We start from the raw sequence: 57671 nt of genomic DNA, 5'->3' as shown, positions 1-57671 counted from the left end.
TTCTTGCCGGTACCGGTCGTCTTACTCGTACGCCACTTCCACTTCTCGGAGTAGCTATTGGGTAGTGCGCGGCGGTTGCTTGCCTCGGCACCCTGCTGGCCGTAGTCGTGCAGACCCTTAGCCGCCAGATCGTTCTGCGTCAGCTTCGGGCGCAGGAAAATCTGGGTAAAGACCAGGGGCGTGGAATGGTCGTTCGCCGGACGGTAGATATACGAAGAAGTCCTGTTCAGCAGGTAATTCTGGAACCAACCCGTAATCCTAGCGTTCGGGCCGTAGGTAAAGCCCAGCTTGTAACCCTGCGAGGGCTTCTCCGCGAAGTACAGGGAACGGTAATCGTCCGAATAGCCGTAACGGAAGATATTGCCCTCAGTCTTATCCTGACTGTAGTAGTTGTAGCCACGGTACTGTCGCGGATGGGTAATCGAAATGTTCGACCAGTACATCGTCGCGCGGAAGGTCCAGGACCACTCGGTGCTTGCGGCACGCGTCGCCTTGAAATCCTGCCACGCGGTACCGTTCACGTTCATGGCGCGGTGGAAGCGCACGCCGTCGGGCAGATCCTGCGGACGGGTACCGTTCAGCAGCGCGTTCACCGTCTGACCCGGCAACTGCACCGCGTCAAAACCGGTGGGGTTCTGGTACAGCTGCTTGGCATCGCCGCGACCGTTGTAGTTCTCGGTCCAGCTCTCACGGCCTCGACCAATCATGACCCAGCCGCCGCCGTCGGTCTCCTGATCGCAGTAGAACTGCTCCGGGGCACTCATCTGCGGGGTGTACAGCCAGTATGCGCCGCTCTTGGCGTTCGACTTGTTCTGCTTAACCTCCCAGCAGCTGGCCGCGGCTCGCTCGCTCGAGGAACCATCATAGTAGCCGGCATCGGCGGCCTGCGCACCCGAAGCAATCGGGCCCAGCGAAGCAACCACCATCGCGGCGGAAGCCACCGCGGCGCCCCAAGCCCGGGACCTCGAACGGGACGCTACGTCAGAACTGGGGGGAACGGCGTCGCCGCCGGAGGTCAGGGAACGAGAACGCCCCCGACGCATCAACGGAAGAAAATTCATTGTCTCTCCTCAGAGACCTCAACCGGTAGCGGGCGCGTTTCTCATGCTCGGCTCTCTTGCGCATCGGTGCTGCGAGCGCCTTAAAGAAAGCCGCTCAACCCGAGCTAACAGCGTGTCCACCATCGGAATCAGTGAGTGTAGTTATCGGAAATTGAATGAATACGTTCAGAACCTGTCGGCGGGTGACCCGCCGGCTGCCCCTGAACGCGTTCAACCGCATCACCTGACGTCGCCGGATCGGCCGCCAAGAAGATGCGGAACGGATCTGACCGCCGATGCGAACCCTGCGGGCCGCGTCAAGCTCGGAAAGAACCAAAACCAGGGGGGTAGCGATACCCCGGGTGCGCCGCCGCCTGCGAGAGTTCCGCGGGGAACCTCTCGCAGGCGACAGCCGGGAAAGACGCGGGCTCATTCAGCCCGCGACGGGGGTGCTAGGCCTGAACCGCACCCGTAGAGGCCGAGTAATTCTCGGAACCATCGATTGCGCGCACGTAGTAGCGGGCGCCGTCGGTGTGCTCCACCTCGTAGCTGGTGCCGCTCACCGTGGCAATCACGCGGTCATCGCGCAACACCTGGTAGCGCACGCCGCCCTCACGAACGCCGGACCACGAGAGCTTATCGGTCGAACCATCTCGACGGGCCGAAAGGTTCGAGGGAGTAGCCGGGGGAGTCACGTCGCGAGCCGCGAAGCGGGCGAAGCCCACGGTACGCTGCTCACCGTTAGCACCCAGCGAGCGGTTAATGTCGCCGCCCACCCACAGGTTGCCGCGCGAATCCACGAAGGACTCCCACACGCCGTAGCCGCTGGCGCCCTTGAGCACCGGGCTGAACTCGCCGATGACCTCGCCGCTGTCCTTATCGAAAGCGGCCACCAGACGCATGCGGTGAACGGCCTTCGATTCCTTCCAGTACGTGTGGTAGCCGGTCGAGCCCTCGAAGAGAACGTCGCCGCAGTGGCAAGCACCGTAAATCGTGTTACCGCTCAGGTGCAGGTCCTGCCAGTCGCCACCGTACTTAGAGATGGACGAAGAAATACGGCCGTAACCGTTCTTCGAGTAGTTAGCGATCAGGTGGTCGGCACCGCCGGTCCACACGGTCGAGCCGGCATCCTGAACATCGAACTGGAACGCGTACACAATGCGGTCAGTAATGTTCAGCTTCAGCGAAGGTTCCCACTCCCACTTAATGTTCGAAGCGTCGGAGCCCTTCAGCGCGGCCAGACGGAAAGCGCGCTGATTGTTCAGCTCGGTAAAGTAACCGGCGGCGTGAACCGTCGAATTATCGGAAGCGGCGGTAATGCCATTGACCGTGCCGTTGAAGTTCGGGCGCCAATTCCAGTCCGCCGCACCGTTGGAGAGCTTGATGCGGGCCGCACCGCGTGCGTACGCGTACGCCTTAGAAGTATTGCCCTTCACGTGGGTGAAGTTACCGCCGATGTAGAGGTAACCGTCCTGCACCAGCAGGGTCTTCACCTGAGCCGCATCGCCGTTACGGCGCTGCACCTGAATATCCCAGGTACGGTCAATCTGGCCTGTGGTCGCATCCAGAATCACGAAGTGGTTGACCTTCTCACCGTTGACCTCGGTGAACTCGCCACCAACCGCCAGGCGGTTATTCGGCAGGGCCTCAAGCGCCTTAATCTGACCGTTGAAGGTCGGGCGGAAGGAACGAACCAGCTCGCCCGAATCCACGTTGTAACCGGCCAGGAAGGACTGGTTCACGCGCTCGCCACCGGCCGACTCGACGTACTTGAAGTCGCCGCCGGTGAAGACCGTATCGCCCACCTGGGTGATGGCCTGAACGTAGGTGTTCATCTCGTTCTTCTTGCCGGTACCGGTCTGCTCGCTCGTACGCCAACGCACGGGCATCGTGTAGCTATTGGGCAGGGCGCGACGGTTGCTTGCCGCGGAACCCGAACCGATCGAGGAGAAATGCAGGTCGTTCTGCGTCAGCTTCGGGCGCAAGAACACCTGGGTGAAGGGGATGGAGTAACCGGCCGAACCGCGCTTCTGGTAGATGTACGAATCCGGGTTTTCGCTACCGAAGTTCACCAGCGCACCGTACGCAAAACCAATCTGGTAACCCTGGTTCGGGTTCGCGAAGAACTTCACGGAGCTGGTCGTGATGCCCGGCGCCATCTGCGAGGCGAAAAGACCCATGTGGGCGGTGCGGTTAATACCCGCGCCCGAGAAGCGCACGGTACCCCAGCGCTGGGCGTAGCTCATGGCCCAGGTCCACTGATCCGTCTGGGGGCGCTGAACGTACACGTCCTGCCACTGGGTGCCCTTCGCGTTGTGCGCACGGTGCAGGCGCATGCCGTCGGGGAGGTCCTGCGGCTTAATACCGTTCAGCAGGGCATCCACGGTGGTGCCCGAGAGCTGGACCGGGGTGAACGCGGCCGGTCCGGTCGGGTTCTGGTGCAGCTGGTTCGGGTCGCCCGTGCCGTTGTAGGACTCGGTCCAGCCCTCTCGGCCGCGGCCAACCATGACCCAGCCGCCGCCGTCGGTCTCCTGATCGCAGTAGAACTGCGCGGGACCGCTCATGGCCGGGGTGTACAGCCAGTAGGTGCCAGAAGAGGCCGAGGGGTTGACCTGCTTGACCTCGTAACATGAAGCAGCCGCCTTATCGCTGCTGGAGCCATCGTGGGTTCCGATCGCGGCGGAGGCGGGCGTAGAGGGAATCAAAGGTGCCGCGGCAAACGCGGTACCCATAGCGAGTGCGAATGCGGCCCACTTTTTCGCCGCCCGCTTGCGGGGCGCGGCGTCGGGACGCTGTGTGTATGTGGTTGTCATATGTGTCTTTCTGATGCGACGTTCCGGAAGAAACATCGAAAGAAACGGTGATATTGAGACCTCAAAGAAGCACAGCGCATCACGAAATGCATATAAAAGGTGGTAATTCTTTAAAACACTTCGTTTCGGAAGAATGCGTGAGAGTGCTCTCGTCGGTGTATTGACTAGCGTACAGGATGAAGCTGAGAATTCGGGGCCCGGAGGCTCTGCGCGCATACCGGAAAAATGTGATTTGTGCCCTAAATGTTGAGGAGAGAGAAAGACTTCAAAAATCACGCAGACCGGGCACCCTCGAAATATAAGAAACTGGCACGCAGAATATTTAAGAAATATTCGCCGCCCTGCGAAACGAAGAAAGCGAAATACCCGCGCAGGGTGGAGCCGCTTTAGAATAAAAAAGCTGTTCACACGAGCGGCGGGAAGAGCGGGAATACCTCCCGTTCGACTCGTCCCACTCACTCAGCTCGCACCGTACACACCATGATTCAGGAGAAGCCTTGAGCCCCACCCGCGCGACACAGAAGAGCCCCGCCGCACCGCTGTACCCCCTCCTGAAGCTGCTCAACCGGCAGGAACGCTGGGCTGCCATCCGCGCCGCGGCCGCCGTACCCGCCGCCGAGCGTAGCGCCCGCACCCTCATCGGGGCCGTCGCCGGAACCCACGCGGCCCTGCTGGCCGACCTCTCCACCGCGGTGCGCGAAGGCACCCCGGAGGCGCTCAGCCTCGTCATTGCCCCCACCGACCGCCAGGCCGAAGACCTGGCCCACGCCCTGCGCTCCTACCTGCCCGCAGAAGACATTGCCATGATGCCGGCCTGGGAAACCCTGCCGCACGAGCGCCTCTCGCCCCGATCCGACACCATCGGCCGCCGCCTGCAGGTGCTACGAGCCATCACCGGGCCCGCCGCGAGCCGCCCCCGCATCGTGGTCGCCCCCGTGCGCGCCGTCATCCAGCCCATCGTCTCCGGCATCGAAAAGCTCGAACCCGTGCACCTGGTCCGCGGCGAGGAATACCCCTTCAAGGACGTGGTGCGCGGCCTGAACGACGCCGCCTACTCCCGCGTGGATCTGGTCGCCAAGCGCGGCGAGTACGCGGTGCGCGGCGGCATCATCGACGTCTTCCCGCCCACCGCCACCACCCCCGTGCGCCTCGAATTCTTCGGTGACGAGCTCGACGAGATGCGCCACTTCTCCGTGGCCGACCAGCGCACCCTCAGCGGGGGAGGAGAGCTCACCGAACTTACCCTGCTGCCCTGCCGCGAGCTACTCATCACCCCCGAGGTTATGAGCCGCGCCGCGCGCCTGAAGGCCGACTACCCGGCCGCCGCATCCATGCTCGAAAAGATTGCCGGCGGCATCTACGTTGAGGGCATGGAATCGCTCACGCCCCTGCTCGTCGACTCCATGACCACCCTCACCGCGCTACTACCCGCCGGATCCCTGGTGGTCAGCGTCGAACCCGAGCGAGTGCGCGCCCGCGCCGAAGACCTCGTCGCCACCAACGAGGAATTCCTCGCCGCCGCCTGGGACACCGCCGCCGAGGCTGACGCGGTCTCGCCCATCGACCTGGGCCAGCTGCGCCTGAGCGACAGCGGATTCCGCACCATCGACAGCACCCGCGCCGAGGCCCTCGCCGCACACCTGAGCTGGTGGGACATCACCGAGCTCACCACCGACGACAGCCTGCTCGAAGACGCCGCCGAGGCCATCGAATCCGTCGAAAACCTGCAGAACGGGGCCCTGGCCGACGCCATCGAGGAGGGCATCGACACCTACACCCTAACCGCCCGGCCCGCCACCGCATTCAACGGCTCCGTGCACCGGATGCTCGAAAGCCTCGGCGACCTCATCCAGCAGCAGTGGACCGTCCTCGCCCTCACCAACGGCCGCGGCTCGACCGACCGGCTCATCGCTCTGCTCCACTCCGGGGAGGAGGGGGCCGCCTCCGTGCCCGCCGCACGCCGAGTAAGCCTCGAGGAGGACCCCGCCGGGGACCTCGAGCACGGCATCGTCGAGGTGTGCGAGGCACCCGCATCCGCGGGCTTCCTGTTCGAGGACGCCAAGCTCGCCGTCTTCACCGAGGCCGAACTGCTCGGCCGCCGCGGCACCTACGCGCCGCGCTCCGCATCGGGTCAGAAGTTTAAGACGCGCCGCCGCCGCAACGCCGTCGACCCGCTCGCGCTGAACCCCGGCGACTACGTGGTGCACGAGCGGCACGGCATCGGCCGCTTCGTCGAGATGACCTCCCGCCCGGTGGCCGGCGCCGCACCCGTCAACGGGGTGCAGCCTATGAAGGAATACCTGGTCATCGAGTACGCCCCCTCCAAGCGCGGCGGTGCACCCGACCGACTCTTCGTGCCCTCGGACCAACTGGACCTCATCTCCAACTACGTGGGCGGGGAGAACCCCTCCCTGTCGAAGATGGGCGGCAGCGACTGGGTCAAGACCAAGTCCCGCGCTCGCAAGGCCGTCAAGGAAATCGCCGCCGACCTGGTGAAACTCTACTCGGCGCGCCAGGCCTCGCGAGGCCACGCCTTCGCGCCCGACACCCCCTGGCAGCGCGAACTCGAAGAGTCCTTCCCCTACAACGAGACCCCCGACCAGCTCACCGCCATCCACGAGGTGAAGGAGGACATGGAGAAAGAAATCCCCATGGACCGCCTCATCTCGGGCGACGTGGGGTTCGGCAAAACCGAGGTCGCCGTGCGTGCCGCATTCAAGGCCGTGCAGGACGGCAAGCAGGTTGCCGTGCTCGTGCCCACGACCCTGCTCGCCCAGCAGCACTACGAAACCTTCACCGAGCGTTTCTCGGGCTTCCCCGTGAAGATTCGTGTGCTCTCCCGCTTCCAGAAGGCGAAAGAAACCCGCCAGATTACCGAGGAAATCGCCTCCGGCGCGGTGGACGTGGTGATCGGTACCCACCGCATTCTCTCGGAGAGTATCGTGTTCAAGGATTTGGGCCTGGTCATCATTGACGAGGAGCAGCGCTTCGGCGTGGAGCACAAGGAAAAGCTCAAGCAGATGCGCACCAATGTGGACGTGCTGGCCATGAGCGCAACCCCGATCCCGCGCACCCTCGAAATGTCGCTGACCGGTATTCGCGAAACCTCGACGCTGGCCACCGCCCCCGAGGAACGGCACCCCGTGCTCACCTTCGTCGGCCCGCGCACCGACAGCCAGATTACCGCCGCGATTCGCCGCGAGCTCATGCGCGAGGGCCAGGTGTTCTTCGTGCACAACCGCGTGGCCGATATCGACAACGTGGCCGCCGAAATCGGTAAGCTCGTGCCGGAGGCGCGCATCGCCACCGCACACGGCCGCATGAGCGAGTCGCGCCTGGAGCAGATTATCGTGGACTTCTGGGAGCGCCGCTTCGATGTGCTGGTGTGCACGACCATCGTGGAGACCGGCCTGGACATCTCGAACGCGAACACGCTCATCGTGGACAACGCCCAGAACTACGGTCTGAGCCAGCTGCACCAGCTGCGCGGACGCGTGGGTCGTGGACGCGAGCGCGCCTACGCGTACTTCCTGTACCCGGTGGACAAGACCCTCGGCGAGATTGCCCACGAGCGTCTGAAGGCCGTGGCGACCCACAACGAGCTCGGCGCGGGCCTGCAGCTGGCCATGAAGGACCTGGAGATTCGCGGTGCCGGCAACCTGCTCGGCGGCGAGCAGTCCGGTCACATCGCGGGCGTGGGCTTTGACCTGTACCTGCGCCTGGTGGGTGAGGCCGTGGCGAACTACCGCGGCGAGAAGGAGGAGCGCGAGGTCGAGACGAAGATCGACCTGCCCGTCAACGCGCATATCCCGCACACCTACATTGACTCGGAGCGCCTGCGTCTGCAGGCCTACCGCCAGATCGCGGCGGCCGACACCGAAGAGAAGATTGCGGAGGCTCGTGAGGAGCTGGCCGACCGTTACGGTGAGCTGCCCGAGGCCGTGGAGAACCTGCTGGCCGTGGCCACGCTCAGGATGCACGCCCGCGCCGCCGGTATTCACGAGATGGTGGTGCTGGGGCCGAAGGTGCGCGTGGTGAGCGCCCAGCCCCTGCCGGAGTCACGCCAGATGCGCCTGAAGCGCGTATACCCCGGCTCCACGCACGCCCAGCCGAAGGGCATGGACACCTGGCTGACCCTGGTTCCCCGCCCGAAGACCATGCCGGTTGGCGGCAAGGAGCTGGTGGACCGCCCCATGCTGGAGTGGGCCGAGAAGTTCATCAACTCGATTTACGCGGAGAAGCCGCAGGCCCTCGAAGAGTAACAGGGCTGAGCAATAGCGAGGTAGGGGAATAGCGGGCCGGGGGAGCACCCGGCCCGCACCACCCGCGCCCTCGGGGGAAGCACGCCGTGGATGAAGCTTGCCGTGCGGAGTGTCATAATATGGCACATCTGCACGGCGAGTGCGTTTGCCCTGCACAGGCGGCATAGCTCACAATTAAGGCATGACTTCAACGGTGAACTACGCATCCCAGCGCATTGTAATTATTGGCGGCGGACCCGGCGGCTACGAGGCCGCGATGGCGGCCGCATCCTCGCAGGCAGACGTGACGCTTATCGAGCGCAAGGCCATCGGCGGCTCGGCCGTGCTAACGGACGTCGTGCCCTCCAAGACGCTTATCGCCACGGCGGATATGATGACCCGCTTTTCCGAAGCCGGAAGCCTGGGCATTGAGAATACCAAGGGCAAGGCCCCGCAGCTTCGGGTAGACATGGACCGCGTGAACCGCCGAGTGCGCGACCTGGCCCAGCAGCAGTCTGCAGACATCAAGCGCGCCCTGGCCTCGGCTGGCGTGAAGATTATTCACGGCACCGGCAAGCTCCTGGACCGCCACACGGTGCAGGTGACCGACGAGGCCGGCCTCGTCTACCCGCTACACGCCGACTTCGTGCTGCTTTCGGTGGGCACGCATCCGCGCGAGATGCCCACGGGCATGCCCGACGGCGAGCGCATCCTCACCTGGACCCAGCTGTACAACCTCAGCGAGGTGCCCGAGGAGCTCATCGTGATCGGTTCGGGCGTGACCGGCGCCGAGTTCGCCTCGGCCTATAACGGTCTGGGATCGAAGGTGACCCTGGTATCCTCCCGCGACCGCGTGCTTCCCGGCGAGGACGAGGACGCCGCCCGCGTGCTGGAAGACGTCTTCGAGCGTCGCGGCGTGCGCGTCATGCCCCGCTCCCGCGCCTCCGCAGTGGAGCGCACCGAGGACGGCTCGGGTGTCATCGTGACCCTCTCGGACGGCCGCAAGGTCTCGGGTACGCACTGCCTCGTGGCTATCGGTTCGATTCCCAACACCGAAGATTTGGGCCTGGACGCGGCGGGCGTGGAGCACGCCCCGAGCGGCCACATTACGGTGGACGGCGTGTCCCGCACGAGCGTGAACAATATCTACGCGGCCGGCGACTGTACGGGCGTGTACCCGCTGGCCTCCGTGGCCGCCATGCAGGGCCGCATCGCGATGGCGCATATCCTGGGTGACGCCGTGCGCCCCCTGCGCACCGACAAGGTCGCGGCGAACATCTTCACCTCGCCCGAAATTGCGACCGTCGGCATCAGCGAGAACGACCTGCACGAGGGCTCCTACCGCGGCGAGGCCGTGACCCTGCAGCTGAGCACCAACCCCCGCGCCAAGATGATGGCAATGCGTGACGGCTTCGTGAAGGTTTTCGCCCGCCGCCACTCGGGTACCGTCATCGGCGGCGTGGTCGTGGGCCAGCGCGCCTCCGAGCTGATTTACCCGATCGCCCTGGCCGTGGAGAAGAAGCTCACGGTGGACGATTTGGCCGAGACCTTCACGGTGTACCCCTCGCTGTCCGGCTCGATTGCCGAGGCGGCGCGCAAGCTGCATACCCGCGGTAAGTTCTAACCGCATCCGGGAACAGACACAAAAGCGGTGGGGGCCGCCTTCCATGAGATATGGAAGGCGGCCCCCACCGCTTGTTGCTTTCGGCTACCTTGTAGAACTTTACTTCTTGGAGCCGACGGCGTTCATGTCCACGTCACGGGTTTCGTGAGTGAGCAGGATGAAGACGACGCTCAGAATCGAGGCGAAGGCCAGGTAGCCACCCACGGCGGCCACGCCGAAGGAGGAGTTCAGCCAAACCGCCACGAACGGGGTCAGAGCCGCACCGAGGATGGAAGCCACGTTGTAGGCGATACCGCTGGCGGTGTAGCGCACGTTGGTGGGGTACAGCTCCGGCAGGTATGCGGACATGGAACCGAAGGACAGACCCATCAGGCACATGCCGATGAAGATGAAGACAGTCACGGCGACGGTGTCCACGTTCGCACCGGTACCGACGACGGCGGGGGAGATGAGCGGGCCGAAGCACAGGCCGAAGACTGCCATGGCGATGGTGGTCCACAGCTGCTGGGTGCGGCGGCCGTACTTATCAGCCAGCCAACCCGAGATCGGGATGAAGATGGCGAAGCCGATAATCGAGACCAGCTGAATGATGAGGAACTCGTGGTACGGAATGGCCAGGCCACCCTTCTCTGCCTTGGCGATACCGTAGGAGAGAACCCACGCGGTCATCAGGTAGAACAGCACGTAGCAAGCAACCATGATGAAGGTACCCTGAATCATGGGCCACCAGGCAACCTTGAACGCCTCGACGAGCGGGGTCTTAACCTTCTCATTGTTGGCGGCAGCCTTGGCGAAGACGGGGGTCTCCTCCAGGCGGAAACGCACGTAGAGGCCGACGGCGACCATCACGATGGAGAGCAGGAACGGGATACGCCAACCCCAGACGAGGAAGGGGTGCTCGAGGTTCTTCGCGTCGGTGGTGGAGTTAAAAGCGATGAAGCTGGTCAGAATCAGCATGAAGCCGTTGGCGAGAACGAAGCCGATGGGTGCACCCAGCTGAGGCCACATGGCGGCGCGGGCGCGCTTACCCTCCTTCGCGTACTCGCTGGCGAGCAGAGCCGCGCCGGACCATTCGCCGCCCAGGCCCAGGCCCTGGCAGAAGCGCATGATGGTCAGCATGGTCGGTGCCCAGAGGCCAATCTGGTGGTAGGTGGGCAGCAGGCCGATGATGAAGGTCGCTATACCCATGGTGAGCAGTGCACCGACGAGGGTTGCCTTACGACCAATCTTGTCGCCGAAGTGGCCAAAAATAATGGAACCGAGGGGACGCGCGACGAAGGCGACACCGAAGGTTGCGAAGGAGGCCAGCAGCTCGGTCGTGGCGTCCTTCGCGGGGAAGAACAGCACGGGGAAGACGGCCACGGCGGCGGTGGCGTAGATATAGAAATCGTAGAACTCAATGGTGGTACCAATGAGCGATGCGAGAATCACGCGGCTGCGAGGCGTCGTGTTCTCGACCGGCGCGGCGGAGACCCTGGTGCCGGATACGGTGGTGCTCATGAGAGATGCTCCCGAGGATGGACTGACTGTGCGTACAAAAGGGAACCGGTGGCGTCGGTGACGCTGCTCTCGGCGTGCTAGGCGGCGGGGATAGTGCCGCGGCGTGAGGCCGGAGGAATTGAACCGGGTGTGCGGGTTCGGAACGAAAGGTTCCCCTAAAATGCATTATTATAAACCGTTCAGAAAAGTTGGCGCAGGCCCCGTCACTATCTGGACGGCGGCCCTCCGAACGGTAATTTTTAGGGGCGGCGCATCCCCGGATAATCCTCAGCGGGGGAACGGGGGCCGCCGCGCCGCGCGCGTGATGAGCCAATACGCAAGCATCCCCGCCGCGAGAGGAACTCGCTACGGGGATGCTTCGCAAACGCTACTTGATGGTCGCTACTTGATGGTCGCTACTTGATGGTCGCCAGGACCGCACCGGCGGTGACGGTGTCGCCCGGCTTAGCCGACAGACCCGAAACCTTACCGGCCTTGTGCGCGGTAATGGGCTGCTCCATCTTCATGGCCTCCAGGACCAGGACGAGGTCACCCTCGGCCACGGTATCGCCGTCAGAGACGGCCACCTTCACGATGGTGCCCTGCATGGGGCTGGTCAGCTCGTCGCCGCCGGCCTTCGCCGATGTGCGGGAGGAGCGGGATTTGCGGCTCTTCGAAGCCGGCTTGGCGGCGGGCTTGGCGGCGCCACCCATCTCGGGCAGGGACACCTCCATGCGCTTGCCGTTGACCTCAACCACCACGGTGGTGCGCTCATCCTCATCGGAATCCACGCTACCGGGGGCGCCATCGTACATGGGAATCGTGTTGTTGAACTCGGTCTCAATCCAGCGGGTGTGCACCTTGAAGTCTTCACCCTCGGCCGGCACGAACGCCGGGTCCTCCAGAACTACGCGGTGGAACGGGACGACGGTGGGCATACCCTCGATGCTCAGCTCGGACAGGGCACGGCGGGCACGCTGCAGGGCCTGCTCGCGATCCGCGCCGGTCACAATCAGCTTGGCCAGCATGGAGTCGAAGTTGCCACCGATGACGTCGCCGGCCACGAAACCGGAATCCCATCGCACGCCGGGGCCGGTGGGGACGTTCAGCTTCTCGATGGTGCCGGGGGCCGGCATGAAGGAACGGCCCGGGTCCTCGCCGTTGATGCGGAACTCGAAGGAGTGGCCGCGCAGCACGGGGTCCTTCTCCTCAATCTTCTCGCCGCGGGCGATGCGGAACTGCTCGCGCACCAGGTCGAGACCCGAAATTTCCTCGGAGACGGGGTGCTCCACCTGCAGGCGGGTGTTGACCTCGAGAAAGGAGATGGTGCCGTCAGTGCCGACCAGGAACTCGCAGGTACCTGCGCCCTGGTAGCCGGCCTCGCGCAGGATCGCGCGGGAGGCCTCGTAGAGGCGCTTGGTCTGCTCTTCGCTCAGGTAGGGGGCGGGTGCCTCCTCGACGAGCTTCTGGTTGCGGCGCTGCAGGGAGCAGTCGCGGGTGGAGACCACCACGACGTTGCCGTGCGCATCGGCCAGGCACTGGGTCTCAACGTGACGCGGGGAATCCAGGAAGCGCTCGATGAAGCACTCGCCGCGACCGAACGCCGCGGTTGCCTCGCGTACGGCGGACTCGTACATCTCGACGATGCTCTCGCGGTCGCGGGCCACCTTGATGCCGCGGCCACCGCCACCGAAGGCGGCCTTCACGGCAATCGGCAGGCCGTGCTCGTCGGCGAAGGCAACAACCTCGTCGGCGGACTTGACCGGATCCTTGGTACCCGGAACCAGGGGAGCGCCCACCTTCTGAGCGATGTGGCGGGCGGCCACCTTATCGCCCAGCTGGGTAATGGACTGGGGGGAGGGACCGATCCAGGTCAGGCCGGCGTCGATGCACTTCTGCGCGAACTGCGCGTTTTCGGAGAGGAAGCCGTAGCCGGGGTGCACGGCGTCAGCACCGGAACGGACGGCCACCTCGATGAGCTTATCCATCACCAGGTAGGACTGCGCCGCGGTGGAACCGCCCAGGGCGTACGCCTCATCGGCCAGCTTCACGTGCAGGGAGTCGCGGTCGGGATCAGCGTAGACGGCGACGGTCTGCAGGCCCTCGTCGCGGGCCGCGCGAATCACGCGGACGGCGATTTCGCCGCGGTTGGCGATGAGAATCTTGCTGACCGGGCCGGTGTGTCGGCCGGGGACCGCGGTAAATTTTTTGGCGGCTTCTGCCTGGTTCTGAGTCACTTAAAGCTCTCCTTTATCTCCTGCCGAAAGCATATCGAGAAACGGCAAGAATGGCGAATGTATCGCGCATTGTACTGTTCCATGATATCGATTAGTGTTCAAATACGTGTGTTGGAGGTGCGGGGCGCGGTCCGGCGTGCGCGTCCGCGCGGGTGTTTTGTCTTCGGGACTGGTCCGCTGGGTTAGTCCTCGGGCGGTAGCCACAGGTCCGTGACGGCCACGCCGCGGCGGCGCAGCAGCTCGCGCAGGGCGTGGATGGACAGGCCAACCACCGTGTGGAACTCGCCCTCGATACCGCGGATAAACGCCGAACCGTAGCCGTCCAGGGTGAAGGAGCCCGCCACCCACAGCGGCTCGCCCGTGGCGATGTACGCTTCGACCTCGGCGGGGCTCAGCTCATCGAAGTGCACGACGGCGCTACGCAGCTCGGCAACGGCGGGCGCCTCCGCATGCTTCTCGGGGTCGAACTCCCGCAGATCCACGAGCGCGTGACCCGTGTGGAGCGTGCCGTGGTGCCCGCTCATGGCGGTGATGCGTTCGCGGGCGTTCTCTGCGGTGTGCGGCTTGCCGTAGGCCCGACCCTCGAACTCGAAGACGGAATCGCAGCCCAGCACAAGGGCATCGCGCACGCCCTCGGCGGCCAGCTGAGCGGCAACCGCGCGGGCCTTGAGACTCGCCAGGAGGGAAGCGATCTCGGCCGGGCTGAGCCCCTCGCGTCCTTCGGCTCGTGCCCGCTCGTTGGCGGCGGCGAGCGCGGCGTCCTCGTCAACCGAGGAGACGCGCACCGTAAAGGCGATGCGGGAATCCTCCAGGAGCTTACGGCGCGCGGGGGATGCGGAGGCGAGCACCAATCGTGCCGGCGCGGCCTCGGCGGAAGAGACGGGGGAGGGGTCTACTGCAGTCATGCTCTCTATTTTAAGGCCGGGAGCGGGAAGTTTACCCTCACGTGCACCTTGAAGCTCGCCGCGCTCGCGATGGGCGTACAGGTAGCGCGCGAACGGACCGCGATAGGCCGAGTACAGGCCGCGGGCTAGGTTTGCAATTATGGGCTTGCTGTCTAGGCCTGCGATTCGTGCGGCACCCCCGGCGGGTACGCAAACGGCGTATCCCAATCCCCACAACCGCGGGGAGCGAGATACGCCGTAAACATGACGTCGTAAACATGGTGACGGTCGCTTAGCGTGCCGGCGGCCTCAAAACCGTCCGCGCGGAGCTGCGGGAACACCCGACTTGGCCGACCTAACGGGCCTAGCGAGTCTCGGCCACCTGCAGGCGCTTCGGCTCGTCGGCCACCTGCTCCTCGTACAGCGCCTCCGGCACGAAGCCACCCGGGGCACGCGGCGGCGAGAGAGCAGGCCGCGCGAAACGAGGTGCGAAGCCTTCGGAACGCTGAAAAGCAAACAACAGGCAAACTCGAATGGAACGCGGGCATAACGAGACCGGCACAACGCGTGAAACCTCGTGAGACGGCTCCCCGAACTAAGGTGACTCCCAGACTCCCTTGCTATGCTGGATGTGCGTCCGGGATAGGCCCCGGACCAGCGCCGTTTTCGCTCTTCCGGCCCGTGCAACGGCCCGGTGGGCCCCCTCCGAGGCCGTCCTCGGCAGGTACTCACCGGCCGGCCGCGCATCCGGCGAGAACGCCCCCGCACGACACCTTCAAGGAGAGATGCATGAGTTCTGCACCCCAACGCCCGGGCGGAACCCACCGGGTTGATCAGCCCAAGACCTCGCGAGGCCCCCTCAACTCCATTGCCAATTTCGCGAGCCGCGCCGCCCGCTCCACCTCGCAGAACGCCGTGAATCTGGGCGCCACCCGCCCCGGCGTGACCAAGATGATCGCGGTGGCCGGCGCCGGCGTGCTGCTCATCGGTGGCGGCATCTTTGCCTACAACAGCATGCATCAGGAAGAGAACGCCTTCCTCGCCACCGGCGATGAGTACGCCCGCGTCTGCCAGGACGCCACGACCGGTCAGCGCGTGGACGACTCCGAATGTGAGAAGGCAGGTGCGCAAGAAACGACCGCCAGCCCCTCGGAGTCGGCCAGCTCGGATTCCTCGAACTCCTCGAGCTCTTCGGGTTCCTCGGGTTCTTCCGGTTCTTCCGGTTCTTCGGGCACCTCGAACTCCTCCACCACGACCCACCACAGCGGCTCCAACGCCTTCCTGTGGTACTACCTGGGCCGTCAGAGCGCCGCCAACTCGAACGGAGCGTCGAGCAACTACATTCCGCGCGTGGGCGAGAAGCTCTCGGGCGGCTCCACGACCCGTCCCTCGAACGGCACGGTGTACAGCGGCGTGCCCTCGAGCGGCGGCGGATTCGAGGACTCCTACCGCAGCGCCAAGAAGTCCTCGACGATTTCGTCGGGTAAGGAAACCTCGACCAAGAACACCGGCAAGACCTCCTCGGTGCGCGATAACACGACCGGCACCGTCTCGAACTCCCGCCGCAACGGCAGTAGCGGTAGCAATTCTGGCTCCTCCGGCTCCTCCAACTCCTCTAAGTCGGGCACCAGCTCCAGCAACAAGTCGGGTAGCAAGTCGGGTTCGTCCAGCTCGAACAAGTCGGGTAGCAAGTCCAGCGGCAGCAAGGGCGGCTTCGGTGGCGGCTCCAAGTCCGGCGGCGGCCGCTCCGGCGGCTAAGCCCTCCCGCATCCGCACCCGTACATCACCCCCGCTACCGGCAAGGAAACCACTATGCGCCGTGAAGAATTCCCCCTGGGCCGCCCCGAGTGGGAGAAGGTCATCGTCGAAGAAGGCCTCACCTACAGCGTGGACGGCCCCGACGACCCCGACCACTACTGGAACGAGTACGCAGCCTACATCTTCAGCCCGGAGGAGATGAATTCCGTCCGTGCCCAGGCCGAAGAAATGCACCGCATGTGCCTGAGCGCCGTGGACTACCTGGCCTCCGGGGCCTTTGGTACCCTGGGCCTGCCGCACGGCGCGTTCAACCTGGCCGTCGAGTCCTGGAACCGCCGCGACCCCGACTTCTACGGACGCTTCGACTTCATCTACTCCGGCGTGCCCGGCGAACCCCTCAAGCTGCTGGAGTACAACGCCGACACCCCCACCGGTATTGTGGAGGCGGCCGTCTGCCAGAAGACCTGGGCCAAGGATCAGCGCCTCGACATGCAGGGCTACGCGCACTGGGGCGAAATCGGCGAGGCCTTCGTGGACCGCTGGCGACAGATTTTTGCGCCCGAGCTCACGAGCGGCCAGCGCCCCGTCCTGCACCTGGCCCACGTGCCCGAGGACATCGACGAGAACCGGGAAGACTACAACAACCTGTGGCTCATCGCCTACGCCGCCCAGCAGGCCGGCATCGAAACCATCCTCGTGCCCATTGACGAGATCATCTTTGACGAGCCGACCAAGAGCTGGAAGGACGCTGAGGGGCGGCCCATCAGCAACCTCTTCAAGCTCTACCCCTGGGAGGATCTGGCCACCGACAGCGACTCGGGCTACGACCAGCTGCTCTTCGCCTACCACGGCGCGGTGCAGCGCTGGATTGAGCCTGCCTGGAAGATGTTCCTGTCCAATAAGCTGCTGCTGGCCGCTCTCTGGGATAAGTACCCGGGCCACCCGAACCTGGTACCCACCTACGCCGGGCATCGCGGCGACCTGCGCAACTGGGTTCGCAAGCCCATCTTCGGGCGCGAGGGCGACGGCGTGGAGATTTACGCCCCCGACTACAACGTCTTCGTCAAGCCGGAGGAGGACGACTTCTTCTCCACCGCCCCCGAGAGCGAGTTCGTCTACCAGGAGTACATCCCGGCACCTCGCTACGAGGGCATCATCCAGCCGGTGAGCCACCCCGTTCTGGGTGTGTGGGTCGTCGGCGGACGCTGCGTGGGCGTGGGCATCCGTGAGTCCAACGGCGCGCTGACCGACTACTGGTGCCGCTTCGCGCCGCACCTGGTTGACCTGAACGCCCCCGGTTCGCTGGGTTCCGCCTCGCAGGATCCCGGCACGGCAAACTTCGGCTACTAGGCACGCACGCCGGGTTCGGCTGAGGCTGAACCACCGAGCCCGCTAACGCCGAAGGCCCCCACCTCACTAGCTGAGGCGGGGGCCTTCGGCGTTAAGCCAGCCGTTGCGGCGGGGCCGTGACGAAAAACCGACGCGGCGCTACGGCCTAGTCGTCGTCATCGTCGTCATCGTCGTCTTCGGCCTCGAGCGGAAGCATCATCTCGTCGGTGAGCGCACGACGCAGGGTGTCCAGACCCACCGAGCCGAGCATCAGGGCTCGAGTGTGGAACTGGCGCATATCCTCGCCGCGGGCCAGGGCCTGCTCGCGCAGCTGCAACCACAGGCGCTCACCAATCTTGTAGCTGGGGGCCTGGCCCGGCCAGCCCAGGTAGCGCAGGAACTCGAAACGCAGGTGACCCTCGGACTCGTCCAGGTTCTGCTTCAGGAATTCGTAGCCCAGCTCGGAGGTCCAAATCGTGCCGGGCTCAACGCCGAGCTGCTCAGCCCACTCCGCGGGAATCGGCATCTCGCAGTGAACGCCGATATCGAAGACCACGCGGGCCGCGCGCATCCGCTGCGCGTTCAGCATGCCCATGCGGTCGCCCGGATCCTTCAGGTAGCCCAGCTCCTCCATGAGACGCTCGGCGTACAGGGCCCAGCCCTCGCCGTGACCGGACACCCACAGCATGTTGGTACGCCAGGAGTTCATGGTGCCGGCCAGCGCCGTGGCGATGGAAATCTGCAGGTGGTGCCCCGGAACGCCCTCGTGGTACACAGTGGAGGTTTCGCGCCAGGTCGTGAACCGGTCCTCGCCCTCGGGCACGGACCACCACATGCGGCCGGGACGCGAGAAGTCGGGGGAGGGGCCGGTGTAGTAGATGCCGCCCTCGTGGGTGGGCGCGATGCAGCACTCGATGCGGCGCATGGGGCCGCCAATCGCGAAGTGCTCGGCGGAGAGGTCCTCCACCGCCGCGTCGGCGAGCTTCTGCATCCACGCCTTCAGCTCATCGGTGCCGTGCAGCTGTCGGTTCGGGTCTTCGTCGAGCAGCTGCTTGGCGCGCTCGATGCTGGCGCCGGGTTCAATCTCTTCGGCCACTTCGCGCTGACGGGCGATGATGCTCTCCAGCTCCTTCACACCCCAGGCGTAGGTTTCGTCCAGGTCGACGGTGGTGCCCAGGAAGGAGCGCGAGTGCAGACTGTACGCCTCGCGGCCCACCGCATCGCGGGCGGGTGCGGCGGGCTGCAGAACCGTCACGAGGTAGTCGTTGAGGTGGCGGTAGCCGTCCTTGGCGCGCTCGGCACCCTCTGCGGCGGCCTCGGCCAGCTCGGGCTCGGCGGCGGCAACCTCGGCGGCCAGCTCGTCAAAGAAACCGCCGGGCGCGTAGTACGCGGCGGTCTGCTCGATGACGATGTCCACCTGGCGGCGCGGGGAAATCTTGCCGTCCGCGCGGGCCGCCTCGAGGCTCAGCACGAGCCCGTCCAGCGCCTCGGGTACGCGGTGCATGCGGCCGATAATGTGCTCCCAGTCCTCGCGGGAGTTGCGCTTCATGAGGTCGAAGACGGAGCGCACCTCCTGCGGAACAGAGGTGATGTTGTTGAGCTGCCAATAGCCGAAGCCCGCCTTGCGCTGGGCACGGTACAGGCTCAAGCGCTCCTGAAGGGCGTCCAAGGTGACCAGGTCGACGTCGTCGATGGGCAGAACGCTGTCAATCTTCTTGAGGGTTTTCTTGGCCAGGCGGTGTAGCGCCTTCTCACCGGCGGGGGAGTAATCGGGGTAGAGGGTTTCGACGCCCTTGCGGCCCAGCTCTGTAGCCAGCACGGGGTTAAGGTCGAGGACCTTTTCGAAGTAATCGTTGGCCAGCTGATCGACGTCGCTCAACTGGCGCTTCACGCGGTAAATGCTCGGAAGTTCCTGGTAGGTGCTCATGTTCATATCCTAACCCAGCAGTGTGCCTTCTGCCACGATATGCCCCTCTTGTGGCGCTATTATTACACACCGCGACGGGGCAGGCCGGTCGGGGGGGGGCACCGGGAGAGTACGGGGCCCGCGCGCACGGATGATTCTCGTGTGCACGGGCCTCTCGATAGCGGCTCTTTCGTCCGGATGCGGACCTCCCGACTCCGCCCGGCCACCCCGCGGGCCGTTAGCTCGTGAAGTACTCGCCCTTCAGCTCGAGCAGACCGCCGGCTCCTTCGGCCACGCCCAGGCGGTGCGCGATGAGGCGATCCTGTAGCTCATTACCCGAAACCAGATCCACCAGAATCTGCGGGTACTTGGTCGAGCAGCGGATGAACTCGTCGTAGGCCTCATCGCTGAACGCGGTGTTCGTGATGAAGGTGCCGAGCTGACCGCCTCGGGCGTGTACGGCCAGGAAGAATTGGGTGACTTCCCGCGGGGAAACCGTTCCGGAATCCAGACGCAGGGCCCGAATGTAGAACGCGCGTTCTGCATCGCCGCTGGCGGGGGTCGCCACGCCGTCCACGCCCTGAGCATCCAACGGCTCAACGCTGTAGCCGCGCATGAGGAACAGATCGAACCCGATGCGGCGGAACCGCTCGTCGCTCACGCCCGCCAGCGCCGGGACCAGGGCCTCGCGGCGGAAGACCGCGCGGTAGCGCTTGAGAGCCTCACGCACCTGGGATGCGGCGACCTCAAGGGCTGCGGAGGGCTCGACGCTCACGGTTGCGGCGGGTGCCTCGGAAACGGCGGGGGCCGTTGCTTGTGCGGGGGCCGGAACCGAGGCGGGTACCGCGAGGGCTTCCGAGGCCGAGGGGGTAGCGGGCGCGGCGGCACCCGGGCGGGCCAGCAACGCGGGGGAAGCGCCCGGCACCGGCTCGGCACGATGCGACTGCTCACGAGCGGCCAGGCGGGCCTGACGCTCGGCGGCGCGCGCCTCCTTGGCTGCCTGCACCGCCTGCTCGCGGGCGGCAAGCTCCTCGGCAATATCCTGCGGCAGCTTGTGCTTGAGCGATTGCGGCGGCAGGGGCGCCATGCGGGCGGTCACCGCCTCCGGGGCGCCCTCGGGGAAGCGCTCCAGCAGCTCGCGACCCGACTCGCTCAGCTCGTAGCGTTCCGGGTTCTTGCGGGAGGTGCGGCCCGTACCCTCGCGCAGGGCGTTCAAGAGCCGCTCACCCTTGAGCACGTGCATGGCCACCGAGAAGCGGTTGCGCAGGCGCGGGGTCAGCTTGTAGCGGTGCGGCGCGATTTCCCCCTGCAGGTAGGGGATGTTGAGGGAAACCTTCAGCTCGTCATACACGTCGTAGTACGAGATGCGCGGGCTCTCGCTCACAATCTTCAGGATCGGGTAGAGCAACTGGTGCGGGTAGGGCAGCGCGTCCACCGCGGCGGGGTCGAGCAGGGCCGTGGTTACCAGACGTTCAACCTTCGGCTCCTGAGCCTGCGCGAGCGCGGGGGCAAAATCCGGTCCCAGCGAGTACACGGTGTCGCGCTCGGAGAGGTAACGGTGCGCGGTCAGCACATCGTAGAGGTAGTCCTGCGCCTCGATGCGCTGGAAGTAGGGGTTTTCCGCGGCGGCCTTGAGGCGTTCGTCCCGCTCAAAGACCTGCTCCAGGCTGGGCAGGCTCAGCTCGACGTCCGCGCCGCCATCGTTGAGCACGCCGAAGAGCAGGGCACCCATGTGCACCAGCAGCTTCTCGGTCGCGAGAATATCCTCTGCGGTTACGGCGGCGGCATCGTCCTCGGGAACCTCCTTCAGCACCGAGGACAGTTCGGCGGCGGGTACCGCCTGCTCGGGGTAGCGTGCCACGAGTTCCTTCGCCTCGGGCGAGAGCGAGTACAGGGTCACCGGCGAATCGGTGTGCTCGTGGATGGTCTTCGTGCGCAGGTATCCGGCGCGGGTCAGCAGGCTCAGCGCCCGGGCGATGGCGGGCTCAACGATGCGCTGCTCCAGGTAGGACAGGCCGTACCAGCCCTGCACGAAACCGCACTCGCGCAGCACCAGCTCGCGAATCTTAACGGGGGCGGCCGCGGGGTAGGAGGGGGTGACGCTCAGCACGATCGGCAGCAGCTCGCGAACCGTTAGATGCGAGAGCAGCTCGGGGTAGAAGCGCTGCAGGTAGTACAGGTAGACGCCGGTCTGCAGGGGCAGAATCTTCGCGAGGTCGCGGGCCTGGCTCTCCTTGGGGGCGGCGAGTAGCTCGCGCCCGGCCTCGCTGAGCGCGTAGTTCAGGTTGCCGGGGTGCAGCTGGCTGAGGGAAACCTCCAGGTAGTCGCTGTTGACGAGGGCGGTAATGAGCTTATTGACGGCCTCGCGGAAGAGCACGGTGTCATCGACGGCGATAAAACGCTGAGTCATGGTGAAGCCCAGATCCACGCCGACCGGGGTGTACGTATCGGGGAAGAAAACCTTCTCGCCCCGCTCGGATGCACGCTCGAAGTGGTGCAGAAGCGAGAAGACGGCCGCGAGGCTGAGGGCGTGAGCCTGCTCGGGCAGCGCCTCCCAGGAAGTCTGTTCCTGCAGCTGACGCAGGTCGGAGTGGTCGAGGTGAAGCATCGTTTTATTCACAAAAGCCACTGGGGGATTCCTTATCGTGATTTAAATGTATGAATTTATGGTGGTGCGACGCGCCGCGAACGACGCTCGGGCCGAGTAAGGGCGGCCCCCGAGTGAATATGCAGGGCTCATCTCTCTAACCCGGAGCTGTCCTCTGCTCTGAGAACGCGAGGAATATGCGTCGCATAACATTCTTTATTCTAGCCGTACAAGGCGGCGCTCCCCATTTCGGGGTAGGCCGAGAAATACGCGGAAGAAAATATGCGGAAGATAGGTGCCGGAATTAATGACGAGAAATACCGAGAAATCTACCGAGACATAAACGGGCACCGCGGGGAAACAGGCGCCGAGCGAATTTGTCGTAGCGCATATCGCAGCCGGCAAATATCCGGCGAATATACATACGTATATCGCAGGCTCGTGCCGCAGGCGTAAATCCCCGTGCGAGCGGCCGCGGTAGCTGCGCCACCAGCACGGGGTAGGTTAGGGTTCTATGCCCTTCTCGAAGTACTCTTCGTCAATTGTGTAGCCACATTCGCCCTCGCCCTCGCGCACACCCACGCGATGGCGAATCATGAGATCCACCAGCTTGTGCTGATCGACCAGGGCTATATTGCGCGCGCCCGGAAGGCCCTGCAGGTACTCGGGAACCGGCTGGGCGAACGAACCGCAGGTCACGAGCACACCCTGCAGACCGCCGTGTAGAAGAACCGCCCCGGCCAGCTTCTGAATCTCATTGGGGGTGACCTTCATGGTTCCGCAATAGTGCTTAACCTGAATATAAATGGGAGCGAAATCGAGACCGTCGGAATAGCGGGCAATAACGTCGACGCCCTTATCATCCACGCCGCCGGTCACCTCGGTGATAAAGCCGAGGGCCGTAAAAATATCGGCCACAATATGCTCAAAATATTCCGGGGTAACGGCGTAAATATGCTGAATTAAATCCCGCGTAAAATGCTCGGCAAATTCAGCCTGGGCGTGCATAATCGGCGATTCGCTGGCCTTGAGTATCACGTCGAGGGGAGTGCCCTGCGGTGCCCCGTCACCGAAGCCCGCCTCTCCGGGGGTGCCGGTCGCGGCGAGTTGCTCCTGCACGCTTTCAGCCTCTGCCGGGAGGAACGCATCCAGCCCCGAATCCTCGGAGGAATGAGAGAAGAGCGAGCGCCGCGTCTGCGCCTCCTGAAGGAGGGCATTGGCCTGTTTCTTAAGCTTTTTGGCGCTCTTGGCGGTCAGGTTTTGCGCGCACAGCGACTGAACCTGCTTGACCACGCGCGGCGGCACGGTGCCGTGCAGATGCGGGGTGCAGGTGAGCTCCGCACCCAGGGGAGTGAGGAGGTACTTGCGCTTCTCCCACGGGGTAAGCCGGGGCATGAGCTGGGCGTAACGCAACGCCACCAAGATCTTAAGGGTGGTATGCACCGCAGCCGCAAAATCGGTGGATTCGAGGTCCGGAAGATCCTTCCGCGAGCCGAGGGCCTTTGTCTGCTGTCGTAGCTGTTCACAAATATAGGCGGCTGTGCGAGGTGAGGTTTTCGACAGGCGCCGGAGCGTCGGCAGGAGAAGTGTGATGTAGACATCCGGAGGGGGCTTGTGATTTTTAGTCATTTTTTAGACACGTTCCCTGTCGTATATCAACACTATTATGATTGTGCGTATATTGTATCACTAAAGCGCATCATTATGCCCTATCCGGGTGAATTATGACGGAACCGTTCGGTTATCTGTATTTTGCGGTGAATACGGTGCTACTTCGATAAAGAAGCCCGAAAATAAATGATTCCCGCCGTGTCTTTCGACAATCGGCGGGAACCAATCTAAATCGGAGAGAGAGCCTACATGGGGCGCGCGCGCCTCCACGAACCGGGGCCCGGACGCAACGAGGCGCCCAGACGCTGACGACGGTTCAAGATGCGCGAAGCCGCACCCACCAGCGTGTTCTGCTCCTGGTGCGCGGCGTTCGCCTGCATCGCGGCCACCACGGCGGTCAGAGCCGCGAGCTCCTCCTCGGTCGGGTTGCCCTTCGTGACCTTCAGGAACGGCTCGTGCTCCTCGGCCTCCTCGTGATGCACCTCAGCCCGACCGCGGGGCGAGGGGACGGCCGCCTCGGAATGTGCCCGGGACGCGCCGCGCGAGGAAGCGTGCGCGCCCTCGCGGCCTCGACCCGACGGGGCGGGGGTCGCCGAGGTGCTCGTCGCATCCTTCTTCTTGCCGAACGAGAAGTAACTCAGCGGATTGTAGCCTGCCATCGGCACGCCTCCTTAGAACCTAAGAACCCGCACGGTTCGACCCTCCTGGTTTCGGAGGGAGCGAACCGTGCGGTACGGGGCGCGGGCGGCACCCCAATACATGGGAGTAGAAACGCTATTGTCGCGAGGTTTACAGCGGGATGTTGCCGTGCTTCTTCGCGGGGGTGGCCGCACGCTTATCGTGCAGGGCGCGCAGCGAGGAGATGATGCGCACGCGAGTCTCGCTCGGGGCGATCACCTCGTCGATGTAACCGAGCTCAGCCGCCTGGTAAGGGTTCAGCAGCTCCTCCTCGTACTTGGCGATCAGCTCGGCGCGGCGTGCCTCAACGTCACCGCCCTCGGCGGCCAGCGCGGCCAGCTCGCGGCGGTACAGGATGTTAACGGCGCCCTGCGCACCCATCACACCAATCTGGGCGGTGGGCCAGGCCAGGTTGATGTCGGCACCCAGCTTCTTCGAACCCATCACGATGTACGCGCCACCGTAGGCCTTGCGGGTAATGACGGTGACCAGCGGAACGGTCGCCTCCGCGTAGGCGTAGAGCAGCTTCGCGCCGCGGCGAATAATGCCGTTGAACTCCTGATCGGTGCCGGGCAGGAAGCCGGGAACATCCACGAAGGTCAGAATCGGAATGTTGAAGGCATCGCAATTGCGCACGAAGCGGGCGGCCTTCTCGGAAGCCGAAATGTCCAGGCAGCCGGCGAACTGCATCGGCTGGTTGGCGACGATACCGACCGTGCGGCCCTCAACGCGGGCGTAACCAATCATCACGTTCGGGGCGTACAGCGCCTGCATCTCGAGGAAGTGGCCGTCGTCCACGACCGACTCGATAACCTCGCGCATATCGTAGGGCTGGTTGGCCGAATCCGGAATCAGGGTATCCAGATCCAGGTCGTCCACGGTCACCTCGGGATCCTGATCGTGCTCAAGCGGCAGGGACTCCGTGAGGTTATTCGAGGGCAGGAACTCCAGCAGCTCGCGCACGAAGTCGAAGGCGTCGTCCTCATCCTCGGCCAGGTAGGTGCTGGTGCCGGTCACGGAATTGTGCTGACGCGCGCCACCCAGGGTCTCCATGTCCACGTCCTCGCCGGTCACGGTCTTGATGACGTCCGGGCCGGTGATGAACATGTGGGAGGTCTTATCCACCATGACGATGTAGTCGGTCAGGGCGGGGGAGTACGCCGCACCGCCGGCGCAGGGGCCCATAATGACCGAAATCTGCGGGATCACGCCGGAGGCGCGCACGTTCATACGGAAGATATCGGCGAACATCGCCAGCGAGGCCACACCCTCCTGGATGCGGGCGCCGCCGCCGTCGTTAATGCCGATGACGGGGCAGCCGTTCTTCAGCGCAAACTTCTGCACCTTCACGATCTTCTCGCCGTTGACCTGCGAGAGGGAACCGCCGTACACGGTGAAATCCTGAGAGTACACGGCGACCAGGCGGCCATCCACCGTGCCGTAGCCGGAGACCAGGCCGTCGCCGAGAGGCTTCTTCGACTCCATGCCGAAGGCCGTGGTGCGGTGCCGCGCCAGGGCGTCGAACTCAACGAAAGAGCCCTCGTCCAGGAGCATTTCGATGCGCTCGCGGGCGGTGTTCTTACCACGGGCATGCTGCTTTTCGATGGCTGCCTCACCGCTGGGCACGTAGCTACGCTCGCGGCGCGCGTAAAAATCGGCGAGCTTACCGGCGGTGGTGCTCAGATCATATTCCTGCTGGAGGTTCTCGGACATTATTCCTCGTTCCTGCTCCTACCCGACGCGACGGGAGCCAGTGGTTGCGGTGATGGATGTTTGCCCTCCCCGACGACGGGACGGACATAACAGTGCATATCCTTAAACTATAGTGCGAACTGGGGCACACATGCCAGACGAAGAGCGCACATCCCATCGTTAGATACACTCGCGTGCACGCAGAAATCCCCTCCGCGCGGGCCCTTATGGGCCGCGGGAGGGGAAGCTCCGTATCGACGACGGAAAACGACTAGATGGTGCCCAACACGGGGTTCCAGGCGGTCACGGTGTGCGAAACCACGGCGCCGCCGACGTTCATGGGGTCGTTAGCCACAATCTTCTCGGCGTCCTCCGCGGAATCGACCTTCGCAATCAGCAGGGCGCCGGTCGCGACCTCACCGTCGAGCAGGGGTCCGGAAACAATCAGGTTGCCGGCCTCAATCTGGGAGGCCAGGTACTCGCGGTGAGCCGGACGGTACTTGGCCTGCTCCTCGGGTGCGGCGTAAACGTAGGTAATTGCGTAGTGAGCCATGGGGACTTCCTTCGGGCTAAAACTCGGGGTGAGCGGGGCGGACCCCGCATCTGCTTCGGTGCATTACACACCCGCACTGTCTAATGTACCGTCTCGTCGCCGCCGGGAACAGCGGGCACGCAAAGAAAGCGAGGGAAGGGGCGCGGTGGACGGCCGCTTGATGATATCGTGAGAACCCGCACCATTTGGGCAGAACCGAACGGGCCGCAACGTGCCGACGGGTGCCGCGCGAAGCACGAAAACCAGAACAAACCAAAAACCAGAACAAACCGGGGGAGAACATGACCGAAAGCAACGAGAGCGAACGGACTCCGGTCACCGTGCTGGATACCACCGTGCTGGATGCACCCCGCGCCCGCACCGCCGCCCTGGATGCCGGCTACGCGAGCGTGCACCTCTTCGACAGCGTGGACTCCACCACCACCCGGGCCCGCGAACTGCTCATGAACGGAACCGACGCCGACCGCGAAAGCCTCGGCGAACTCTCCGTCTTCTCAACCCTCTACCAAAGCGACGGCCGAGGACGACTGGCTCGCCCCTGGACCGCGCCGCCCGGCGCGTGCCTGGCCACGAGCATCGTGGTGCGCCCCCACGCCTCGACCGAACCCGGTACCCGCGAACTGCCCGAAGACAGCTACCACTGGCTCACCCTCGTGGCCGGGCTGAGCGTCGTGGACATCTGGCGGCACTACGGCGCCGAGGCCCACCTCAAATGGCCCAACGACGTTATCGCCAACGGGGCGAAGGGCTGCGGCGTGCTCGCCCAGCTCGTACCCGAAAGCGGAGCCAACGAGGGGCTGCGCAGCATTATCGTGGGCATCGGCCAGAACACCAATATGACCGCAGGGCAGCTCCCGGTCCCCACCGCCACGAGCCTGCTTTTGTGCACGGGACGCACCGTCGACTCGACCGAGGTGCTCGAGCGCCTGCTGATCGCCTTCGCCCGACGCTACCGCGCCTTCCTGCGCGCCGGGGGAGACCCCGAGGCCGCCGACCCCCTCACCGGCGCGCCCAGCCTGCTGGATGCGGCCCGCGCCGTGTGCTCCACCCTCGGCGCCGAGGTGGCCATGAGCCTGCCCGACGGCAGCGTCGTGCGCGGCGTGGCCGAGGACATGGACGCGCAGGGACGCATCCTGATTCGTCGCGAGGACGGCACGCTCGCCCCCTACGCGGTGGGCGATATTGAGCACCTGCGCCCGACCAACGGTAGCTACGGGGACTTCCGACCGGCACACTAGAGGTACGAGAAGACCCCGGCGACCGACTCGCCAACACCAGACCCACCACCAATCGAGGAGTGCCATGCGCCTGCGCGGACAACTCAACCCCGGCGAATACGTCATCGTCGCGACCCGCCAGCACCCGGGGGCACTGCTGCCCAGCCTCACCTGCCTGCTGCTCGGCATCGCGGCGGCGGCCTTCGCATCCACGGCCCGTTCCTCCGCGATCCTCTGGTGGGTCGGCACAATTGCGGCGGCCGCGTTCTTCATCGGCGCACTGCGCATCGGGTGGCGCTGGCTGACCACCGGGTACCTCATCACCACGCACCGCCTGGTGGTGCGACGGGGGCTCGTGACCCGCACGGGCGACGAGTCTCTCTACCTGGATTCGCTCGGGCAGCGCTGGGTGCGTGAGAGCGCTCCGGGGTCCTGGCTGGGGTACGGTTCGGTCTACGTGGTGTGCCGCGGAGTGCACCACCGTCTGCGCTACGTTCCCGCCCCCGAACGCTTCGACGCGGAGCTGGAGTCGGCCTACCGCGAGCACTACCCCCTGCGCGCCGGCTACATCTAAACTTCACCGTTTCGCCGCGCCAAAGCGGACTCGTGGGACAGACCCTCGGCTGAACCCCGCCGGAAAAACGCTGACTGGAGTATCCTTAACTGTGAAATACTCCACTACCGAGCCCTCTCATGGGGGTAGAGGTGAGCCCGGAACCACACGCCGGGTGGGGTGCAGGGCACGATTCGCCGCGGCGGAAGGTGCCCCAACCGGCGGGAAGCGCTCGCGCGGCAGGCATTTAATGCTCCGGCGGATGGCGCAAGCCCGGGCAGAACAACGAACTATTCATCCGGCAGAGAAGAAAGGACCGGTAACGGTTATGAGCACGGCGAACCACTACCGACCCGAACCCTCTCCGCGGGAATCGGGCGACGCCGCTCCGGCGGGTTCTTCCGGCGGGAGCATGGGCCCCGAAACCCAGATGCTCAACCTCAAGATTCTGCAGAACCTCGCCCAAAACAATATCTACCGGGACGAACGCTCCAAGGAGGGCGTGCGCGCCCTCGAAAAGTCCCTGCTCGGCGACGGCAGCCGCTACACCCCCTCGCAGGCCGCGGAGTGTGCCGGGATTCCGCTGGAGGCGGCCCGCCGCATCTGGCGCAACATGGGGTTCCCCGATATCGCCCCGAACGTTCCCTACTTCACCGATACCGATGTGCGCATGCTCGCCGACCTGCGAGCACTGGACGACGAGGGCACGATTCGCATGGAGTACGTGGTGTCCCTGGTACGCGCCGAGGGCCAGCTGACCGATCGCACGGTCGCCTGGCAGATTGAGGCCCTGGTGCACAACATCATGGTCACCGAGAACGTGGACGACAACGAGGCCCGCCGCAAGCTGCTTCTGGATTTCCCCCGCTACCTCGAGGCGCTCGAGCACCTGGCCGTCTACGCCTACCGCCGCCAGATGTACGCCGGAATCCTGCGCCTGGGCCTGCGCGAGAACAGCGCCACCAGCTCGGGTATCGCCCACCTGCCGCTCGTGCGCGGCGTGGGCTTCGTGGACCTGGTCTCGTACACCTCCCTGGTGCGCAACCTGGATGCGGCGGCCCTCTCGCAGCTCATTAACCACTTCGAGCAGAGCTGCCTGGACGTCATCGCGCCTCTGGGCGGACGCATCATTAAGACTCTCGGCGACGAGGTGTTCTTCCTCACCGAAACCCCGGATGCGATAGCCGAGATTAGCCTGCAGCTCTCCGAAAAGATCGGTGCAGATCCGCAGCTGCCGGATGTGCGCGTCGCCTTCATCTGGGGCGAGGTTCTGGCCAACCGCGGCGACGTGTACGGCTCCAGCGTAAACCTGGCCTCGCGCCTGGTTTCCCTGGCTGAACCGGGAACCGTGCTCACCGATAATGAGACGGCAAACACGCTCCGACAGGTGGGAAATCATTACACCCTCACATCCCAGGGAACGCGAAACGTCCGAAGCTTTGGTAACGTAGACCCCGTGGCGGTGACCCGTCGCGCACACTACACTATGGAGATCAACCTCTCATGACTGAACTGAAACTACGTACCGGCGGTGCCACTCACCGCGGCGCACATCGAGAAAACAACGAAGATTCGATGGTCGTCGCCGGTTCCCTCTGCGTGGTCGCGGACGGCATGGGCGGCCACGAAGCCGGCGAGGTCGCCTCACGCCTGTGCGTGCGTCAGCTCGCCTACTCGCCTTTCTTCACGATGCCCGGCGGCCGCAGCGAAAGCGAGCAGGCGGCCTACGCCGAACGCATCGCCGCCATTGACGAGAGCGACCCGGTCAAGCGCCGCCGCCGCATCAACGCCGAGCTGAACAAGGAAATCGTGCAGGCACTCGACCGTCTGCACGACATCCTCGGCGAAACCAACGAGGAGATCAAGGAAGCTCTCTCGCGTTCCGGCGGCACCACCGTGACCGGTGCGTGGCTGACCCGCATCGGCCGGCAGAACCTGTGGGTCGTCTTCAACATCGGCGATTCCCGTACCTACCGCCTGATGCGCGAGGACGACGGCATCCACCACTCCAGCATGGAGAAGCTGCCCGGCTCCGAGGGCGCCGCATCGCTGGAGCAGATTACGACGGACCACTCCGAGGTGCAGTACCTGGTCGACGAGGGCCAGATTACGCCCATGGAGGCGCTAACCCACCCGCGCCGCAACGTGATTACCCGCGCGCTGGGCACCGGCAACTACTGGGAACCGGACTTCTGGGTTCTGCCCGCACGCCCCGGCGACCGCCTGATGCTCTGCTCCGACGGCCTCTCCGGCGAGCTGTCGCACGAGTACATGGCCCGCGTGCTCACCTCGATTCGTCACCCGCAGGACGCCGCGGACGTGCTGCAGCACGAGGCGCTGCGCTCGGGCGGCCGCGATAACATTACCGTCATCGTGGCGGATGCCGTCGAGGCCTAAACCCATAGTTCTGATGCACCCCCGCCTTCAGCGGGTACTCGCTCGAGTGCCGGCAGGATGCGGGGGGGGGTGAACTCTACCCGCGGGAAACCGGCCGGGAAGGACCCGCCGTGACGGCGGCGGGGGAGGAGCGCGCCCCAACACGTTAAACTGGACGGGTGACTGAGAACAACGCCCCCACCACCGCACCCGCTGAGACTCGAGCAGAGAGCCCCGCAGAAAACTCCGAGAAGATTACGGATGCCCTGCGCGCCGAATACGCGGAGCTGACAGATAAGATTCGCGCCGCCCGCCGCGCCTACTACAACGAGGACGCACCGTTCCTCTCCGACGCCGAGTACGATGCGCTGTACCGCCGCCTCGAAATCATCGAGGCCGAGCACCCGCTCATCATCGCCAACGACTCGCCCACCCAGGAGGTCGGCGGCGAAGCCATTGAAGCCTTCGCGCCCGTCACCCACCTGGAACGCATGTACTCCCTCGAGGACGTCTTCTCCTTCGAGGAGCTGCGCGCCTGGCTGACCAAGACCGAGGAGAGCGTCCGCAACCTTACCGGCGCCGCCCCGCGCTGGCTCACCGAGCTGAAAATTGACGGCCTGGCCGTGAACCTGCTCTACCGCAACGGCACCCTCGTGCGCGCGGCAACCCGCGGTGACGGCACCACCGGCGAGGACGTCACCCACAACGTGCGCACCATCGCCAGCATCCCACAGCGGCTGAGCGGCGAGGGCCACCCCGAAGAAATCGAGATTCGCGGCGAGGTGTTCATCTCCTCCGCCGACTTCGAGAAGCTCAACGAGTCCATGATTGCCGCCGGCAAGAACCCCTTCGCGAACCCGCGTAACGCAGCGGCAGGTTCGCTGCGCCAGAAGGACCCGGCGGTGACCGCATCGCGCCCGCTGAGCATGTACGTGCACGGTATCGGCTCGCGTACCGGCCTGGAGATTGCCACCCAGTTTGAGACCTACGACCTGCTCGCCTCCTGGGGCCTGCCCGTGAGCCCCTACAGTGAGCTGACCGATTCGGTCGAGGGCATCTTCGACTTCATCAACCGCTACGGCGAGCAACGCCACTCCCTCGTGCACGAGATTGACGGCATCGTCATCAAGGTCAACGATTTCGCAACCCAGGCGCAGCTGGGCTACACCTCTCGCGTGCCGCGCTGGGCCGTGGCGTACAAGTACCCGCCCGAAGAGGTGAACACCAAGCTGCTGGACATCCGCGTGGACGTGGGACGCACCGGCCGCGTGACCCCCTACGGCGTCATGGAGCCCGTATTCGTCTCGGGCTCGACCGTGGAGCGGGCCACCCTGCACAACCAGGACGTGGTCAAGGCTAAGGGCGTGCTCATCGGCGACACCGTGGTGCTGCGCAAGGCAGGCGACGTGATCCCCGAAATCGTCGCCCCCGTGGTCGCCCTGCGTGACGGCACCGAACGCGAGTTCGTCATGCCCAGCGAGTGCCCCTCCTGCGGTTCGCTGCTGGCCCCCGGCAAGGAGGGCGACGTGGACCTGCGCTGCACGAACCCCCGCTCCTGTCCGGCGCAGCTGACCGAGCGTGTGTACTACGCGGCAAGCCGCGGTGCCTTCGACATTGAGGCGCTGGGCTTCGAGGCCGCCAAGGCGCTCACCAGCCCCGCAACCCCGGACACCCCTCCGCTGACCACCGAGGCGCATCTCTTCGACCTGACCCCTGAGGACCTGCGCGAGGTGACCATCGAGCGTGAGAAGAAGGTCAAGGGCGTGGGCACCGGGAAGATGGAGCGCGTGCCCTACTTCTACACCAAGCCGACCAAGGCGCGCCCCGAGCCGAAGCCCACGAAGAATACGCTGAACCTCTTCGCCGAGCTGGAGAAGGCTAAGCAGCAGCCGCTGTGGCGCGTGCTGGTTGCCCTCTCTATTCGCCACGTGGGCCCGACCGCTGCCCGCGCGCTCGCCGCGGAGTTCGGTTCGATGCAGGCTATCCGCGAGGCAGATCGCGAGCGTCTAGCCTCGGTGGACGGCGTGGGCCCCACCATTGCGGACTCGATTATCGAGTGGTTCGCTGAGGATTGGCACGCCGAAATCGTGGACTCCTGGGCCGCCGCCGGCGTGCGCATGGAGGACAGCCGCGACGAATCGGTGGAGCGCACCCTGGAGGGTCTGACCGTGGTCGTGACCGGCACCCTGAACGGCTACACCCGCGACGGGGCAAAGGAAGCGATTATTTCTCGAGGCGGCAAGGCCTCCGGTTCGGTCTCGAAGAAGACCCACTTTGTGGTGGCCGGCGCGAACGCCGGCTCGAAGCTGGATAAGGCCGAGGCTCTGGGCCTGCGGGTGCTGGATGAGGAGGGCTTCACCGCCCTGCTCGAGGGCGGCCCGGAGGCGCTTGAGACCGGCTCCGAAAGCACCTCCGGAGAGTCGGAGGCGTAAGCCGTCGAGGTATTCCCCTGTCTCCGTGGGCCGCGGTACTGTGGGCCGCGTGATACGGGGTATTGAGGTATGTATGTACGCCGTTCGGGCCCCGAAGAGTGTTCTTCGGGGCCCGAATACCAAAATTTGGCACTTGTAATTACCACAGTTTCTGGGGGTTGGAGAGCTTAAAACACTCCGAGAGCGTAGAAATATTTAAAATTTTTTTACACGCTGTTCGAATCCCCTATTGGGGTGGTACGAGTACCCATTAAAGGAGGCGGAGGGCGGGGGAGCGCATCCGGCTAAACCCCCAAGAAAACCCCGGAATACCGGGGAAAACGGGTCGAAAACCCCGGGATTCAATCGGGGGGTTAACGTTTCCTGCACTCTTTACCTTAAAGAACCCTGGGAGAAGTCAGGACGTTCGCTGTGAACCTAAAACGGGGTTGGAAACCGCCACAACCTCGGCTATCTTGGAGACCAGAAAGATTCTCGTCAGGGAATCGCTTATGTGGTTTCAAGCTTGGAATGCTTGAAACGATGCCCGGTTCTACCGCACGTCCCCACCGAGGAAGTGCCACCGGATTCCGCGCACTAGCGCAGAATCGCTCACGGTGACATGAAATCGATGGAGAGCCGCTCACATGGTAGAGCCAGAAAATGAGTAACCTACTTCGTTATCAAAGGGTGAGCGGCGCCGCGCCAGAGTTCCGGGGACGGAACGAGCGGGGACGGCCCCAAGGAGCATTATGAAGAACACTTCCATTCGTCGTACCGCAGCAGCTCTCGCCATCGGTGGCGTTGCAGCAGCTACCATGTCGATGCCCGCTGCAAACGCAGTAGACGGTGCTACCTGGGACGCACTGGCACAGTGCGAGTCCGGTGGTAACTGGTCCATCAACACCGGTAACGGCTTCTACGGCGGTCTGCAGTTCACCCAGCAGTCCTGGAACGGCGTCGGCATGTCCGGCTCCCCCGCGAACGCTACCCGTGCACAGCAGATCGAGGCAGGCGAGCGTCTGCTCGCTATCCAGGGCTGGGGCGCATGGCCCGCATGCTCCGCTAAGCTTGGCCTCTACGGCAAGACCGGCGCAGCTCCCACCTACACCGAGCCCACCACCACCGTGGCTGCACAGTCGCAGACCCAGCAGACCTACACCGCTCCCGCGGCACAGGCTGCACCCGCAGCTCCTGCAGCTCAGGCTGCACCCGCAGCAGTTGAGGCTCCCGCAGCAGCACCGGCAGCTCAGGCAGCTCCCGCAGCAGTTGAGGCTCCCGCAGCAGCACCGGCAGCACCGGCAGTTGAGGCTCCCGCAGCCGCACCCGTTGCAGCTCCCAAGGCTGCCGCAGGCACCTACACCGTGGTTCCCGGTGACTCCCTGTCGCTGATCGCTTCGAAGCTCGGCGTTGCAGGTGGCTACCAGGCAATCGCCGCTGCGAACACCGACATCATCTACAACGTTGACCTGATCTTCCCCGGCCAGGTCCTGAACATCCCCGCATAAGGTTCACCCCTGAAGCGGTCGTTCTGACGCTGTACCACAACGCCCCGCCCTTCACCGAAGGAGCGGGGCGTTGTGCGTTAACCTCCGGTAGCGGAGCCGAACGTACCCGGTGAAGGTCGCCGCCGCACGCCCCCTCGGGCGGTACCCCGACCGATAGGTAGGCAGAACGCCTCCCGAAGAGACGAGAAACCCAACCTCCACTACACTAGAGAAGAAACAAAAAACAAAACTACGGGAGAACCATGTCTGCCATCACCTTTGAACAGGTCAAGCACCTGGCATCGCTGGCACTCATTGAGATGACCGATGAAGAACTCACCGCGATGGCGTCTGAACTCGACATCATCGTCGCATCCGTTGAGACCATGTCGCAGAAAGCAACTGCCGACATCCCCGCGACCAGCCACCCGATCCCCCTCGAGAACGTCTTCCGCGAAGACGTACCCGTCCCGACCCTCACCCAGGAAGAGGCGCTCTCCGGCGCCCCCGACGCACAGGACGGCAAGTTCCGCGTGCCGGCAATCCTCGACGAAGACTAAGAGGAGACACACCAAGTGAACGAACTGATTCAGCTCACCGCCGCCGAAGCCGCCGCCAAGCTGGCCGCCGGCGAGATTACCTCCGTCGAACTCACCCAGGCGCACCTGGACCGCATCGCCGCCACCGATGGCGCACCCCTGAGCGATAACCGCGCAGACGGCAAGAGCGGCCTCAACGCCTTCCTGCACGTCAACGCCGAAGAAGCACTCGCCACCGCGGCAGCAGTGGATGCAGACCGCGCAGCGGGCAAGGAACTGCCCCCGCTGGCCGGCGTGCCCATCGCCGTTAAGGACCTCATCGTCACCAAGGGTCAGCCCACCACCGCAGCATCCCGCATGCTTGAAGGCTGGATGAGCCCCTACGACGGCACCGTCACCCGCAAGGTCCGCGAGGCACGCATGCCGATCCTCGGCAAGACCAACCTCGACGAATTCGCCATGGGCTCCTCCAACGAGCACTCCGCATTCGGCGTGGTCCGCAACCCCTGGGCACTCGACCGCGCCCCCGGCGGCTCCGGCGGCGGCTCCGCAGCGGCCGTCACCGCGTTCCAGGCGCCCCTGGCCCTGGGTACCGACACCGGTGGCTCCATCCGCCAGCCCGCAGCGCTGACCGGTAGCGTCGGCGTCAAGCCCACCTACGGCTCCGTCTCCCGTTACGGCGTCATCGCCATGGCGTCCTCCCTCGACCAGGTCGGTCCCGTTGCACGCACCGTGCTCGACACCGCCATGCTGCACGAGGTCATCGCAGGCCACGACCCGCTCGACTCCACCTCCCTGCCCGATACGCCCGGCAACTTCGCCGAAGAAGCCAAGGCAGGCGCAGAAGCAGCCCGCAAGGGTGACCTCTCCGGCCTGCGCGTCGGCGTCATCAAGGAGCTCGGCGGCGGCGATGGCGAAGGCTTCGAGGCCGGCGTGCTCGCGCGCTTCCGCGAATCCGTCGAGGCTCTGCGCGCCGCGGGCGCCGAGATCGTTGAGGTCTCCCTGCCTTCCGTCACCGAGGCCATCAGCGCCTACTACATGATCATGTCCTCCGAGGTGTCCTCCAACCTGGCACGCTACGACGGCGTGCGCTACGGCCTGCGCGTCGTGCCCGAGGACGGCCCCGTCACCATCGAGCGAGTCATGGCCGCCACCCGCGCCGCCGGCTTCGGCCACGAGGTTAAGCGCCGTATCATCCTCGGCACCTACGCACTGTCCGCAGGTAACTACGACGCCTACTACGGCGCCGCACTGCGCGTGCGCACCCTCATCCAGCGCGACTACGCCGCCGCCTTCGAAAAGTGCGACGTGCTGATCTCCCCGACCGCACCCTCCACCGCGTTCAAGCTCGGCGAGAAGACCGAAGGCGACCCCATGGCCATGTACCTGGGCGACGTCGCCACCGTGCCCGTCAACCTGGCGGGCGTCCCGGCGCTCTCCCTGCCCGGCGGCCTCTCCGAGGAGAACAACCTGCCCGTCGGCATCCAGTTCACCGCACCCGCCCGCGAGGATGCTCGCCTCTACCGCGTCGGTGCAGCCCTGGAAGAACTGCTGACCGCAAAGTGGGGCGCACCGCTCTACAAGAGCCTGCCCGACACCGAAACCCTGATCCGCGACTTTGACTTTGGGGGAACCAAGTAATGAGTGAAGAAGTCCTCAGCTTCGAAGAAGCCATCGAGAAGTACGACCCCGTCCTCGGCTTCGAGGTGCACGTCGAGCTGAACACCAACACCAAGATGTTCGACTCCGCACCCAACGAGTTCGGCGATACGCCCAACACCAACATCACCCCCGTCTCGCTCGGCCTGCCCGGCGCGCTGCCCGTGGTGAACAAGACCGCCGTCGAGTCCGCCATCAAGCTCGGCCTGGCGCTGGGCTGCGATATCGCGGATAAGTCCTACTTCGCCCGTAAGAACTACTTCTACCCGGACTCGCCGAAGAACTTCCAGACCTCCCAGGCCGACGGCCCCATCGCCGAAAACGGCTCCCTGGACGTCGAGCTCGACGACGGCACCATCTTCACCGTCGAGATTGAGCGCGCCCACATGGAGGAGGACGCCGGTAAGCTTACCCACGTCGGCGGTGCCGACGGCCGCATCCAGGGTGCAACCTTCTCCCTGGTCGACTACAACCGTGCCGGCGTGCCGCTCATCGAAATCGTGACCCGACCCATCGTCGGCGCCGGCGAGCGAGCACCCGAGCTGGCCCGCGCCTACGTTGCCGCCATCCGCGACATCGTGCGCTCCCTCGGCATCTCCGACGCCCGCATGGAACGCGGTAACGTCCGCTGCGACGCCAACGTCTCCCTCATGCCCAAGGGCGCAGAGAAGTTCGGCACCCGCTCCGAGACCAAGAACGTGAACTCCCTGCGCTCGGTCGAACGCGCCGTCCGCTACGAGATTCGCCGCCACGCCGCAATCCTTGAACGCGGCGAGAAGGTCACCCAGGAGACCCGCCACTGGCACGAAGACACCCGCGAAACCTCCTCGGGTCGCCCCAAGTCCGATGCTGACGACTACCGCTACTTCCCGGAGCCGGATCTGGTCCCGGTCGTCACCAACAGCGAATGGATTGAGCGTCTGCGCGCCGAGCTGCCCGAACCGCCGGCAGAGCGCCGCCGCCGCCTCAAGAACGAATGGGGCTACTCTGACGAAGAGTTCCGCGATGTGGTGAACGCAGGTGCACTCGACGTCATCGAAGAGACCGTCGCCGCGGGTGCAACCGCTGCGGCAGCCCGCAAGTGGTGGATGGGCGAAATCGCCCGCCGCGCAAAGCAGGCTGAGGTTGAGCTCACCGCCCTCGGCGTGGAGCCCGCAACCGTGGTCGCCCTCGAAGCGCTCATTGGCGAAGGCAAGATTAATGACAAGATTGCCCGCCAGGTGCTCGAGTTCGTCCTCGCCGGTGAAGGCACCCCCGCCGAAATCGTTGAAGCCCGCGGCCTGGCAGTGGTCTCCGACGACGGCGCACTCACCGCAGCCGTTCAGGAAGCCCTGGCAGCAATGCCCGACGTCGCCGACAAGATCCGTGCCGGCAAGATTCAGGCTGCTGGCGCTATCGTCGGTCAGGTCATGAAGGCTACCCGCGGTCAGGCTGACGCCGCCCGCGTGCGTGAGCTGATTCTGGCTGAGTGCGGTGTGGAAGGCTAAGCTTTTCCGCTGACCCGGCTCTAACGAAAGAGGCGCTGTCTCCCGTGTGGGAGGCGGCGCCTCTTTCGTGCTCTCTTGTCCCATTCCAGGTTCTGTGCGGGATGCACGGTTCCGCTTAGATTCCGCGTGGAAAGCGGTATTCGTCCTCGTTCCTACAGGGAACCCGCCCTCGCTTCGCTTCGGGCACCCTGATGTCACTTCGGACGATACCGCCTTTCCTCGCTGGGGTACTGTGCGGGTGCGGCCGCGTTTTCCGAACATGTGCTTCGGATAACCGCGCGGAGACTCTCTCAGCCTCGCTACTGGAGCGTGCCGGTGCACACCTTCCTGCGCTCCTGCAGGGGAACCCACCCTCTCGGGTACTCCGCTTCTCTTTGCTTCGCTGCGGAGAGCACCCGAGAGGGTACCCTGATGTCGCTTCCGGAAGGTGCACCGGCTCGCCCTGGCTGGGGCGTTAAGTTCGGGCACCCTGATGTCACTACAGACGACACCGCCCCCCTTGCCTCCCCCCCCGGCGCATAGTAGGCTAGTGTTCAAATCATCTTCTCTCAAGGGCAAACAACGAAGAGCCCCAGAACGAGCGGACAAAGATGCAGCTATATTTCACGAGGAAGTGCCCACCTATGCGTCGACAGAACACCCTACGAACCCTAGCCGGGGCTCTACTCCCGCTAACCCTGCTGCTTAGCTCCTGCGCATCCGGGCAGCCCAGTGCCGACTCCTCGGCGTCCGCTAACGCTGAGAAGGCGTATAGCGCCTCCAAGAGCCCCGATAGTCAAGCTATCGAAAAAGTAGAGAACCTCGCCTCACTTTCTGACAACGTTGTTCGTGCCTACCAGCGTTCCCTGAGCCAGTGCATGACTGAACGAGGTTTCCCGAACTACAAGGTTCCTGCCGGAGAAACTGAAATCCCGCTGCTTCTGCAGGCTGATCTTGAACCTCTCACCGTTGCGGACGCCCGCGCTCGCGGATACGAAGAGCGCTACTCTTTGGCTACTACAGCACTGGAAGAGCAGAGCCGTACTATGAGCGAAGCCGAAATGCAGGCTCTAAACGGCACCGAAGGAAAGGGTGGTTGCCAACAAGAAGCCACCCGCGCAGTCTTCGGTTCAGAAGAATCCCGTGCGACCATAAAAAAGGTCTACGTCACTGCGGTTCACTACCTCAACAACGACGCAATCTTCAAAGACCTTGGGCCCGCCACCGAGAAGTGGGCACAGTGTATGAAGGAACGCTTCGGGGGAGACTACACCACGCCGGTTATGGCTCGCGAACAGTACCGCCAGAACAACCAAGACACCCACGAACTGGCAATCAACGATGCGACCTGCCGCGAAGCAACCGGGCTAGATGCAGAACAGCGAAAGATGGCTATCGCTTACCTGAGTTCCTTCCTCGAAAAGGAGCAGGGTCTCATCGAGCAGGTGACCACCGCCAAGAAAACTGCTGAAGAGAACGCCCGAAAGATTCTGAGCTAACTCTCCGGGCTAATCAGACCGGACTATCCAGAACAGGCATACAGAGTAGCCACGGAGGCTGCACCTCGTCACAGCGTATTGTGCCCGGCACGTATCCCCGTGCCGGGCACAAACTAACCCCACACGGCACCGCCGCCTAAGCCCAAACGGCACAGACAATAGCGTTCCCGTACGCGCACCCAAAGAAGGGACCCCATGAGCGCCACCCCCACCCGCCAGAAGAAAACCCTCTGGCTTTACGGCATTATCGCCCTGCTCCTCATCATCACCGTCGGTACGCTCATCAGCGCCCAAAACATCAAAACCACCGCCCAAAAAGACGCGGAAGCGGCACCCCCGGACCCCTCCACCATCACCGCCACGGTCGCCCGCGAAAAACTGCGCACCACCGTACCCCTGACCTGCACCGCGAACTACGCCACCTCAACCCCGCTACGCTACAGCGGCGAAGGACAATACACCGCAATCACCATCAAACACGGTGACACCGTCGGCAACGGAACCCTCATCGCAGAAGTCAACGGTGAACCTCTCATCACCCTCACCGGCGGCTTCGCGCTCTACCGCGACCTCAAACTCGACGATAGCGGCCCCGACGCCGCACTCCTCAACGAGGCACTGACCGCCATGGGACGTCAGGGCCCGCAGCCCGCACGAATCACCGAAGACACCTACGAGGCTCTCAACAACCTCCTCGACAGCCTCGGCTACGCGCACGTCAAGACTGACCAGCCTATTCCCGCCCGCTACTTCCTCATCATCAACCGTGCCGGACTCGTCACCGGCAACCCCCGCGCAACCGGCGCTATCGCAGACGGTCCCGTAGCCACCATCGCAGAAGGTAGCAAGACCCTCAGCTGCACCGGAACCACCGGCAGGCTCACCCCCGAAGCCCGTAGCGGCCAGAAGGTAACCGTGCCCTCCCTCGGTGATACTGAGTACGTCGCAACCCTCGGATACAAGAACACCACCGAAGCCGTAGGTGCCGCAGGCAACAGCCAGGCCGGTCGCCAGGCCAATGGTGCAGAAGGTGCGGCTGGCTCCAACCTCAACGGTGCAGCCGGTGCGGCAGGAAGCACCGAAGGGGAACGCATCCTCACCCTCGACGTAGGGGATAAGGCGGACAGCCTCCGAGGCGCCGTCAACGCGGAACTCACCCTCGAAGAAACCCCCGAAGCGCACCTGGTTGTACCCTCATCGGCGCTCTACACCCGTGACGGACAGACCCGAGTCATCGTGCTCGGCCCCGAAAGCTCCAACGGATCGAAGACCCGCGAAGAACGCGAGGTAACCGTTACCGTCATCAGCAACGCCAACGGCAAGAACGCCGTCACCGGTGACCTGCACGAAGGCGACAGCGTCAAGATCATGCGTGAGAAAAAGTAGGGAGTAGCCATGACTGACTCCCGCGCCGCTCACGCGCACCCACCAGCCTATAGCGTCGATATTCAGGGAGTGTCCCAGCACTTTATGCAGGGTGACACTCGAATTGACGTGCTCAAAAATATTGACCTGAAAGTCCGCTACGGAGAAGTCGTCGCAATCCTGGGACCGTCCGGCAGCGGCAAATCAACCCTGCTGAACATCCTCGGTCTGCTCAGCACGCCCGCCTCCGGCAGCTACCTGCTGGACGGTACAGACACCGCAACCTTCAACGCGGCACAGCGAGCTGAAGCGCGCCTAGACAGCATCGGTTTCGTCTTCCAGGCGTTCCACCTCATCGAGCATAAGAACGTGTACCGCAACGTTGAGCTACCGCTCATCTACCGTGGCGTGCCCAAAGCGGAACGAACGCAACGTGTTGCGGATACTCTCGCCCTGCTGGGGTTGAGCCACCGAACGGATGCACCCATCACCACTCTCTCAGGCGGTGAAAAGCAGCGTGTGGCTATTGCTCGTGCGCTCATTGGGGAACCAGCGTTGCTGCTTTGTGATGAGCCGACCGGCTCGCTGGATGAAGAGCTCACCCGTGAAGTCATTGACCTGCTCCGCGAATGTACGGGCGATCAGCAAAGCACGATTGTGATTACTCACGACCCGCTCGTGGCGGAGCACTGCGACCGGGTGCTACGTATGCACGAGGGGCAACTCATCGAGCAGGATGCACCGCGGCAGGAAGAAACGACCGCCCGTGAGCTTCTGAACCAGCCTAGCTTTACTGAGGAACAAGCCTCTAAGCCGCAGGGGAGCGGTCGTGCACCTTGGGCACTCGCCTCCCTCAAAGAAGCCTGGGACGCTACCGTGCACCGGGTGAGGCGCAATATCTTCACCATGCTTGGTGTGGTTCTGGGTATCGCTTCGCTCGTGCTGACCGTTGGTCTGACCGCCACCATTTCTGGGCAGCTGGCTGACAGCTTCGACATTTTTAGGGCTAAGCACCTGACGATAAGCTCGACCCGAACCGAATCCATGAGCCGGGCTGAACTATTGAGCCTGGCGGCAAGTGAGAACTACCGGCGCGTTAGCCAGCTGAACGGAGTGACCGGTACCGCGCTGGTGGATCAGCTGTATGAATCCACCGATATTCAGCGCGGTCCCGACAACTTTGGCGAGCGCGGCGCGAACGTGACGGCTGCTGTCCTTGCGGCAACTCCCAGTATCTTTAGCGTGCAGGGTCATGAACTGGTGTGGGGCCGCACCTTCGACGAGGGGCATATGGAGCGGAACGATAAGGTCGTGGTGCTCAGCGAAAGTGTGATGCGCCAGCTCGCGCTGCCCTATAGCCCCGGAGTTACGGTTTATATTCACGATGAGCCGTACACCGTCATCGGTGTGGTGCGGGAGAATCCCTCGCTGACTCTGTCGTACGGTTCGGTCTACCTGCCTCTGGGCGCGAAGCCTGGTGCCGATGTTGAAGAAGCGCAGCCCGCTGCCGGTGGTGGTGCAGTTGCGGCGCAGACCGGTAAGCGTTCCACTCAGATTGTGGTGAGTACTGTTGCCGGTGCCGCAAACCAGATTGCGGAGGAAGCACCGTACGCGCTCTCGCCGGAACGTCCCGCGCTGTATAGCGTGAGTGTTCCGCCGGAGCCGAAGACTCTTCGTGAGGCTGTCGACCAGCAGCAACGCACCATGCTTCTTGCCATGAGCGTTATTACCCTCGTGATTGGTGCGATGGGCATTATGAATACGTTCTTGGTTGCGGTGATGGAGCGTCGCCGTGAGGTTGGTTTGCGTCTGGCTATTGGTATGCGCCCTTCGGGTATTCTGCTGCAGTTCTCGGCGGAGGCGCTGCTGACCGGTATTTTGGGCGCTGTGGCTGGTATTGTGCTGGCGGTTAACGGCATTTCGATTGTGTCTTTGCTGAACCGTTGGACGCCGATTATTAGTGCCGACACTATTCTGCTGGGCCTGGGCGCTGGTGCGCTGGTTGGTGTGTTGGCTGGTCTGTACCCGGCGGCGAAGGCTTCTCGTATTGATCCGGCACAGACCCTGGCGGCAGGCTAGTCGTTGAGGAAGGCGCGGAGGGGCGGTGTCGTCCGTAGTGACATCAGGGCGTTCTCCGTAGCCTATGCGGACCAGGCGGTGAGGCTACACCTTCCGGAAGCGCCCTCAGGGTGTCACACGGGTGCTCTCCGCAGCGAAGCGAGGAAGGGCGGAGCGCCCGTGTGACGGGTGCCCCTGCGTAGGCGCGGAGGAAGTGTGTAGCGAACCGCCACAGGAGCAGGGATAAACGAAGAACGCTCCGTCCGTATCACTTAGATACAGACGGAGCGTTCTATTTAAGAGAGCAACTACTTGGTAACGCCGAGGTTGGTCAGCAGGAACGCGTAATCCCACGCTATCTCGCGCCAACGCACTGGAGCATGCAGATTCCGAGCGCGCGAGGCACCAAATCTGCATGCGGAAGGGTATACGCGGTTGGCGTGCCTTAGCCTACTCAGTGACGCCGAGGTGAGTCAGCAGGAACGCGTAATCCCACGCAATCTCACGCCAACGTGTATACCTGCCGGAACCACCACCGTGACCGCCCGACATATCAATCTTCAGCAGCGGTACCGGCGAGGACGGGTCAATCTGCTCGCGCAGCGCCGCAATCCACTTGGCGGGTTCCACGTAGAGCACGCGGGTGTCGTGCAGGCTCGTCACCGCAGCAATGGCCGGGTAACGGACCGGGCGGATGTTCTCGTACGGGGTGTAGGACTTCATGTAGGCGTACACTTCCGGGTCCTCAATCGGGTTGCCCCACTCTTCCCACTCGAGGGCAGAGAGCGGCAGCTCAGGGTCGAGGATGGTGGTCAGCGCATCCACGAACGGCACGGCGGCCAGGCAGGCGGCGTACTTTTCGGGGGCGAGGTTCACGACGGCGCCCATGAGCAGGCCGCCGGCGCTACCGCCGTAGCAGCCGATATGCGCCTCATCCGCCCAGGGTTTAGCCGCAATGTAGCTGGTGACGTCCACGAAGTCGGTGAAGGTGTTCTTCTTCGCGAGCTTCTTGCCGTTCTGGTACCAGGAGCGTCCCATCTCGCCGCCGCCGCGAATGTGCGCGATGACGTAGATGACGCCGCGGTCCAGGATTGACAGCATCGGGATGGAGAACATCGGGTCCATGGACGACTCGTACGAGCCGTAACCGTACTGGATGACCGGGTGCGGCTTGCTCATGTCCAGGTCGGCGCGGTGAATCACCGAGATCGGGATGAGCGTGCCGTCCGCCGCCGGTGCCCAGTCGCGGTAAGCGCGGTAGTCCTCGCGGTTGTAGCCGCCGAGCACAGGGGTTTCGCGGCGCAGCAACAGGGTCTGCGACATGGGGAAGTAGTCGTAGACGCGGCGCGGCGTCAGGTACGAGGTGTAGGCGATGCGCAGCACGGGGGAGTAGTTCTCCGCACGCAGCACGGAGGCGGTGTACAGTTCCTCGTCGAAGCCGGCCGGTTCCATGAAGGTCACGCCGGCGGGGCGGCGGCGGCGCCACTGGATGGGCAGCTGCTCACGCGGTGCGAGGAAGATGCGGGTGGTGGTGTCCGCGCGGGCGGTGACGACCAGGTGTGTTGCGGTGAAGGTGAAGCCTTCCAGACGCACGTGTTCGCTGTGGCGGATGACGGGTACCCAACGCTGCGCGTACTCTTCGAGGCTTTCACCTTCGCGCGGCATGTCTGCGAGGACCAGCTCGGAGTTCAACGCATTGTAGTCGTGCTGAATCAGCAGGTGCTGCTCGCCGGCAATGTTGAGCGGCTCGGCGTAGTATTCGATGCCTGCGCTCTTGGGGATGAGCAGGGTCGGCTCGCCCTTCGGGTCGCGGGTCGGTACGATGCGCACCTCAGTGTACTCGGAGTTCGAGCTGGTGAGCACCACGGAGGAACGGTCGGAGCTCATGGCGGCGCCGAGCCACATGGTGTTATCGGGCTCTTCGTAGATGAGGTGGTCTTCGGTGCCCTGGCCGACGTCGTGCACGTACACGCGCCAGGGGCGCCAGGAGTCGTCGGGGACCATGTAGACGAGCTGCTCTGCGTGGTTGATGAAGAAGGAACCGGCCGTGATGTTGGGGATGGTGTCCTCGAGGAAGGAGCCGGTTTCCATGTTGAGGAAGCGCTGCTCGTAGCGTTCGTCGCCCTTCTCGTCCACGGAGATGCTCAGCAACTTGCCGCTGCGGGAGGGCTGGAAGCTGCCGAGGGAGAAGAACTCCATATCCTTGGCGTACTCGTTGCAGTCCAGGATGACGATTTCGCCCTCGAGCGGCTCGCCGGGCTTGACGGTCGGCGGGGTGTAGCGCACAACCTCGTCGCCCTCGTTGAGGGCGGGGTAGCGGTAGAAGACGGGGTACTGGCCGCCGGGCACCATACGGCTGTAGTACCACCAGTCGCCGATGCGGTTCGGAACGGTCAAATCGGCGAGGAGGGTGCGGTCCTTAATCTCGTTGAAGATGGACTCGCGGAGGGGCTGCTGGTCTGCGGTGACAGCTTCGGTGTACTCGGCTTCTGCCTTGAGGTAGTCGAGGACCTCTTCGCTTTCCTTGTCGCGGAGCCATTCGTACGGGTCGATGAAGACGTCGCCGTGGTGTTCGCGGCGGTGCTCGACCTTCTTCGGTACGGGCGGGGTGAGGTTCTGTTCAGCCATGCTGCCACCTCTTTCATTGAGTTATGGGTTTGTGAATGGTGTGTGCCGTCTGCGCCCGCGTTCCTGTGCCGCCGGGCGGCGGTGAGGGTGCGCGGGGGGACTGTGGGCACGCCTAGTTCTAGTGTATCGAAGAGTGAGGGAGGCTACTGTATTGCGGTCCGCGCGGAGCCGCCCGGCTCAGCTAGTGGAAGCCCCGCCGGAACGGGTGCGTCCGGCGGCTAGTTGGCGCGCCCCTTAATGGACATGAGGGTGCGGCGGCCCGCCTTGTTCGCCTTCGTGAAGGCGCGGTTGCTCTGCCGGTATTCGCGTTCCTGGGAGCGCAGGCGCAGGCGCGCGGATTCGGCCATCATCCTGCGGTAGCGTTCGAAGCGTTCGGGGTCGAGGGTGCCGTCGGCGAGGGCCTGCTGCACCGCGCATCCGGGTTCGGAGCCGTGGGAACAGTCCCTGTACCGGCAGGCGGAAGCGTAGCTGGAGACGTCCTCGAAGGTTTCGTCAATCGCGGCGCTATCGCTCGTGGCGGCGAGCGCTCGCACGCCCGGGGTGTCAATGAGCACCGTGCCGAGTGAGGGCTCTGCGCCGGAGCCTTCTGCGCCGGATTCTCCAGCACCGGGCAGAACAATCATTTGGCGGCTGGTGGTGGTGTGGCGCCCCTTGCCGTCGGCATCGCGAACCGCGGAGGTCGCCTGCACCCGGTTTTCTGCGGCGTCTTCGCGGGGGTCGGCTCCGGGGTTGAGCAGGGCGTTGACGAGGGTGGATTTTCCGGCGCCGCTGCGGCCCAGGAACGCGGCGGTACGCCCGGCGACGAGCTCCGCAACCGGTGCGGGGTCGTAGCCGTTATCCGTGCAGACGGTGAGTACCGCATCCACGCCGCCCGCGAGGGATTCCTCGTAGCCGGCGAGCTGTTCAGCCGTCACTAGGTCACCCTTGGTGAGAATCAGCGCGACCTGCACCCCGGAAGCGTGCGCCAGGGCGGTGTAGCGTTCAACGCGCCCGATGGACGGCTCGGGGAAGCACGGCTCAACGATGCAGAGCATATCCACGTTGGCGGCGACGGGCTGATCCGCGGATTCTCGGGTGGCGCTGGGGCGGGTGAGGTAGCTTCGCCGGGGCAGAATCGCGAGGGGCTTATGCTCTGCGGGGTGGGTTTCACCGCCGGTTCCGGGGATGGGCTGGGCGAGCACCCAGTCGCCCACGACGGGGTACTCTTCTTCGCCGTAGTCGTTTTCAACCGGACGCAGGGGAGCGGAAAGCTTCACGAGCTCGCCCCGCTCGCAGGTCAGCAGCTCGCAGCGGGTGCGGTGCACGGCGCTGACGCGGGCGAGGGTGAAATCATCAAGGGTGCCGTCGAGGGTGAACGCGGCGCGAATTGCCGCGCCCTGCCAGGAGGGGTCGAAGCCGAGGGCCTCGAGCGTGTACACGGCGGGAGGAGTAGTCACGGGAGTTTCTTTCTTGGTTGCGGCGCCCGGTTGTTTGCGGCGCCCGGTAGCGGGCACGGGCACTTAAAAGGTTCGTTCTTTTTGGGTTTCATACCCTATAGCAGTGCTATAGCAGTGAGGCGCGGGCGCCGGCACGGATGCGGCGGGCGGCGAGGAGCGTAAGCCCCNCCCCGCCGCGGCGTAGAGTCCCGCCAGTGCCGTGTCTACCGCCAGGAGCGCGAACAGATCCGGTGCGGCGCCGCCCGCGATACCGCCAGAGGTATCTAGAGCCTGCACCAGCCGGGAGCCGGGAACCCAGGAACACACCCACGCAAGCCACGCCGGATAGGTGCTCACCGGAACGATCACACCCGCGCTGACCGGCAGAATAATGGACAGAAAATTGGACCCCGTGTACGGATCCGACAGGTACAGGCCCAGCCCGGCGGCAAAAATGCCCAGGCAGACCCCGCCCAGAACCGCAACCGGCATCAGCGCAATGGCGCCGAGCAGAAGCCCCGAAGCCGCCCCGGTAGGGGGCGACGTGAGGGAGAGCAACCACACGATGCCCACATTGCTCAGACCCGTCACGGAGGCCAACAGCGCGGGCACCGCCGCCGCACCCAGCCAGTAGCCCGCATCCACCGCTCGTGCCGTGCACACGTACTCGAAGACACCAATCCAACGGTCGGTGGCGACGCGCGCGACAATACCGGCTGCCACCGAGCTGAGGGTGGCAATCAGGGCGGTCGCGCAGCCGATGCGTACCGTATCGTTTGCGGCAAGATCGGCGCCCAGAAGCACCGTGAAAAGCACGTTGAGGCCCGGCACGAGCACCAGGGTAGTGATGGCCGTTCCGAGGGTTGCGAAGGTAATGGACGACGACCAGCCAATAGAGGCGGTAGACAGTGCCCGGCGCACCACCCCGGGTAGGGAATCAGTAGAGAGAACACGCACGCTACATCGCCCCCAGGGTGCCGCGACGACGGGCGGAGGCGAGAGCCTTCCGCGCAAAAAGGAAGGCACACGCCGCCCAGATGAAGCTCACGACCAGGGTCTGAATTACGGGTAGCAGTGCATCCGCCGGGGTAGTGATGGCGGTACGCCCAAGTAGGAGGTGCACCGGCGCCTGCAGGGGAATAAGCACACCCGCGGCATCCAGCCAGGTGGGCGCCTCAACCATCGTGAAAAGAACCCCGGAGAGAATAAACACCGGCACGAGGAGCAGCTCCTCGTAGGCGATAGCGTTTGGCGTCGCCACGAAAAACACCGCAATCATGAACGTGACCGACAGGCATGCAACCCACAGCAGGGGAACGCCCAGAACATAGCGCGGCCAGAGGGCAGAAAAGTCCGTAACCTGCGGATTGAGCGTTACGAGAGCCCAAACCGCCCACGACAGAGGTAGAGCCGCCAGACCCACGATGGAGGCGCTCGAAACGATAGCCGCCAGCACCCGCACCGGAGAAATGGACCCGGAACACAGGTACACGAGGGTCCCGCGGAAACGCTCAAAATTGATGATGCCCGCAGACACGATGCAGACCGACCACATGCCCATGATGCCCGCGCGGGTCCACGCGAGGGTCGGGTCAACGGAGTGACCCTCGGAGCTCTGCGCCGCCGCGTGCACGGCGAGTGCCTGGAGGATGACCGACCCGAGCACCGTGCTGATAAGCAGCTGAATAAAGTACGGGACCGTCAGGAACTGGCGCAGGCTAAATCCCATGAGCCGCAGCTGGCGGGCGCACTCCTGCATCAGGTCGTACTGCCGGTCCTGCTGCTGGGACTCTTCCGAGCGTCGCGTCTTCGCGTTCATCGCTTGAGCCCCTCCGCCATCGCCAGGTATGCCTCTTCCAGGGTTGCCGGGCGTGTGTAGGGCTCGGTCCTCGCCCCAATGTTCGAGGCGGCGAGCCCCTCCGCCAGGATGCGGTGCGCCTCTCCCGCCTCGAACGTGGTGCGCTCGCCGTGCCAGTAGAGGGTGAGCTCCCAGCCGGAACCGCGCGGGGCGAAGAGCACCGCAGCCCGCTCGCCGAGGAATCCGCGGAGCGTATCAAGCCCCTCGGTGGCGGTGGCCTCGACCTGTACCACGGTCGTGGCGGCAATACCTGCGTGCGCGGCGATGTCTTCGAGGCTGCCGCTCACGGCGACGGAACCGGCGCCTAACACGGTGATGGTGTGCGCCAGGTCCTCGATTTCGCCGAGCAGGTGGCTCGTCAGCAGAACGGCGGCGCCGTCTTCCGCGAGGGAGCGGATGAGGGTTCGCACGGTCAGGGCGATATCGGGGTCGAGCCCGTTGGTCGGCTCGTCCAGCAGGAGCAGGGCGGGGGAGCCGAGCAGCGCGCGAGCGATGTGCAGGCGCTGCTTCATGCCGCGGGAAAACTCTTGAAAGGGTCGCGCCGCCGCATCGGTGAGTTCCACGCGGGCTAGGGCGTGGTCCACCTCGCGCCGCCGGCTCCGCCCGGAAACCCCCGCAACATCGGCGAAGAAGAGCAGGTTGTCGCGGGCGCTGGCGCGCGGGTAGAAGCCGCTATCCCCGCCGAGTGCGAGACCCACGTGACGGCGTGCCCGCTGCGGGTGGGCGATGGCGTCGATGCCGTTCACGGTGAGGGTGCCGCTGGTGGGGGTGAGCAGGGTCGAGCACATCTGCACGGTGGTTGTTTTGCCCGCGCCGTTGGGGCCGAGGAGGGCGTGGATCTCGCCGGAGCTGATGCGAAGGGACACGCGGTCGACGGCGGTGAAGGCGCGTTCGCCTGTGCCAAAGATGCGGCTAAGCTGCGCCGCATCGAGAACGAGAGACATGGTGGGTAACCTTAGAGGTCGGTTTTCCGGCTTCTGCGCCGGAAGGGTATGCGAGGGGTAGGCGACGTGCGCGAAGCCCCGCACGAGTGTATGCGTAGTCCCAGTGTACCGAAAAACCCCAGGTAAAAGTGATGGGGGTTACTAGGGGGTACCTCCGCATCTCGATTGCCTCGCCCTCGGATTGCCCAGGCATCGTCACTAACGTTTTGTTGCAGGCGGTTTTTTGTTACGGGCGTTAAAAAACGTCATGTTTGCAATGAAACGTCTTAAAGTGCCGTGCACCCCTAAAACTCTTGACCCCGCGCAACCGATTATGACACCCTAATGACAGGTCAAGAGCGCCAGCGACAAGCCCCAGCTAGCTGGCCGGCAACCCTCCTCCGCGGTGGGGTGCCCTGGGTGAAGACCGGGCGGCACGCACAAGCGTGACGCAAGCGCGGGACCGATGTGACCGAATTCGGTACATCAATCGTGACAGGACAACTCAACGACGATTCCTGTACCAATCGGCATGCGGCCCCCTAACTATCCCCTTAGGAGAGCCACGCATGAGCAACAACACTACCGTCCCGACTCCCGCCAACCCCGCCGGTTGGAAGTTCGAAACCCGCCAGATTCACGCGGGACAGGCACCGGATGCCGCAACGGGAGCTCGGGCACTACCCATCTACCAGACCACTTCCTTCGTCTTTGACAGCGCCGAGCAGGCAGCGAACCGCTTCGCCCTCGCCGAGCTGGGCCCCATCTACACCCGCATGACCAACCCCACCCAGGAAGTCATCGAGAACCGCATCGCCTCCCTCGAAGGCGGCGTTGGCGCGCTGCTGCTGGCATCCGGTCAGGCAGCTATCACCTACGCAATCCTAAACATTGCCGGCGCCGGTGACCACGTTGTCGCCTCGCCCTCCGTGTACGGCGGCACCTACAACCTGCTCAAGTACACCCTCGCCGATCTCGGCATCGAAACCACCTTCGTTGAGGACCCCGACAACCTCGACGAGTGGCGCGCCGCGGTTCGCCCCAACACCAAGCTGTTCTACGGCGAGTCCGTGCCCAACCCCCGCAACGACGTGCTCGACATTGAGCCCATCGCCAAGATCGCCCACGAAAACGGCGTGCCCCTGATCGTGGACAACACCGTACCCACCCCCTACCTGCTGCGCCCCATCGAGCACGGCGCGGACGTGGTCGTCCACTCCGCCACCAAGTACCTGGGCGGTCACGGCACCTCTATCGGCGGCGTGATCGTTGACTCCGGTAACTTCGACTACGGCGCAGACCCCGAGAAGTTCCCCAAGTTCAACCAGCCCGCCCCCGGCTACCATGGCCTGGTCTACGCACGCGATCTGGGTAAGGACTCCGCCTTCGGTGCGAACCTCTCCTACATCCTGAAGGCGCGCGTCTCGCTGCTGCGCGACACCGGCGCCGCCATCTCGCCGACCAACGCCTTTAACATCGGTATCGGTCTGGAGACCCTCTCCCTGCGCATCGAGCGCCACATCGAGAACGCCACCAAGGTCGCCCGTTGGCTCGAAGCCAACCCGCTGGTTGACCGCGTCATCTGGGCCGGCCTGGAATCCTCCCCCTGGTACGAGCGTGCCCAGAAGTACCTGCCCAAGGGCCCCGGCGCGGTGCTCGGCTTCACCCTCAAGGACGCAACCCTGGAACAGGCCCGCGACTTCGTGGATGCCCTGAAGCTGCACTCCAACGTGGCGAACATCGGTGACGTGCGCTCGCTCGTGATTCACCCCGCTTCTACCACCCACTCCCAGCTGTCCGCCGAGGAGCTGGAGAAGATTGGCGTGTACCCGAACTTCGTGCGCCTCTCCGTCGGCATTGAGAATATCGACGATATTCTCGCCGACCTGCAGCTGGGCTTCGACACCCTCTCCTAAACGCGGCGGCCCGCCCTCGTGGACGGGCCGAGGAGGCGCCACCCGGCACCCTTCAGCCCGTCCGCGGGGGATTACCCCGCATCCGTTATCTTTGCCGTTTCTGACCCGCCGCCCCTAACTGGCCGACGCGTTCTTACCGCCGCGCCGCGGACAGCTCTGCACAACCCACCGGAGGGACCCATGACCGCTCAGACCACCCCCGAAACCTGTACTACCCAGCCCGTGACCGCCCCCATTCCCGTGGCGGGCACCCGCACCGAACACCCCGAGGCGCAGGGCTACCTGCGTCAGCTGGCCATCGGTGATTTTGAACTTGAATCCGGCATCACCCTGCCGCAGGTGACCATCGGCTACGAAACCTGGGGTACCCTCAACGAGACCGGCGATAACGCCATCCTCATCCTGCACGCACTCACCGGCGACACGCATGTCTCCCGCGGCGTGCCCACCCCGGATATGCCCGCGCCCCTCATCCGCGCTATCGAATCCGACGGCTGGTGGGAGGGCATCGTAGGCCCCGGCGCGGTCATCGACACCAACCGATACTTCGTCGTTGCCCCCAATATTCTGGGCGGTTGCTACGGTTCGACCGGTCCGGCCAGCATCATTCCCGAAGGCTACCCGGGCGCCGGCGAGCACTGGGGATCCCGATTCCCGCTCGTCACCATCCGCGACTCGGTGCGCGCCGAGGCGCGTCTGGCCCGGGCCCTGGGCATCACGAGCTTCCGCTACGTCATTGGTGGGTCCCTCGGGGGCGCACGCGCCGTAGAATGGGCCGCAACCAACCCCGAGCTGGTGCGCGGATGCGCGGTCATCGCCTCCGGTCCTTCGGCCACCGCCGAGCAGATTTCCTGGGCGCACACGCAGAACCTGGCGATTCGCTCCGACGCGAACTTTGCCGGCGGCGACTACTACAACGGCCCCGCCCCGACCGCGGGCCTCGCCCTGGCCCGCCGCATCGCCCACACCACCTACCGCAGCCCCGCCGAGCTGGAGCACCGCTTCGGCCGCGAGGAGAACCGCGGAGAAAGCGTTGAGGGCGGCTTGCTGGGTCAGCCTCGCGGACGCTACGCCATCGAGAGCTACCTGGATCACCACGGCAACAAGCTGGTGGAACGCTTCGACGCGAACAGCTACCTGGCCGTCAACGAGGCCCTCATCTCGCACGATGTGGCGCGCGGTCGCGGCTCGCTCTCGCAGGCGCTGGCCCGCACCGATTGCGAGTGGACGATTGCCGCGGTGAACACCGATCGCCTGTTCTTCCCGCACGAGTCGCATCGCCTGGCGGAGGCGTTGCCCAACCCGGTCGAGGTGAACATCATCGAGTCGAACCACGGCCACGATGGTTTCCTCATCGAGGCAAAGCAGGTGGAACGCATCCTGGCTTGCGCCCTGGGCACGGCCGAGGATGAGCTTCTGGACGAGAAGACTCGCGAGCGCGAGGCTCTCGAATCCATTACGAGCCTGTACCACACTGTGGCATAGAACCCGCAGGGACGCCTCGGCGGGGTGAGGATTTTCCGGAATTTCCGCGGTTGGTGGGGAACTCCGGGGGTACTCATAGTGTCGTCATAGGCTCTTCCACCAGGTGAGAACATCGGTAAAACACCGTTCATGACGGAGCGCGTGCCGCCGGTCCTTCTACGTGAGGGATCGGCGGCACGCGGTCGTTCCACCAGAAATAGTATTTGCACTAGTCAGACAAATATATTCCCCTGGAAGGGGCGCGGTGCCCCGCCTCAAGATCCTCGGGAACATGCTTTTTGGGGCCCGAAAAGAGAAGACGGCTCAGTTTGCTTTAGACCCGCTCTAACCTCCTAGCATGTAATCCGTGGCAAGTATTCAAGAGGTAGCAGAGCAGTTGGGGGTGAGCACCCACGCACTGCGTTATTACGAAAAAGAGGGGTTAATCGCGGTGCCCCGAGACGCTCACGGAAATCGCGTATTTGACGAAGAGTCCATTTCTTCGGCTCGGTTTATTGCCACTTGCCGACAGGCTGGAATGAGTCTTGCTGACATTCGCACTATTCTGAGCAACCCGCACGACCACGCCCTCTCCATCGAGGTCATGGAACGTGCCCGAGTGAAGATTGAAAACGAAATTCTCGGATTGCAGCTGAATCTTGAGCACCTAGACCGCCGTATTCAGGAGCATCGCCGTCAACTGGGCGATGCGGCCTAGTACGAATACCGCTAGCAGCGACGGCCAACGCAGCGTGGAACGCCCGGTATTCCCCGAATGGGGGGATCCGGGCGTATTTTTATGCCCGGCTGCCTGCGCTTAGCTGCCGGGCATCTTTTTCCCGAAGGTTTAACCCCAGGTAGCTTCCTCGGGGTCTACACCGTGCGCACGAGCATTCTCGTAGATGACATCCCGCAACCATTCCGCGAGCCCGGTCGCGAGCTTCTCGTAGTGCGCCTTGAAACGGGCATCCTCAACGTAGCCGCGGGCCAGAATAGCGTGCTTGGCGGGGGTGACCTCAAAGAAGAACAGGGAGGCGCGGTGCCGCTCGGCGAGCGCGTTCGCCTCCTCACTGCCCGGCTTCACGCCGCGGTTGAACGCCTCGGCGAGGGCCTGTTCTACCTCGTCGACCTGCTGTTTGCCGTTCTGCCAGTCGGCACTGTTCATCGTCGCGGTACGGCGCTGATATTCGGCCCAGTCGGCTGTGTTTCCGTAACGCTCCTGCGCTTCCTGCTGGTGGGCGAGGCTGAACCCCTCGCCCATGATTTCTGCTTTCTCAGCAGCGCTGAGCTGCTTATTCTTAGGTGCCATGGCGTCCTCCAAAGGTTTGGTTCTTCTATCACTGTAGAGCCACACATGAGGTGAGGGTCAAGCTAGCGGCGGAACCCGCGGTACAGGTTTGTGGGGGAGTCCTCGCTAAGATGGGTGCATGAGCGAAAACAAATACGTCGTCGAATACACCCGCCCCGAGAACGAACGCACGGGCACCCACCTGGTGCTCATGCTGCACGGCTACGGCTCCCAGGAGCACGACCTGCTGTCCCTGGCGGCGCACCTTCCGCAGGAGGGCTTCACCTACGCCTCCATGCGTGCACCGCAGCCGGTCGGCACCCAGTTCTCCGCGGACTCGACCGGCGCCTACATTGCTGCGGACGCTATCGGCTACCAGTGGTACCCGCTGAACCAGCAGCTCGAATCCGACCAGCGCGCCATCGAGCAGGCGAGCGACTACGTGCTGGAGTGGGTGCGCGCGAACCGCGAGCCCTACGCCTCGGTGACCCTGCTGGGCTTCTCGCAGGGTATGGGCATTGCAACTTCGATGGTGCGTCACGCTCCCGGCGAGTTTGCCGCCGTGGTGGGTTTGTCCGGCTACGCGGTGGACTCTGATTCGCCGTACTTCAAGGACGAGGAGCTCAAGGAAACCCAGCTGCCGGTGTTCTTCGGCCGTGACCAGGAAGACCCCGTCATCCCGCAGGAGATGGTGAACTACACCTACGACTGGATCCGCAAGTACACCGACGGCATTAAGGTGCTGTACGCCGGTATCGGCCACGGCGTTGGCCCCATGGAGATTCGCCATGTGGGCGAGTTCCTGGAGGTGAAGGTGCAGGGTAAGGAGCCGCGTATTCGCGCGCAGAAGGTCGCGGAGGCGACCGGCACCGCCGAAGGCTCTGACGCCTAAATCGACTAAACGTAAAGCCCCCGGGTCTGACGACTCGGGGGCTTACGTGTAGTTCCGTTTGGAAAGGCGGTTATCGTCCTCGTTCCTACAGGGAACCCGCCCTCGGCCCCGCTGCCGGAGCGTGCCGGTGCACCTTCCGAAAGCGACATCAGGGTACCCTCTCGGGTGCTCTCCGCAGCGAAGCAAGGAGAGAGCGGAGCGCCCGAGAGGGTGGGTTCCCCTGTAGGAGCGTAGGAAGGTGCGCACCGGCTGCTTCCTTGGGCCGGGGGAGAGGAACGAGGACGAGCACAGCCTCCTAGCCTTGCCACAAAGGCCTATCTCAAACGGAATAAGAGGTCGGGTTAGTCCTCGTGCGCGACTTTCACGGTCACGCCGTTGAACGTCACGGTATCTCCGGGGTGCAGCTGCTTGCCGCGTGCTTCTTCAATGTCGCCGTTGACCTTGACCAGGCCGTGCTGAATGACCTCGCGTGCCTGCGCACCGTCCTCTACGAGGTTGGCGAGCTTGAGGAACTGGCCGAGGCGGATCATGTCGTCGCGAATAAAAATTTCTTCCATGCCCTCTAGTTTATCCCGCTGGGTGCATCCTGGCGTCCGGCAAAAATGGGGGAGTGGTGGGTCGGGTAGGCATACCCAGGGGCGGGTTGGTGATGGTACCCTGGTGTCTTGCATCAAAAAGTGTGCATATTGCGCCGATGAGCGCGAACACCGGGCGCCCTGCTCTGGGTAGCGCCCCCATCAACCCGAACTCACGCACGCCACAGCCGGTGGCGGGGCAGAAGGAGTAACTATGGCTGAAAAGTCCACCCTCGATAACGTTATTGCGCTCGCAAAGCGCCGCGGCTTTGTTTTCCAGGCCGGTGAAATCTACGGCGGTTCCCGCTCCGCATGGGACTACGGTCCCCTCGGCGTGGAGCTGAAGGAAAACATCCGCCAGCAGTGGTGGCAGCGTTTCGTCCGTTCCCGCGCGGACATGGTCGGCCTGGACTCCTCCGTCATCCTGCCCCGCGCGGTGTGGGAGGCCTCCGGCCACGTCGCGACCTTCACCGACCCGCTGGTCGAGTGCCTCTCCTGCCACAAGCGTCTGCGCCAGGATCACCTGCTGGAGAACTTCGAGGCGAAGAAGGGCCGCGCGGCTGAGGGCATGGAAGAGATTGCTTGCCCGAACTGCGGCACCCGTGGCGAGTGGACTGAGCCGCAGAACTTCTCCGGCCTCATGAAGACCTACCTGGGCCCGGTCGACAACGAGGAGGGCCTACACTTCCTGCGCCCCGAGACCGCTCAGGGTATTTTCGTGAACTTCAACAACGTGGTCACCGCCTCCCGCAAGCGCCCGCCGTTCGGCATCGGCCAGATCGGTAAGTCCTTCCGTAACGAGATCACCCCCGGTAACTTCATCTTCCGTACTCGTGAGTTCGAGCAGATGGAAATCGAGTACTTCGTACACCCGGACGACGCTGATAAGTACTTCAACGAGTGGGTTGAGGACTGCTGGAACTGGTTCGTTGACCTGGGCATTAACCCGGACAACATGCGCCGCTTCGACGTCCCCAAGGAAGAGCGTGCACACTACTCGGCCGGCACTATTGACGTCGAGTACCGCTTCGGCTTCCAGGGCTCGGAGTGGGGCGAGCTGATGGGCGTTGCGAACCGCACCGATTACGACCTGGGCGTTCACAACGAGCACTCCAACGCCAAGCTCGAGTACTTCGACCAGGCCACCGGCGAACGCTACGTGCCCTACGTGATTGAGCCCTCCTTCGGTCTGACCCGTTCCATGATGGCGTTCCTCGTCGACGCATACGTTGAGGACGAAGCCCCCAACACCAAGGGCGGCGTGGACAAGCGCGTCGTGCTGAAGCTCGACCCGCGCCTGGCACCGGTCAAGGCCGCGGTGCTGCCGCTGTCCAAGAAGGCTGAGCTGTCCGAGCCCGCAACCAAGCTGGCCGAGGAGCTGCGCGGCCTGTGGAACGTGGACTACGACGAGGCGGGCGCTATTGGTCGCCGTTACCGCCGCCAGGATGAGATCGGTACCCCGTTCTGCATCACCGTGGACTTCGACACCCTCGAGGATCAGGCCGTGACCATTCGCGAGCGCGACACCATGAGCCAGGAGCGTGTGGCTCTGGATCAGGTGAAGTCTTACCTGGCTGCACGCCTGGCCGGCTAGTACCGGCCCGCGGCGGGAGTATTCCCGCGAACCGCTGACCATTACGTTGCGGCGGG

Annotated in this window: 40 protein-coding genes and 1 riboswitch (1 of these 41 only partly in view); of the genes, 21 read left to right on the top strand and 19 right to left on the bottom strand. The window is 64.3% G+C overall.

The window, feature by feature from the left end; genetic code table 11:
* On the bottom strand, positions 1–1061 hold the beginning of the coding sequence (locus tag ADJ95_RS04260) for a fibrinogen-like YCDxxxxGGGW domain-containing protein (protein WP_049332910.1). The gene continues 1417 nt to the left of window position 1, outside the view; 1061 of the gene's 2478 nt are visible here — the first part of the coding sequence; the start codon lies at positions 1059–1061; its stop codon lies beyond the left edge, outside the window.
* 431 nt (positions 1062–1492) lie between these two features.
* The gene (locus ADJ95_RS04255; RefSeq protein ID WP_049332907.1) at positions 1493–3853 is read right to left on the bottom strand and encodes a fibrinogen-like YCDxxxxGGGW domain-containing protein; all 2361 of its coding nucleotides are present in this window, start codon (positions 3851–3853) and stop codon (positions 1493–1495) included.
* Positions 3854–4350: 497 nt separating this feature from the next.
* On the opposite strand from ADJ95_RS04255, the gene mfd reads away from it, so the two are divergent.
* Positions 4351–8115, top strand: coding sequence for a transcription-repair coupling factor (gene mfd, locus ADJ95_RS04250; protein WP_049332906.1), 3765 nt, complete (start codon positions 4351–4353; stop codon positions 8113–8115).
* 181 nt (positions 8116–8296) lie between these two features.
* Positions 8297–9718 carry an NAD(P)H-quinone dehydrogenase gene (locus ADJ95_RS04245; protein ID WP_049332904.1) on the top strand — a complete coding sequence of 474 codons (1422 nt, stop codon included), beginning with the start codon at positions 8297–8299 and terminating at the stop codon, positions 9716–9718.
* Between the two features lie 99 nt (positions 9719–9817).
* On the opposite strand, the gene ADJ95_RS04240 is transcribed toward ADJ95_RS04245, so the two are convergent.
* The 4 genes from ADJ95_RS04240 to ADJ95_RS09380 form a co-directional block, all read right to left on the bottom strand.
* A complete protein-coding gene (locus ADJ95_RS04240) occupies positions 9818–11218 on the bottom strand; it encodes an MFS transporter (RefSeq protein ID WP_049332902.1) in 1401 nt (466 codons plus the stop codon).
* A gap of 395 nt (positions 11219–11613) precedes the next feature.
* Complete coding sequence (locus tag ADJ95_RS04235) at positions 11614–13434, bottom strand: acetyl/propionyl/methylcrotonyl-CoA carboxylase subunit alpha (RefSeq protein WP_049332900.1); 1821 nt, start codon at positions 13432–13434, stop codon at positions 11614–11616.
* Between the two features lie 182 nt (positions 13435–13616).
* Entirely contained in the window at positions 13617–14339 is a 723-nt protein-coding gene (locus ADJ95_RS04230; RefSeq protein WP_049332898.1) for a Maf family protein, read from the bottom strand.
* A 343-nt stretch (positions 14340–14682) separates the two neighbouring features.
* Complete coding sequence (locus ADJ95_RS09380; RefSeq protein WP_160310626.1) at positions 14683–14838, bottom strand: hypothetical protein; 156 nt, start codon at positions 14836–14838, stop codon at positions 14683–14685.
* 269 nt (positions 14839–15107) lie between these two features.
* Between ADJ95_RS09380 and ADJ95_RS04225 the strand changes: the two genes are divergently transcribed.
* Both ADJ95_RS04225 and ADJ95_RS04220 read left to right on the top strand, forming a co-directional pair.
* Positions 15108–16076, top strand: coding sequence for a hypothetical protein (locus tag ADJ95_RS04225; RefSeq protein WP_141761805.1), 969 nt, complete (start codon positions 15108–15110; stop codon positions 16074–16076).
* A 54-nt stretch (positions 16077–16130) separates the two neighbouring features.
* Positions 16131–17426, top strand: a complete 1296-nt coding sequence (locus tag ADJ95_RS04220; RefSeq protein WP_049332896.1) for a glutathionylspermidine synthase family protein — start codon at positions 16131–16133, stop codon at positions 17424–17426.
* A gap of 145 nt (positions 17427–17571) precedes the next feature.
* Here ADJ95_RS04220 and ADJ95_RS04215 read toward each other — a convergent pair whose 3' ends face one another.
* The 6 genes from ADJ95_RS04215 to ADJ95_RS04190 form a co-directional block, all read right to left on the bottom strand.
* Positions 17572–19332, bottom strand: a complete 1761-nt coding sequence (locus ADJ95_RS04215) for a DUF885 domain-containing protein (RefSeq protein ID WP_049333126.1) — start codon at positions 19330–19332, stop codon at positions 17572–17574.
* 217 nt (positions 19333–19549) lie between these two features.
* Positions 19550–21940, bottom strand: a complete 2391-nt coding sequence (locus tag ADJ95_RS04210; RefSeq protein WP_049332894.1) for a restriction endonuclease — start codon at positions 21938–21940, stop codon at positions 19550–19552.
* A gap of 462 nt (positions 21941–22402) precedes the next feature.
* Positions 22403–23341, bottom strand: a complete 939-nt coding sequence (locus tag ADJ95_RS04205; protein WP_239662775.1) for a restriction endonuclease — start codon at positions 23339–23341, stop codon at positions 22403–22405.
* Positions 23342–23754: 413 nt separating this feature from the next.
* Entirely contained in the window at positions 23755–24168 is a 414-nt protein-coding gene (locus ADJ95_RS04200; RefSeq protein WP_049332891.1) for an acyl-CoA carboxylase subunit epsilon, read from the bottom strand.
* Positions 24169–24298: 130 nt separating this feature from the next.
* Complete coding sequence (locus ADJ95_RS04195; protein ID WP_049332888.1) at positions 24299–25900, bottom strand: acyl-CoA carboxylase subunit beta; 1602 nt, start codon at positions 25898–25900, stop codon at positions 24299–24301.
* A gap of 250 nt (positions 25901–26150) precedes the next feature.
* Positions 26151–26432, bottom strand: a complete 282-nt coding sequence (locus tag ADJ95_RS04190) for a YciI family protein (RefSeq protein ID WP_049332886.1) — start codon at positions 26430–26432, stop codon at positions 26151–26153.
* 281 nt (positions 26433–26713) lie between these two features.
* On the opposite strand from ADJ95_RS04190, the gene ADJ95_RS04185 reads away from it, so the two are divergent.
* From ADJ95_RS04185 to ADJ95_RS04130, 12 genes are all read left to right on the top strand, one after another.
* Positions 26714–27670 (top strand): biotin--[acetyl-CoA-carboxylase] ligase, encoded by a 957-nt coding sequence (locus ADJ95_RS04185; RefSeq protein WP_049332884.1) that lies wholly within the window; start codon positions 26714–26716, stop codon positions 27668–27670.
* Between the two features lie 64 nt (positions 27671–27734).
* Positions 27735–28223 carry a hypothetical protein gene (locus tag ADJ95_RS04180; RefSeq protein WP_049332882.1) on the top strand — a complete coding sequence of 163 codons (489 nt, stop codon included), beginning with the start codon at positions 27735–27737 and terminating at the stop codon, positions 28221–28223.
* Between the two features lie 307 nt (positions 28224–28530).
* On the top strand, positions 28531–29709 hold the full coding sequence (locus ADJ95_RS04175) for an adenylate/guanylate cyclase domain-containing protein (RefSeq protein ID WP_049332880.1): 1179 nt from the start codon (positions 28531–28533) through the stop codon (positions 29707–29709).
* Complete coding sequence (locus tag ADJ95_RS04170) at positions 29706–30599, top strand: PP2C family protein-serine/threonine phosphatase (RefSeq protein WP_049332878.1); 894 nt, start codon at positions 29706–29708, stop codon at positions 30597–30599. Before ADJ95_RS04175 ends, ADJ95_RS04170 begins: the two co-directional genes overlap by 4 nt.
* A 158-nt stretch (positions 30600–30757) precedes the next feature.
* Positions 30758–33010 (top strand): NAD-dependent DNA ligase LigA, encoded by a 2253-nt coding sequence (gene ligA, locus ADJ95_RS04165; RefSeq protein ID WP_049332876.1) that lies wholly within the window; start codon positions 30758–30760, stop codon positions 33008–33010.
* A 731-nt stretch (positions 33011–33741) separates the two neighbouring features.
* The gene (locus ADJ95_RS04160; RefSeq protein WP_049332873.1) at positions 33742–34497 is read left to right on the top strand and encodes a transglycosylase family protein; all 756 of its coding nucleotides are present in this window, start codon (positions 33742–33744) and stop codon (positions 34495–34497) included.
* A 242-nt stretch (positions 34498–34739) separates the two neighbouring features.
* A complete protein-coding gene (gene gatC / locus ADJ95_RS04155; RefSeq protein WP_049332870.1) occupies positions 34740–35036 on the top strand; it encodes an Asp-tRNA(Asn)/Glu-tRNA(Gln) amidotransferase subunit GatC in 297 nt (98 codons plus the stop codon).
* Positions 35037–35051: 15 nt separating this feature from the next.
* Positions 35052–36656: an Asp-tRNA(Asn)/Glu-tRNA(Gln) amidotransferase subunit GatA gene (gene gatA / locus ADJ95_RS04150; RefSeq protein ID WP_049332868.1), complete on the top strand. Its 1605-nt coding sequence runs from the start codon at positions 35052–35054 to the stop codon at positions 36654–36656.
* A complete protein-coding gene (gene gatB, locus ADJ95_RS04145; RefSeq protein ID WP_049332865.1) occupies positions 36656–38161 on the top strand; it encodes an Asp-tRNA(Asn)/Glu-tRNA(Gln) amidotransferase subunit GatB in 1506 nt (501 codons plus the stop codon). Before gatA ends, gatB begins: the two co-directional genes overlap by 1 nt.
* 623 nt (positions 38162–38784) lie before the next feature.
* Entirely contained in the window at positions 38785–39639 is an 855-nt protein-coding gene (locus ADJ95_RS04140; protein WP_049332864.1) for a hypothetical protein, read from the top strand.
* Positions 39640–39834: 195 nt separating this feature from the next.
* Positions 39835–41025: a hypothetical protein gene (locus tag ADJ95_RS04135; RefSeq protein WP_049332862.1), complete on the top strand. Its 1191-nt coding sequence runs from the start codon at positions 39835–39837 to the stop codon at positions 41023–41025.
* Positions 41026–41034: 9 nt separating this feature from the next.
* On the top strand, positions 41035–43083 hold the full coding sequence (locus ADJ95_RS04130) for an ATP-binding cassette domain-containing protein (protein WP_049332859.1): 2049 nt from the start codon (positions 41035–41037) through the stop codon (positions 43081–43083).
* Between the two features lie 429 nt (positions 43084–43512).
* Here the strand turns inward: ADJ95_RS04130 and ADJ95_RS04125 are convergent, their stop codons facing one another.
* The 5 genes from ADJ95_RS04125 to ADJ95_RS04105 all read right to left on the bottom strand — a co-directional run bounded on the left by ADJ95_RS04125 (position 43513) and on the right by ADJ95_RS04105 (position 49907).
* Positions 43513–45690, bottom strand: coding sequence for a S9 family peptidase (locus ADJ95_RS04125; protein ID WP_049332856.1), 2178 nt, complete (start codon positions 45688–45690; stop codon positions 43513–43515).
* Positions 45691–45908: 218 nt separating this feature from the next.
* Entirely contained in the window at positions 45909–47126 is a 1218-nt protein-coding gene (gene rsgA / locus ADJ95_RS04120; protein WP_049332854.1) for a ribosome small subunit-dependent GTPase A, read from the bottom strand.
* 63 nt (positions 47127–47189) lie between these two features.
* The gene (locus ADJ95_RS09600) at positions 47190–48062 is read right to left on the bottom strand and encodes an ABC transporter (protein WP_414706036.1); all 873 of its coding nucleotides are present in this window, start codon (positions 48060–48062) and stop codon (positions 47190–47192) included.
* Position 48063: 1 nt separating this feature from the next.
* Positions 48064–48924 carry an ABC transporter permease gene (locus tag ADJ95_RS04110; RefSeq protein ID WP_080974941.1) on the bottom strand — a complete coding sequence of 287 codons (861 nt, stop codon included), beginning with the start codon at positions 48922–48924 and terminating at the stop codon, positions 48064–48066.
* Positions 48921–49907: an ABC transporter ATP-binding protein gene (locus ADJ95_RS04105; protein WP_049332852.1), complete on the bottom strand. Its 987-nt coding sequence runs from the start codon at positions 49905–49907 to the stop codon at positions 48921–48923. Before ADJ95_RS04105 ends, ADJ95_RS04110 begins: the two co-directional genes overlap by 4 nt.
* 330 nt (positions 49908–50237) lie before the next feature.
* Positions 50238–50350: riboswitch (SAM riboswitch) on the top strand.
* 105 nt (positions 50351–50455) lie between these two features.
* Between ADJ95_RS04105 and ADJ95_RS04100 the strand changes: the two genes are divergently transcribed.
* The 3 genes from ADJ95_RS04100 (at position 50456) to ADJ95_RS04090 (ending at position 53984) form a co-directional block, all read left to right on the top strand.
* Positions 50456–51802, top strand: a complete 1347-nt coding sequence (locus ADJ95_RS04100; RefSeq protein WP_049332850.1) for a bifunctional o-acetylhomoserine/o-acetylserine sulfhydrylase — start codon at positions 50456–50458, stop codon at positions 51800–51802.
* Between the two features lie 180 nt (positions 51803–51982).
* Positions 51983–53287 (top strand): homoserine O-acetyltransferase MetX, encoded by a 1305-nt coding sequence (gene metX, locus ADJ95_RS04095; protein WP_080974940.1) that lies wholly within the window; start codon positions 51983–51985, stop codon positions 53285–53287.
* A 346-nt stretch (positions 53288–53633) separates the two neighbouring features.
* A complete protein-coding gene (locus ADJ95_RS04090) occupies positions 53634–53984 on the top strand; it encodes a MerR family transcriptional regulator (RefSeq protein ID WP_049332847.1) in 351 nt (116 codons plus the stop codon).
* A 129-nt stretch (positions 53985–54113) separates the two neighbouring features.
* On the opposite strand, the gene ADJ95_RS04085 is transcribed toward ADJ95_RS04090, so the two are convergent.
* On the bottom strand, positions 54114–54575 hold the full coding sequence (locus ADJ95_RS04085) for a TipAS antibiotic-recognition domain-containing protein (RefSeq protein WP_239662774.1): 462 nt from the start codon (positions 54573–54575) through the stop codon (positions 54114–54116).
* Between the two features lie 118 nt (positions 54576–54693).
* Between ADJ95_RS04085 and ADJ95_RS04080 the strand changes: the two genes are divergently transcribed.
* Complete coding sequence (locus ADJ95_RS04080; RefSeq protein WP_049332844.1) at positions 54694–55446, top strand: alpha/beta hydrolase; 753 nt, start codon at positions 54694–54696, stop codon at positions 55444–55446.
* Positions 55447–55787: 341 nt separating this feature from the next.
* On the opposite strand, the gene ADJ95_RS04075 is transcribed toward ADJ95_RS04080, so the two are convergent.
* Positions 55788–56003, bottom strand: a complete 216-nt coding sequence (locus ADJ95_RS04075) for an RNA-binding S4 domain-containing protein (protein ID WP_005508828.1) — start codon at positions 56001–56003, stop codon at positions 55788–55790.
* Positions 56004–56235: 232 nt separating this feature from the next.
* Here ADJ95_RS04075 and ADJ95_RS04070 point away from each other — a divergent pair, with 232 nt between their 5' ends.
* On the top strand, positions 56236–57615 hold the full coding sequence (locus tag ADJ95_RS04070; RefSeq protein WP_049332842.1) for a glycine--tRNA ligase: 1380 nt from the start codon (positions 56236–56238) through the stop codon (positions 57613–57615).
* The last annotated feature ends 56 nt before the right edge of the window (positions 57616–57671 follow it).

The sequence above is a fragment of the Rothia mucilaginosa genome, from assembly GCF_001061665.1.
Lineage (GTDB): Bacteria > Actinomycetota > Actinomycetes > Actinomycetales > Micrococcaceae > Rothia > Rothia mucilaginosa_A.
The sequence above is the reverse complement of the archived record's forward strand: the minus strand, read 5'-3'. Positions and strand labels throughout refer to the sequence as shown.

Excerpts from the sequence above, each read along its gene's own strand:
- ADJ95_RS04140 (WP_049332864.1), top strand. The coding sequence starts at position 38,785 with ATGCGTCGACAGAACACCCTACGAACCCTAGCCGGGGCTCTACTCCCG.
- ADJ95_RS04220 (WP_049332896.1), top strand. The coding sequence starts at position 16,131 with ATGCGCCGTGAAGAATTCCCCCTGGGCCGCCCCGAGTGGGAGAAGGTC.
- ADJ95_RS04130 (WP_049332859.1), top strand. The coding sequence starts at position 41,035 with ATGACTGACTCCCGCGCCGCTCACGCGCACCCACCAGCCTATAGCGTC.
- ADJ95_RS04225 (WP_141761805.1), top strand. The coding sequence starts at position 15,108 with ATGAGTTCTGCACCCCAACGCCCGGGCGGAACCCACCGGGTTGATCAG.
- gatB (WP_049332865.1), top strand. The coding sequence starts at position 36,656 with ATGAGTGAAGAAGTCCTCAGCTTCGAAGAAGCCATCGAGAAGTACGAC.
- ADJ95_RS04240 (WP_049332902.1), bottom strand. The coding sequence starts at position 11,218 with ATGAGCACCACCGTATCCGGCACCAGGGTCTCCGCCGCGCCGGTCGAG.
- ADJ95_RS04255 (WP_049332907.1), bottom strand. The coding sequence starts at position 3,853 with ATGACAACCACATACACACAGCGTCCCGACGCCGCGCCCCGCAAGCGG.
- ADJ95_RS04200 (WP_049332891.1), bottom strand. The coding sequence starts at position 24,168 with ATGGCAGGCTACAATCCGCTGAGTTACTTCTCGTTCGGCAAGAAGAAG.
- ADJ95_RS04170 (WP_049332878.1), top strand. The coding sequence starts at position 29,706 with ATGACTGAACTGAAACTACGTACCGGCGGTGCCACTCACCGCGGCGCA.
- ADJ95_RS04125 (WP_049332856.1), bottom strand. The coding sequence starts at position 45,690 with ATGGCTGAACAGAACCTCACCCCGCCCGTACCGAAGAAGGTCGAGCAC.
- ADJ95_RS04075 (WP_005508828.1), bottom strand. The coding sequence starts at position 56,003 with ATGGAAGAAATTTTTATTCGCGACGACATGATCCGCCTCGGCCAGTTC.
- ADJ95_RS04230 (WP_049332898.1), bottom strand. The coding sequence starts at position 14,339 with ATGACTGCAGTAGACCCCTCCCCCGTCTCTTCCGCCGAGGCCGCGCCG.
- ADJ95_RS04185 (WP_049332884.1), top strand. The coding sequence starts at position 26,714 with ATGACCGAAAGCAACGAGAGCGAACGGACTCCGGTCACCGTGCTGGAT.
- ADJ95_RS04080 (WP_049332844.1), top strand. The coding sequence starts at position 54,694 with ATGAGCGAAAACAAATACGTCGTCGAATACACCCGCCCCGAGAACGAA.
- ADJ95_RS04175 (WP_049332880.1), top strand. The coding sequence starts at position 28,531 with ATGAGCACGGCGAACCACTACCGACCCGAACCCTCTCCGCGGGAATCG.
- ADJ95_RS04070 (WP_049332842.1), top strand. The coding sequence starts at position 56,236 with ATGGCTGAAAAGTCCACCCTCGATAACGTTATTGCGCTCGCAAAGCGC.
- ADJ95_RS04135 (WP_049332862.1), top strand. The coding sequence starts at position 39,835 with ATGAGCGCCACCCCCACCCGCCAGAAGAAAACCCTCTGGCTTTACGGC.
- ADJ95_RS04160 (WP_049332873.1), top strand. The coding sequence starts at position 33,742 with ATGAAGAACACTTCCATTCGTCGTACCGCAGCAGCTCTCGCCATCGGT.
- ADJ95_RS04245 (WP_049332904.1), top strand. The coding sequence starts at position 8,297 with ATGACTTCAACGGTGAACTACGCATCCCAGCGCATTGTAATTATTGGC.
- gatC (WP_049332870.1), top strand. The coding sequence starts at position 34,740 with ATGTCTGCCATCACCTTTGAACAGGTCAAGCACCTGGCATCGCTGGCA.
- ADJ95_RS04195 (WP_049332888.1), bottom strand. The coding sequence starts at position 25,900 with ATGTCCGAGAACCTCCAGCAGGAATATGATCTGAGCACCACCGCCGGT.
- metX (WP_080974940.1), top strand. The coding sequence starts at position 51,983 with ATGACCGCTCAGACCACCCCCGAAACCTGTACTACCCAGCCCGTGACC.
- ADJ95_RS04190 (WP_049332886.1), bottom strand. The coding sequence starts at position 26,432 with ATGGCTCACTACGCAATTACCTACGTTTACGCCGCACCCGAGGAGCAG.
- ADJ95_RS04215 (WP_049333126.1), bottom strand. The coding sequence starts at position 19,332 with ATGAGCACCTACCAGGAACTTCCGAGCATTTACCGCGTGAAGCGCCAG.
- ADJ95_RS04105 (WP_049332852.1), bottom strand. The coding sequence starts at position 49,907 with ATGTCTCTCGTTCTCGATGCGGCGCAGCTTAGCCGCATCTTTGGCACA.
- ADJ95_RS04085 (WP_239662774.1), bottom strand. The coding sequence starts at position 54,575 with ATGGCACCTAAGAATAAGCAGCTCAGCGCTGCTGAGAAAGCAGAAATC.
- ADJ95_RS04180 (WP_049332882.1), top strand. The coding sequence starts at position 27,735 with ATGCGCCTGCGCGGACAACTCAACCCCGGCGAATACGTCATCGTCGCG.
- ADJ95_RS04110 (WP_080974941.1), bottom strand. The coding sequence starts at position 48,924 with ATGAACGCGAAGACGCGACGCTCGGAAGAGTCCCAGCAGCAGGACCGG.
- ADJ95_RS04100 (WP_049332850.1), top strand. The coding sequence starts at position 50,456 with ATGAGCAACAACACTACCGTCCCGACTCCCGCCAACCCCGCCGGTTGG.